50 protein-coding genes (1 of these 50 running past the window's edge) are annotated in these 56,918 nt (G+C 74.8%); 25 read left to right on the forward strand and 25 right to left on the reverse strand.

Annotated features, from left to right (window positions below):
• Positions 1-154 precede the first annotated feature (154 nt).
• Positions 155-691, forward strand: a complete 537-nt coding sequence (locus AB0F68_RS11555) for a hypothetical protein (protein WP_357335420.1) — start codon at positions 155-157, stop codon at positions 689-691.
• On the opposite strand, the gene AB0F68_RS11560 is transcribed toward AB0F68_RS11555, so the two are convergent.
• Positions 673-1,863: an FAD-dependent monooxygenase gene (locus AB0F68_RS11560; RefSeq protein ID WP_357335423.1), complete on the reverse strand. Its 1,191-nt coding sequence runs from the start codon at positions 1,861-1,863 to the stop codon at positions 673-675. The genes AB0F68_RS11555 and AB0F68_RS11560 overlap by 19 nt on opposite strands.
• Positions 1,864-1,938: 75 nt before the next feature.
• Here AB0F68_RS11560 and AB0F68_RS11565 point away from each other — a divergent pair, with 75 nt between their 5' ends.
• The 7 genes from AB0F68_RS11565 (at position 1,939) to crtI (ending at position 8,053) form a co-directional block, all read left to right on the forward strand.
• The gene (locus tag AB0F68_RS11565) at positions 1,939-2,664 is read left to right on the forward strand and encodes a TetR/AcrR family transcriptional regulator C-terminal domain-containing protein (protein WP_357335426.1); all 726 of its coding nucleotides are present in this window, start codon (positions 1,939-1,941) and stop codon (positions 2,662-2,664) included.
• Between the two features lie 106 nt (positions 2,665-2,770).
• On the forward strand, positions 2,771-3,259 hold the full coding sequence (locus tag AB0F68_RS11570; protein WP_357335428.1) for a YbaK/EbsC family protein: 489 nt from the start codon (positions 2,771-2,773) through the stop codon (positions 3,257-3,259).
• A complete protein-coding gene (locus tag AB0F68_RS11575) occupies positions 3,256-3,987 on the forward strand; it encodes a monooxygenase (protein WP_357335429.1) in 732 nt (243 codons plus the stop codon). The genes AB0F68_RS11570 and AB0F68_RS11575 overlap by 4 nt, the downstream gene beginning before the upstream one ends.
• Positions 3,984-4,562, forward strand: a complete 579-nt coding sequence (locus tag AB0F68_RS11580) for a GNAT family N-acetyltransferase (protein ID WP_357335431.1) — start codon at positions 3,984-3,986, stop codon at positions 4,560-4,562. Before AB0F68_RS11575 ends, AB0F68_RS11580 begins: the two co-directional genes overlap by 4 nt.
• A 55-nt stretch (positions 4,563-4,617) precedes the next feature.
• The gene (locus AB0F68_RS11585) at positions 4,618-5,430 is read left to right on the forward strand and encodes a carotenoid biosynthesis protein (RefSeq protein WP_357335432.1); all 813 of its coding nucleotides are present in this window, start codon (positions 4,618-4,620) and stop codon (positions 5,428-5,430) included.
• On the forward strand, positions 5,427-6,554 hold the full coding sequence (locus AB0F68_RS11590) for a glycosyltransferase family A protein (RefSeq protein WP_357335434.1): 1,128 nt from the start codon (positions 5,427-5,429) through the stop codon (positions 6,552-6,554). The genes AB0F68_RS11585 and AB0F68_RS11590 overlap by 4 nt, the downstream gene beginning before the upstream one ends.
• 11 nt (positions 6,555-6,565) lie before the next feature.
• Positions 6,566-8,053 carry a phytoene desaturase family protein gene (gene crtI, locus AB0F68_RS11595; RefSeq protein WP_357335436.1) on the forward strand — a complete coding sequence of 496 codons (1,488 nt, stop codon included), beginning with the start codon at positions 6,566-6,568 and terminating at the stop codon, positions 8,051-8,053.
• 31 nt (positions 8,054-8,084) lie between these two features.
• Here the strand turns inward: crtI and AB0F68_RS11600 are convergent, their stop codons facing one another.
• Both AB0F68_RS11600 and metF read right to left on the reverse strand, forming a co-directional pair.
• Positions 8,085-8,774, reverse strand: a complete 690-nt coding sequence (locus AB0F68_RS11600; protein ID WP_357335438.1) for a CDP-alcohol phosphatidyltransferase family protein — start codon at positions 8,772-8,774, stop codon at positions 8,085-8,087.
• 45 nt (positions 8,775-8,819) lie between these two features.
• Entirely contained in the window at positions 8,820-9,737 is a 918-nt protein-coding gene (gene metF, locus AB0F68_RS11605; RefSeq protein WP_357335439.1) for a methylenetetrahydrofolate reductase [NAD(P)H], read from the reverse strand.
• 1,619 nt (positions 9,738-11,356) lie between these two features.
• Between metF and AB0F68_RS11610 the strand changes: the two genes are divergently transcribed.
• Complete coding sequence (locus tag AB0F68_RS11610; RefSeq protein WP_357335905.1) at positions 11,357-12,439, forward strand: polyprenyl synthetase family protein; 1,083 nt, start codon at positions 11,357-11,359, stop codon at positions 12,437-12,439.
• A gap of 107 nt (positions 12,440-12,546) precedes the next feature.
• Here AB0F68_RS11610 and AB0F68_RS11615 read toward each other — a convergent pair whose 3' ends face one another.
• A complete protein-coding gene (locus tag AB0F68_RS11615; protein ID WP_357335909.1) occupies positions 12,547-12,894 on the reverse strand; it encodes an Rv2175c family DNA-binding protein in 348 nt (115 codons plus the stop codon).
• Between the two features lie 188 nt (positions 12,895-13,082).
• Between AB0F68_RS11615 and pknB the strand changes: the two genes are divergently transcribed.
• On the forward strand, positions 13,083-15,065 hold the full coding sequence (gene pknB, locus AB0F68_RS11620; RefSeq protein ID WP_357335441.1) for a Stk1 family PASTA domain-containing Ser/Thr kinase: 1,983 nt from the start codon (positions 13,083-13,085) through the stop codon (positions 15,063-15,065).
• An 11-nt stretch (positions 15,066-15,076) separates the two neighbouring features.
• Positions 15,077-15,937, forward strand: coding sequence for a deoxyribonuclease IV (locus AB0F68_RS11625; protein WP_357335912.1), 861 nt, complete (start codon positions 15,077-15,079; stop codon positions 15,935-15,937).
• Positions 15,938-16,032: 95 nt separating this feature from the next.
• Here the strand turns inward: AB0F68_RS11625 and AB0F68_RS11630 are convergent, their stop codons facing one another.
• From AB0F68_RS11630 to AB0F68_RS11640, 3 genes are all read right to left on the reverse strand, one after another.
• Positions 16,033-17,061, reverse strand: a complete 1,029-nt coding sequence (locus AB0F68_RS11630; RefSeq protein WP_357335442.1) for a GntG family PLP-dependent aldolase — start codon at positions 17,059-17,061, stop codon at positions 16,033-16,035.
• Between the two features lie 52 nt (positions 17,062-17,113).
• A complete protein-coding gene (locus tag AB0F68_RS11635) occupies positions 17,114-18,520 on the reverse strand; it encodes a class II 3-deoxy-7-phosphoheptulonate synthase (protein WP_357335444.1) in 1,407 nt (468 codons plus the stop codon).
• A gap of 114 nt (positions 18,521-18,634) precedes the next feature.
• Positions 18,635-19,129 carry a hypothetical protein gene (locus AB0F68_RS11640; protein ID WP_357335446.1) on the reverse strand — a complete coding sequence of 165 codons (495 nt, stop codon included), beginning with the start codon at positions 19,127-19,129 and terminating at the stop codon, positions 18,635-18,637.
• A 240-nt stretch (positions 19,130-19,369) separates the two neighbouring features.
• On the opposite strand from AB0F68_RS11640, the gene AB0F68_RS11645 reads away from it, so the two are divergent.
• A complete protein-coding gene (locus AB0F68_RS11645) occupies positions 19,370-20,356 on the forward strand; it encodes a helix-turn-helix domain-containing protein (protein WP_357335449.1) in 987 nt (328 codons plus the stop codon).
• 69 nt (positions 20,357-20,425) lie between these two features.
• Here the strand turns inward: AB0F68_RS11645 and AB0F68_RS11650 are convergent, their stop codons facing one another.
• On the reverse strand, positions 20,426-22,069 hold the full coding sequence (locus tag AB0F68_RS11650; RefSeq protein WP_357335451.1) for a glycosyl hydrolase family 18 protein: 1,644 nt from the start codon (positions 22,067-22,069) through the stop codon (positions 20,426-20,428).
• A 143-nt stretch (positions 22,070-22,212) separates the two neighbouring features.
• Between AB0F68_RS11650 and AB0F68_RS11655 the strand changes: the two genes are divergently transcribed.
• Positions 22,213-22,704, forward strand: a complete 492-nt coding sequence (locus tag AB0F68_RS11655) for a glutathione peroxidase (protein WP_357335454.1) — start codon at positions 22,213-22,215, stop codon at positions 22,702-22,704.
• Between the two features lie 81 nt (positions 22,705-22,785).
• Positions 22,786-24,078: a DUF1343 domain-containing protein gene (locus tag AB0F68_RS11660; RefSeq protein WP_357335456.1), complete on the forward strand. Its 1,293-nt coding sequence runs from the start codon at positions 22,786-22,788 to the stop codon at positions 24,076-24,078.
• A 63-nt stretch (positions 24,079-24,141) separates the two neighbouring features.
• On the opposite strand, the gene AB0F68_RS11665 is transcribed toward AB0F68_RS11660, so the two are convergent.
• Entirely contained in the window at positions 24,142-24,945 is an 804-nt protein-coding gene (locus AB0F68_RS11665; protein ID WP_357335460.1) for an SGNH/GDSL hydrolase family protein, read from the reverse strand.
• Positions 24,946-25,124: 179 nt separating this feature from the next.
• On the opposite strand from AB0F68_RS11665, the gene AB0F68_RS11670 reads away from it, so the two are divergent.
• Positions 25,125-26,072 carry a threonine/serine dehydratase gene (locus tag AB0F68_RS11670; protein ID WP_357335462.1) on the forward strand — a complete coding sequence of 316 codons (948 nt, stop codon included), beginning with the start codon at positions 25,125-25,127 and terminating at the stop codon, positions 26,070-26,072.
• Between the two features lie 6 nt (positions 26,073-26,078).
• On the opposite strand, the gene proC is transcribed toward AB0F68_RS11670, so the two are convergent.
• The 4 genes from proC to AB0F68_RS11690 form a co-directional block, all read right to left on the reverse strand.
• A complete protein-coding gene (gene proC, locus AB0F68_RS11675; RefSeq protein WP_357335465.1) occupies positions 26,079-26,897 on the reverse strand; it encodes a pyrroline-5-carboxylate reductase in 819 nt (272 codons plus the stop codon).
• 73 nt (positions 26,898-26,970) lie between these two features.
• The gene (locus tag AB0F68_RS11680) at positions 26,971-27,999 is read right to left on the reverse strand and encodes a 6-phosphofructokinase (RefSeq protein WP_091320179.1); all 1,029 of its coding nucleotides are present in this window, start codon (positions 27,997-27,999) and stop codon (positions 26,971-26,973) included.
• Between the two features lie 179 nt (positions 28,000-28,178).
• Positions 28,179-28,682 (reverse strand): pyridoxamine 5'-phosphate oxidase family protein, encoded by a 504-nt coding sequence (locus AB0F68_RS11685; RefSeq protein ID WP_357335467.1) that lies wholly within the window; start codon positions 28,680-28,682, stop codon positions 28,179-28,181.
• Positions 28,683-28,751: 69 nt separating this feature from the next.
• Positions 28,752-29,249: a polyadenylate-specific 3'-exoribonuclease AS gene (locus AB0F68_RS11690; RefSeq protein WP_357335916.1), complete on the reverse strand. Its 498-nt coding sequence runs from the start codon at positions 29,247-29,249 to the stop codon at positions 28,752-28,754.
• 246 nt (positions 29,250-29,495) lie between these two features.
• Here AB0F68_RS11690 and AB0F68_RS11695 point away from each other — a divergent pair, with 246 nt between their 5' ends.
• The gene (locus tag AB0F68_RS11695; protein WP_357335470.1) at positions 29,496-30,188 is read left to right on the forward strand and encodes a Crp/Fnr family transcriptional regulator; all 693 of its coding nucleotides are present in this window, start codon (positions 29,496-29,498) and stop codon (positions 30,186-30,188) included.
• Positions 30,189-30,247: 59 nt separating this feature from the next.
• On the opposite strand, the gene AB0F68_RS11700 is transcribed toward AB0F68_RS11695, so the two are convergent.
• Positions 30,248-30,460, reverse strand: a complete 213-nt coding sequence (locus AB0F68_RS11700) for a hypothetical protein (protein WP_357335473.1) — start codon at positions 30,458-30,460, stop codon at positions 30,248-30,250.
• A gap of 199 nt (positions 30,461-30,659) precedes the next feature.
• Here AB0F68_RS11700 and AB0F68_RS11705 point away from each other — a divergent pair, with 199 nt between their 5' ends.
• The gene (locus AB0F68_RS11705) at positions 30,660-34,220 is read left to right on the forward strand and encodes an adenylate/guanylate cyclase domain-containing protein (protein WP_357335918.1); all 3,561 of its coding nucleotides are present in this window, start codon (positions 30,660-30,662) and stop codon (positions 34,218-34,220) included.
• Positions 34,221-34,241: 21 nt separating this feature from the next.
• On the opposite strand, the gene AB0F68_RS11710 is transcribed toward AB0F68_RS11705, so the two are convergent.
• Positions 34,242-34,934 carry a lysophospholipid acyltransferase family protein gene (locus AB0F68_RS11710; protein ID WP_357335475.1) on the reverse strand — a complete coding sequence of 231 codons (693 nt, stop codon included), beginning with the start codon at positions 34,932-34,934 and terminating at the stop codon, positions 34,242-34,244.
• A 290-nt stretch (positions 34,935-35,224) separates the two neighbouring features.
• Here AB0F68_RS11710 and AB0F68_RS11715 point away from each other — a divergent pair, with 290 nt between their 5' ends.
• The gene (locus tag AB0F68_RS11715; RefSeq protein WP_357335477.1) at positions 35,225-36,070 is read left to right on the forward strand and encodes a DUF308 domain-containing protein; all 846 of its coding nucleotides are present in this window, start codon (positions 35,225-35,227) and stop codon (positions 36,068-36,070) included.
• A gap of 169 nt (positions 36,071-36,239) precedes the next feature.
• Positions 36,240-37,658 (forward strand): trehalose-6-phosphate synthase, encoded by a 1,419-nt coding sequence (locus AB0F68_RS11720; RefSeq protein ID WP_357335480.1) that lies wholly within the window; start codon positions 36,240-36,242, stop codon positions 37,656-37,658.
• Positions 37,659-37,667: 9 nt separating this feature from the next.
• On the opposite strand, the gene AB0F68_RS11725 is transcribed toward AB0F68_RS11720, so the two are convergent.
• From AB0F68_RS11725 to AB0F68_RS11750, 6 genes are all read right to left on the reverse strand, one after another.
• Positions 37,668-38,489, reverse strand: coding sequence for an alpha/beta fold hydrolase (locus AB0F68_RS11725; protein ID WP_357335482.1), 822 nt, complete (start codon positions 38,487-38,489; stop codon positions 37,668-37,670).
• A gap of 58 nt (positions 38,490-38,547) precedes the next feature.
• Complete coding sequence (locus AB0F68_RS11730) at positions 38,548-39,951, reverse strand: NAD(P)-binding domain-containing protein (RefSeq protein ID WP_357335484.1); 1,404 nt, start codon at positions 39,949-39,951, stop codon at positions 38,548-38,550.
• Between the two features lie 299 nt (positions 39,952-40,250).
• Positions 40,251-40,952 (reverse strand): endonuclease/exonuclease/phosphatase family protein, encoded by a 702-nt coding sequence (locus AB0F68_RS11735; protein WP_357335487.1) that lies wholly within the window; start codon positions 40,950-40,952, stop codon positions 40,251-40,253.
• Between the two features lies 1 nt (position 40,953).
• Complete coding sequence (locus tag AB0F68_RS11740) at positions 40,954-41,910, reverse strand: ROK family glucokinase (RefSeq protein ID WP_357335489.1); 957 nt, start codon at positions 41,908-41,910, stop codon at positions 40,954-40,956.
• A 65-nt stretch (positions 41,911-41,975) separates the two neighbouring features.
• Positions 41,976-42,626, reverse strand: coding sequence for a hypothetical protein (locus AB0F68_RS11745; RefSeq protein ID WP_357335491.1), 651 nt, complete (start codon positions 42,624-42,626; stop codon positions 41,976-41,978).
• A 41-nt stretch (positions 42,627-42,667) separates the two neighbouring features.
• Positions 42,668-43,123 (reverse strand): SRPBCC family protein, encoded by a 456-nt coding sequence (locus AB0F68_RS11750; protein WP_357335494.1) that lies wholly within the window; start codon positions 43,121-43,123, stop codon positions 42,668-42,670.
• Positions 43,124-43,313: 190 nt separating this feature from the next.
• Between AB0F68_RS11750 and AB0F68_RS11755 the strand changes: the two genes are divergently transcribed.
• From AB0F68_RS11755 to AB0F68_RS11775, 5 genes are all read left to right on the forward strand, one after another.
• A complete protein-coding gene (locus AB0F68_RS11755) occupies positions 43,314-45,119 on the forward strand; it encodes an AMP-binding protein (RefSeq protein ID WP_357335496.1) in 1,806 nt (601 codons plus the stop codon).
• 14 nt (positions 45,120-45,133) lie between these two features.
• The gene (locus AB0F68_RS11760; RefSeq protein ID WP_357335498.1) at positions 45,134-46,825 is read left to right on the forward strand and encodes a GAF domain-containing sensor histidine kinase; all 1,692 of its coding nucleotides are present in this window, start codon (positions 45,134-45,136) and stop codon (positions 46,823-46,825) included.
• A gap of 7 nt (positions 46,826-46,832) precedes the next feature.
• Positions 46,833-47,501, forward strand: a complete 669-nt coding sequence (locus AB0F68_RS11765) for a response regulator transcription factor (protein WP_007072219.1) — start codon at positions 46,833-46,835, stop codon at positions 47,499-47,501.
• Between the two features lie 213 nt (positions 47,502-47,714).
• Positions 47,715-48,527, forward strand: a complete 813-nt coding sequence (locus tag AB0F68_RS11770) for an SAM-dependent methyltransferase (RefSeq protein ID WP_357335501.1) — start codon at positions 47,715-47,717, stop codon at positions 48,525-48,527.
• 88 nt (positions 48,528-48,615) lie between these two features.
• Positions 48,616-50,304, forward strand: coding sequence for a bifunctional diguanylate cyclase/phosphodiesterase (locus tag AB0F68_RS11775; RefSeq protein ID WP_357335920.1), 1,689 nt, complete (start codon positions 48,616-48,618; stop codon positions 50,302-50,304).
• 5 nt (positions 50,305-50,309) lie between these two features.
• Here AB0F68_RS11775 and AB0F68_RS11780 read toward each other — a convergent pair whose 3' ends face one another.
• Together AB0F68_RS11780 and AB0F68_RS11785 are read right to left on the reverse strand one after the other, a co-directional pair.
• A complete protein-coding gene (locus AB0F68_RS11780) occupies positions 50,310-50,984 on the reverse strand; it encodes a response regulator transcription factor (RefSeq protein ID WP_357335503.1) in 675 nt (224 codons plus the stop codon).
• Positions 50,936-52,237: a sensor domain-containing protein gene (locus tag AB0F68_RS11785; protein WP_357335506.1), complete on the reverse strand. Its 1,302-nt coding sequence runs from the start codon at positions 52,235-52,237 to the stop codon at positions 50,936-50,938. The genes AB0F68_RS11780 and AB0F68_RS11785 overlap by 49 nt, the downstream gene beginning before the upstream one ends.
• Before the next feature lie 152 nt (positions 52,238-52,389).
• On the opposite strand from AB0F68_RS11785, the gene AB0F68_RS11790 reads away from it, so the two are divergent.
• A complete protein-coding gene (locus tag AB0F68_RS11790; protein WP_357335508.1) occupies positions 52,390-54,498 on the forward strand; it encodes an MMPL family transporter in 2,109 nt (702 codons plus the stop codon).
• 54 nt (positions 54,499-54,552) lie between these two features.
• Here AB0F68_RS11790 and AB0F68_RS11795 read toward each other — a convergent pair whose 3' ends face one another.
• A complete protein-coding gene (locus AB0F68_RS11795) occupies positions 54,553-55,677 on the reverse strand; it encodes a glycosyltransferase family 4 protein (RefSeq protein ID WP_357335511.1) in 1,125 nt (374 codons plus the stop codon).
• Positions 55,674-56,918, reverse strand: partial view of a M48 family metallopeptidase gene (locus tag AB0F68_RS11800; protein WP_357335513.1) — the 3' portion only. 15 nt of this gene lie beyond the right edge of the window; 1,245 of the gene's 1,260 nt are visible here — the last part of the coding sequence; its start codon lies off the right edge, out of view — the gene reads right to left on this strand; the stop codon is at positions 55,674-55,676. Before AB0F68_RS11800 ends, AB0F68_RS11795 begins: the two co-directional genes overlap by 4 nt.

Here is a 56,918-nt window from a genome sequence, read left to right on the forward strand (position 1 = left end):
GATGCTCTTCCCTAGACAAGAAGATCATCGACCAAGGGCTGTTTCCGTGGTCAGTCAGGGTCCCCAAAGGACCCACGGAGGTTAAAGATCAAGCTCAGGGCGCGCACAGCATCGACAAAGGAGCCGCCGAGTTCGGGGCCCCAGGGTTGACGACATGGACGTCAGCCGTACCGCCGTCGCCGACCGGCGTACCCCGCGCCGGACCCTGCCGGCGGTCCCGGCCTGGTGGGCCGACGTGGCCGGCGTCGCCGCGGTGCTCAGCCTGCTGGTGGTCACCGCGCTCTGGACCGCCGACCATGGCGTGCAGGAGCTGCTGGGCGGCGTGGCCACCGGCCTCACCTCACTCGGCCGGCTCGCCGGCCTGGTCAGCGCCGACCTGATGCTCGTGCAGGTGGTGCTGATGGCCCGGGTGCCGCTGGTCGAGCGGCGCTTCGGCCAGGACCGGATCGCCCGCTGGCACCGGCTCACCGGGCGGCCGGCCGAGGCCGTCCGATCGGTCACCGTGGTCGGCCCCGAACTGCTCTGGGCCGACGTGTACGCCACCGCGGCGGTCGCCCGCGGCGCGGACGCGCTCGACTGGCTGGCCACCCTGGACGGGTACGCGGCCCTGCTGGTGGACGCCGCCGGCGGGATCCGGGCCACCCCGAACTGGCCCGGATCCCGGCCGGCGGCTCAAACCCGCGCCGCGTAGTCGGGCAGGTCGGCCTCGGTGGCCAGCGAGCCGGTGCTGCGCACCAGCAGCGCCTGGACCGGGCGGGCGGCCAGCAGCCGGTCGCGCAGCCACAGCCCCCAGCCGCTGGCCGGGGCGAGGAAGTGGCCGGGGCTGGCGCCGCGCTGCCAGCGGCCGGCGTAGGCCCGCATCCGCCGCTCGTACGCGGGCAGCGCCACCCGGTGGTCGCCGCCGGCCAGGGCCAGTTCGCCGGCGAGCACGTACGCCCCGACCAGGCCGGTGCCCACCCCCATCCCGCCGAGGGTCACCCCCCAGGCCGCGTCGCCGACCAGCACCGCCCGGCCGGCGTGCCACCGGGGCACGCTGACCCGGGCGATCGCGTCGAAGTAGAGCTCGGGCGCGTCCCGCAGCCCGGCGAGCAGCCGGGGCACGTGCCAGCCCAGCCCGGCGAAGGCGTCGGCGACCAGCGCCTTCTGCCGGTCGAGGTCGAGCCGCTCGTGGTCCTGTCGGGGCGAGGCGAACACGACGAAGGCGGCCGCCCGCTCCGGCCCCCGCTGGTCGGCGGCCACGCTGGCCATCCGGCCGGGCACGTTGTACTGCCGCGGGACCGGGCCCGCCCCCATGTCGTTGGGCAGGTCCCAGCCGGCCAGGTGGTAACCGAGGTGGGTCACGTACGCCGACTCAGGCCCGAACGCCAGCCGGCGTACGCCGGAGTGCAGCCCGTCCGCCCCGACCACCAGGTCGACGGTGCGGGAGGCGCCCCGGGCGAGGTCGACCCGCGTCCCGTCGGCGGTCTCGGTGAGCGCGGTGATCCGGTCGCCGAACACGTACCCGACCCGGTCGGCACCGTGCTCGTGGAGGATCCGGGACAGGTCCCGGCGGCGGACCTCCAGCTCGCCGCCGGCGAACTCGGCCGGCAGCCGGAAGATCTCCCGGTCGTGCTCGTCCACCCGGCTCATCGCGCCGGCGTGGGTCTGCACCGCGCGCAGTTCGTCGAGGACGCCCATGGCGGCGAGCACGCCGAGGTGGGTCGGGCCGCGGAAGTCGACCGCGAAGCCGCTGGTGCGCAGCGCCGGGGCGGCCTCGACGACGGTGACCTCGGCCCCGTGCCGGGCCAGCCACCAGGCCACCGCCGGGCCGGCCACCCCGGCGCCGGAGACGAGCACGCGAAAGCCGTGCAGTGGAGTCGGCATGTCTTTCCCCGTTCTAAACTGTGTCCCTCGGATACAGAGTACTCTAGACACAGTTTTGGGACGGGAACAAGAGGGGTGATCGTGGAGACCGGTGGCGTCGACAAACGCCGGCTGTTCGAGCTGCTGTGGGGCACCCCGAGCGGGCCCCGGCGCGGGCCCCGCCCCACCCTCACGCTGGCCGCGATCGCCCGCGCCGGCATCACCATCGCCGACGCCGACGGGCTCGACGGGCTGACCATGCAGCGGGTCGCCGAGTCGCTGGACGTCACGAAAATGGCGCTCTACCGCTACGTGCCCGGCCGGGCCGAGCTGGTGGCGCTGATGCTGGAGGCCGCGATCGGCGAGCCGCCCGCGCCGCCGCCCGGCGCCGACTGGCGTGGCCAGCTCGACGACTGGACCCGGCAGCTGTTCGACCGGTTCCGCCGGCACCCGTGGGCCCAAGCGGCGACCGTCGGCGCCCGGCTGCCCGGCCCGAACGAGCTGGCCTGGGTGGAACGGGTAGTCGCCGCCCTCACCGGCACCGGACTGACCGGCGCCGAGCAGCTCGACGTCGCGGTGCTCCTGGTCGGGCACGCCCGCAACCTGGCCCAGCACGCGGCGCCGGACGGCGCGCCCGCCGGAAGCCGGGAGACCGCCTTCGGCGTCCTGGTCCGCGGCCGCGAGGAGCGGTTCCCCGCGCTGGACGCCGCCCTGCGCGGCATCGACCCGGAGGCCACCGACGCGGCCCTCGACTTCGGCCTGGCCCGGATCCTGGACGGCATCGAGGCACTCGTCACCGCCCGCTCGACCGGTCGGTCGTGAAAGTTGTCGCGCCGGCCGCCGGCGTGTCGCGACGGGAGCTTCACGATCGACGCGCCGGGGGTGGGGCGGGGGCGTGGGACCGGGCGCGGTGGGGAGAATGAGGGGCATGCAGCCACACCCGAACGTGCAGGCGGTGCAGCGGGCGCTCGACGACGCGGGGGCGCGGGACGGCTCCGGCGGCCCCAGCCAGGTTCGCCTGCTGCCCGAGGCCGTGCACACCGCCGCCGCGGCGGCCGAGGCGCTCGGCGTCCAGGTCGGCGCCATCGCCAACTCGCTCGTCTTCGACGCCGACGACACGCCCCTGCTGGTGCTCACCTCCGGCGCGCACCGCGTGGACACCGCCGAGCTGGCCGCCTCCCTCGGGGTCACCCACCTGCGCCGGGCCACCCCGGAGTTCGTCAAGGGGCACACCGGGCAGGTGATCGGCGGGGTCGCCCCGATCGGCCACCCGCAACCGCTGCGCACCATCGTGGACACCGCGCTGGCGGCGTACGACGAGGTGTGGGCGGCCGGCGGCGTGCCGCAGGCGGTCTTCCCCACCACGTACGCGGAGCTGCTCCGGCTCACCTCCGGCACCCCGACCGAGGTGGCGTGACCCCCGAACTCGTCACGCTGCACGTCTGGCGGATCCCCCGGGCGGCCGTCCCCCGGGCGCTGGCCCGGATGGCGACCCACCCGGCGCGGCTGCGCCGGATGCCCGGCGTCCGGTTCGCCAAGCTGCTCGGCACCGGGACCGGCACCGGCTTCGGCCCGGGCGACGCCGACCTGACCCGGTGGGCCGCCCTGGTGGTGTGGGACTCCCCCACCGCGGCGGCCCGCTTCGACGCCTCCCCGGTCGGCCGCTCCTGGGCCCGGCTCGCCCGCGCCGGCGTCCGGGTGGAGCTGCGCCCGCTGACCAGCCGCGGCGAGTGGTCCGGCCGCCGGCCGTTCGGCGAGCCGTCCGGCGGCCGGGTCGCCGGGCCGGTGCTGGCGCTGACCCGGGCCCGGCTGCGGGCCCGCCGGGCGGTCACCTTCTGGCGGGCGGTCCCGCCGGTCGCCGCCGCCCTGCACGCCGCGCCCGGGCTGCTCGCCCGGTTCGGCGTCGGCGAGGCCCCGCTGGGCTGGCAGGGCACGGTGAGCCTGTGGCGCGACGCGGCGGACCTGGTCGGGTTCGCGTACCGTCAGCCGGAGCACCGCGCCGCGATCACCCGCACCCCCATCGAGGGCTGGTACGCGGAGGAACTGTTCGCGCGGTTCGCGGTGGGCGAGGTGGTCGGCGACCGCACGGTGCTGGGATGGGCCGCCACCGAGAGCGGCCCGGAAACGGCGAGAGGGAACGCATGAGGTTGGTGCGGTGGACGCCGGACGATCTGGTCCGGCGGCTGGACGACGTGGTGGCCGTCTACGGCGAGGCGATGGGCTACCGTGCCGACCTGCTGGAGGCCCGGCGCGGCTACATCGCCACCCACGTCCGCCGGCCCGGCTTCCGCGCCGTCGCCAGCCTCACCACCGAGGGACACCTGGCCGGTTTCGGCTACGGCTACCTCGGCGCCGCCGGCCAGTGGTGGCACGACCAGGTGCACCGGGCGCTGGACGCCGAGACCCGGCAGCGCTGGCTGAGCCACTGCTTCGAGGTGGTCGAGCTGCACGTCCGCCCGCCCGCGCAGGGGCACGGCCTGGGCGCCGGCCAGCTGCGTGCCCTGCTCACCATGGCCGAGGGGAGCACCACCCTGCTCTCCACGCCCGAGGCCGACGAGCAGAAGTCCCGGGCCTGGCGGCTCTACCGCCGGTTCGGCTTCGTCGACATCCTGCGTCACTTCCACTTCCCCGGCGACGAGCGGCCGTTCGGCGTGCTCGGCCGGGACCTGCCGCTGCCTCCGCCGGGCCCCGGCGGCGCACCCGCCCCGGACACGCCGTGAGCGCGAGGAGTGAGCCGGGGTTGCGAGCCCCGCGGTCGCGAACCGAGGTGGTGCCGTGAGCCGGGGCCGGCTGCCCTGGGCGCTGCTGGCCGTCCTGGTCCTGGCCCAGATCTGCTACCCGCTCACCGGCGGCGCGACCCGGGCCGGGCTGACCGTGGCCACCGTCGGGCTCGGCTGGCTGCTCTCCGTGGGGCACGCGCTGCTCAGCCGGGGCGCGCGCCCGGCGCTCGCGCTGGTCGCCGTGGCCACCGGTGGCGGCTTCGCGATCGAGGCGCTCGGAGTGGCCACCGGCTTCCCGTTCGGCAGCTACGACTACTCCGGCGAGCTGGGCCCGAAGCTGGCCGGGGTGCCGCTGATCATCCCACTGGCCTGGACCTGGATGGCCTGGCCGGCCTGGCTCACCGCGGTCCGGCTCACCGGCTCCCGCCCGGGCCGGATCGCCCTCGCCGCGGTCGGGCTGGCCGCCTGGGACCTCTTCCTCGACCCGCAGATGGTGGCCGAGGGCTACTGGCGCTGGCGGGACGCCACTCCGGCCCTGCCCGGCCTGCCCGGCATCCCGGTCAGCAACTACCTCGGCTGGCTGCTCTTCGCGGTGCTGCTGATGACCGCGCTGCGCCCGCTCGCCGGGCCGGCCGCCGACCGCGCCGGCGACCGGGACGGGCCGATGTTCGCGCTCTACCTGTGGACGTACGCCTCCAGCGTGCTGGCGCACGCGGTCTTCCTCCGGCTGCCCGCCTCGGCGGTCTGGGGCGCGGCGGGGATGGCGGTGGCCGCCGTGCCGCTGGCGGTGGCGCTGCTGCGCGCCCGCCGGGACGGGGCCGGTCGCGGGGCGGCCGAGCCGGCGTCCCGCGTCGACGCGCCGGCATGATCCCCGCGCTCGTCCTGGCCGCGGCGGTCGCCGCGCTCACCGTGCACACGCTGGTCAACGCCACCGTGTGGCTGCGCCGGCCCGGCGCCGGCCCGGTCGAGGTGACCGAGGCGGTGGCGGTGCTGCTGCCGCTGCGCGACGAGGCCGGCCGGGTCACCCCGTGCCTGCGCGCGCTGCTCGCCCAGCGCGGCGTGCCGGAGCTGCGGATCGTGGTGCTCGACGACGGCTCGACCGACGGCACCGCCGACGTGGTCCGCGCGGTGGCCGGCGACGACCCGCGGGTCACCCTGCTCACCGGGATCGCCCCGCCGCCGGGGTGGCTGGGCAAGCCGCACGCCTGCTGGCAGCTCGCCACCCGCACCGGCCCGGCCCCGACCGTGCTGGCCTTCGTCGACGCCGACGTGGTGCTCACCCCGTACGCGGTCGCGGCGGCGGTGACCGAACTGCGCGCGGCCGGGGCGACGCTGCTGTCGCCGTACCCCCGGATCGTGGTGCGGACGGCGGCCGACCGGCTGGTGCAGCCGCTGCTGCAGTGGTTGTGGCTGACCTTCCTGCCGCTGCGCGCGATGGAACGCTCGCCGCGGCCGTCGCTGGCCGCGGCGGGCGGGCAGTTCCTGCTCGTGGACCGGGCCGGCTACCTGCGCGCCGGCGGGCACGCGGCGGTGGCCGACCGGGTCCTGGAGGACATCGAGCTGGCCCGGGCGGTGAAGCGGTCCGGCGGCCGGATCGCCCTCGCGGACGGCGCGCGGCTGGCCGCCTGCCGGATGTACGAGAACTGGCCGCAGCTGCGCGACGGCTACACCAAGTCGCTCTGGGCCTCGTTCGGGCATCCCACCGTCGCGGCGGTGGTGGTGACCCTGCTGCTCCTGCTCTACACCGCTCCCCCGCTGGTCGCGGCCGGCGCCCTGGTGGCCGGCGCGCCGGCGACGGCCGGGCTCGCGCTGGCCGCCTACCTGCTCGGCGTCGCCGGGCGTGCGGTCAGCGCCCGGGCCACCGGCGGGCGGGCGTGGCCCGACGCGCTGGCACACCCCGTATCGGTCGTGGTCCTCGGTTGGCTGACTCTCCGGTCGTACCATCTGCGAAAGCGACGCCGGATCACCTGGCGGGGTCGCCCGGTCGGCTAGGAGGGGGCGGCATGGCGCGGATCGTGGTCATCGGCGCCGGCGTGGGCGGGCTCGCCGCCGCCGCCCGGCTGGCGGTCACCGGGCACGAGGTCACCGTCTTCGAGCGGGCCGACACGGTCGGCGGCAAGCTCGGCCGGCACCGGCACGACACCCCAGAGGGGTCGTGGTGTTTCGACACCGGGCCGAGCCTGGTCACCCTGCCGCAGGTGTTCCACGACCTGTTCGAGACGACCGGCGCGAAGCTCGACGAATACCTGGACCTGGTGCCGCTGGACCCGATCGTCCGGCACGTCTTTCCCGGCGGCGGCCCCACCCTCGACTCCTGCGCCGACCCGGCCGAGTTCACCGCCCGGATCGGCGCGGCGCTCGGCGACCGGGCCGCCGCCGACTGGCAGCGGCTCTGGCGGCGGGCCGGCCGGGTGTGGGCGGCCTCGCACCGGGACGTGCTCCGTCGCACCGTGGACTCCCCCCGCGACCTGGCCGCGCTGGCCTGGCGGCTGGGCGACCTCGCCGCCATCGGCCCCGGCCGCAGCCTGCGCGGGCTGGGCCGCCGGCACCTGTCCGACCCCCGGCTGCGGATGCTGCTCGACCGGTACGCCACCTACACCGGCGCCGACCCGCGCCGCGCCCCGGCCGCGCTGGTCGCCGTCCCCTACGCCGAACTGGCGTACGGCGGCTGGTACCTGCGCGGCGGGCTGGGCACCCTGGCCGACGCGCTGCTGTCGCGCTGCCTGGACCTCGGGGTGGTGGTGCGGACCGGCGCCACGGTCACCCGGATCGACGCGGCCGGCGGCCGGGTGCACGGGGTACGCCTGGCCGGGGTGGCCGCCCCGGTCCCCGCCGACGTGGTGGTGGCCAACGTCGACGCGCTGACCGTCTACCGGGACCTGCTGCCCACCCCGCGCCGGCTGGCCGCGCTCACCGACCGCAGCCTGGCCGGATTCGTGCTGCTGCTCGGCGTCCGCGGCGACTCCGGGCTGGCCCACCACACCGTCTTCTTCCCGCGCGACCACGACGCCGAGTTCGACGCGGTCTTCGGCGAGCCGGGGCGGGGCGTCCGGGCCCGGCCGGCACTGGACCCGACCGTCTTCGTCACCGTGGCCGACGACCCGACGGTCCGCCCGGCCGGGCACGAGGCGTGGTTCGTGCTGGTCAACGCGGCCCGGCACGGCACCGCCGCGGGCGCGGTCGACTGGCGGCGGCCGGGGCTGGCCGAGGCGTACGCCGACCGGATCCTCGACGTGCTCGCCGAACGGGGCGTGGACGTGCGGGACCGGCTGGTGTTCCGCGACATCCGCACCCCGGCCGACCTGGACGCGTCGACCGGCGCGCCGGGCGGCGCGATCTACGGCACCGCGGGTGGGCTGCTCCGCCCGGCCAACCGGGGCCCGGCGGCCGGGCTCTGGCTGGTCGGCGGCTCCAGCCACCCCGGCGGCGGCCTCCCCATGGTCACCCTGTCGGCGGAGATCGTCGCCGACGCCATCGGCCCGGCCTGGTAGGCCCGGTCGCCCGCGCCGGATCAGGCCGGGGTCAGTCGGCGTCGATCAGCGCGCGGCGGACGGCGGAGAGCAGTTGGCCGAGGCCGAAGCCGGCCAGCAGCACCCAGACCGTGGTGGCCATGGTGATGGTGCCGGCCATCAGGTCGGCGTCGACCAGCCCGGTGAGCCCGGCCACCAGCAGCCCGACCAGCGCCACGCAGACCCGGGTGGGGCGCTCCCCCACGGTCACCGCGCCGATCTCCCGCATCCCGGCGGAGACCGCCCGGGCCCGCACGTACTCGTGCAGCCAGGACAGGCCGCCGGCCGCGGCGACCAGCGCACCGGGCGCGCCGAGCAGCCAGAACGCGGTCAGCCAGGCGGCCTCGCCGAGCCGGTCGGCCACCGAGTCGTAGACGTAGCCGAGCCGGGTGGTGCGGTTGGTGGCCACCGCCACCGCGCCGTCGACGCTGTCCGCCACCGCGGCCAGCAGCACGAACAGCGCGCCCAGGAACGGCCCGTCACCCACCCGCCCCACGAGCAGGGGTACGCAGAGGCAGAGCAGCACCCCGACCACGGTCACCGGGGTCGGGCCGACCCGCAGCCGGCCCAGGATGTAGCCCACGTGGTAGGCGAGGCGCAGCCAGGCGCGGACCACCGGCGCGGCCGCCCGGGGATCGAAGCCGCCGTGCAGTCGCGCCCACGCGGTCGCGTACTGGTCCCAGTTCAGCTGTGTGCCCACCACGGAATCAACCGTAGAAGGACGGTGCGGGTGTCGTGGGCCGGGTGGTCACACCCGCGCGGCGGCGCGCAGGCGCTGCCAGACCTCCCGCGTGGCGGTGGAGCGGTTGAGGGTGATGAAGTGGATCCCCGGCACGCCCTCGTCGAGCAGCTTCGCGCACATCTCGCTCGCCTGCTCGATGCCGAGCCGGCGGACCGCCTCCGGGTCGTCGGCCACCTCGGCGAACCGCGCCGCGAGGGCCGGCGGGAACGGCGCGCCGGAGAGCTGCACGGACCGCTCGATGGTGCCCAGCTGGGTCACCGGCATCACCCCGGCCAGGATCGGGGTGTCGCAGCCGGCGGCGGCCACCCGGTCGCGAAGCCGCAGGTAGTCGTCGGCGTCGAAGAACATCTGGGTGATCGCGAACTCGGCCCCGGCCCGGCACTTGCGGACGAAGTGCGCGGTGTCGCTGGCCACGTCGGGCGAGCGCGGGTGCTTGTACGGGAAGGCGGCCACCCCGACGCTAAAGTCGCCGGCGTCCCGGACCAGCCGGACCAGCTCCTCGGCGTACCGCACGCCCTCCGGGTGCTTGATCCACTCGCCGCCCGGGTTGCCCGGCGGGTCGCCGCGCACGGCCAGCACGTTGCGCACCCCGACCGAGGCCAGCCGGCCGATGACGTGCCGCAGCTCGGCGACCGAGTGGTCGACCGCGGTGAGGTGGGCCATCGGCAGCAGGGTGGTCTCGGTGGCGATCCGCTCGGTCACCGCGACCGTGGTGTCCCGGGTCGAGCCGCCCGCGCCGTAGGTGATCGAGACGAACGAGGGACGCAGCGACTCCAGCTCGCGGATGGCCTGCCAGAGCAGGCGCTCCCCCTGCGGGGTCTTCGGCGGGAAGAACTCGAAGGAGAAGGTGGGCCGGCCGTCACGGATCAACTCGCCGATGGCCGGCTGAGGGTTGGGGAGGACCGAGGGAAGACCGAGCGCCACGGACCGACTGTAACCGGCGGGTCCGGGCCGGCCCAGGATCTTCCCAGCCCGCGAGCACGAGCGGGGCGGAGCGTCGTACCCCGGGGGTAGGAAGGGGACAGCGCGGTGGGGCCGGCCGGTGGCCGGTCCCGGGGGCCCGCGCGGGGGTCGCCACGATCGGCGGCGCGCCGGTCCGGCACCGCCGGGCGTCCGCGTCGCCGCCCGCGCCGTCGCCTCCGGAGGACCCGATGACCCCGTCCCCGCCACCCGGCCCGCGCCTGCTCGGGCCGCTCCTGGTCGAGCTGCGGGTGGCCCGCGGCTGGAGTCAGCAGCGGGTCGCCGCCGAGCTCTGCGCCGCCGCCGGCGTGCCGACCCTGACCCGGCACGAGGTGTCCCGGTGGGAGCGACAGCGCCGGCTCCCCGGCGACTTCTGGTCCGGCTGGCTGGCGGTGGTCCTCGGGGTGCCGGGCGAGCTGCTCGCGGAGGCCGCCGCGCACAGCCGCCGGCTCGGTGCGGTGCCGGCGGCCGTCGGCCCGGCCGGCTCCCGCGCGCGGCTGGCCCTGCTCACCCTGGCGCACCGCTGGGCGGCCGACCCGTCCGGTGCCACGCTCGGCGGCCCGCTCGTCGACCTCGCGCCGGCCGAGCCGCCCCGCCCGGACGACCTGCCGGGCGGCGGCAACCTGGCCGAGCTGCGGCGCTGGGACGACCTGCTGGGCGGCGCCGACCTGGCCGGGCACGGCGCCCGCCGGCTGCGCCACGCGGCCCGGGGCTACCGCGCGGCCGGGTCCGCCGGCCGGCGCCGGCTGCTGCCAGTGCTGGCCGAGTCGGCGCAGCTGGCCGGCTGGCTGGCCGCCGACGCCGGGGACCTGGCCGGCGGGCTGACGACCTACCGGCTGGCGCTGCGCGCCGCGGTGGCCGCCGGGGACCCGCCGCTCGCCGGGCACGTGCTCGGGTCCGCCAGCCACCTGCTGGCCGGCGCTGGGGACCCGGCGGGGGCGCTGACGCTGGCCCGGATCGGCTACGCCGGCTGCCGCGCGGCCGCCTCCCCCGGGCTGCGGGCGCTGCTGCTGCACCGGGTGGCCCTCGCCGCCGCGCTCGCCGGCCGGGCGGGCGCCGCCGGGCAGGCGCTGGCCGGGGCCGCCCGGGCCGGCACGCCCGACCCGGGCCGGGAGCCGCCCTGGCTGTACTGGCTCGACGAGGCGGAGCTGGCGGCGCTGACCGGGCGCACCCTGGTCGCGCTGGGCCGCCCCGGGCCCGCGGTCCCGCTGCTCCGGCCGGTGGCCGGCGGGCGGGGCCGGCCGCGCCGGGCGGCCGTCTACGGCGGCTGGCTGGCCCGGGGCTATCTCCAGCTCGGCGAGATCCCCGGGGCCTGCGCGGTGGCCGGCGCGGCGCTGCTCGACGCCGTCCGGTCCGGCTCGCCCCGGGCGGTCGGCCAGCTCACCGAGGTACGCCGCCGGCTGGCCGGGCACCCGCACGAGCCGGCCGCCCGGCGCTACGCGGGGCTGCTCGCGGCGGCCCGCCCGTACCTGCCGGTCACGCCCCCGGCGGCGCGGGCGCGACGGTCCCGGTCGATGTCGCGCGCGGCACGCCGGGACCGGGGGGTAGGGCGCGAGCGGCGCACACCGGATAGCGTCGTCGGCGTGACCCACGCTGCTCCCGTGTCCCCCGTCGACCGCGCCGGCCTGCGCCAGCGGATCGACAAGGCCCTCACCGAGTTTCTCGCCGGCCAGCGCGGCTGGCTGACCACCCTCGACAACGGCCTGGTGCCCGTCGCCGAGGCGATCGAGGCGTTCGTGCTGGGCGGCGGGAAGCGGCTGCGCCCGGCCTTCGGCTACTGGGGCTACCGGGGTGCCGGCGGGGTCGACTCCGACCAGGTGGTCGCCGCCCTGGCCGCGCTGGAGTTCGTGCAGGCCAGCGCCCTGATCCACGACGACCTCATGGACCGCTCGGACACCCGCCGGGGCGAGCCCGCGGTGCACCGGCGGTTCGCCGCCCGGCACCGCGCGGCCGGCTGGAGCGGCGACCCGGACGGGTTCGGCGACGCGGCGGCGATCCTGCTGGGCGACCTCTGCCTGGTCTGGTCCGACGAGCTGCTGCACTCCGCCGGCCTGGACCCGCGCACGGTGGCCCGGGCCCGCCCGGTCTTCGACGAGATGCGCACCGAGGTGACCGTCGGGCAGTACCTGGACGTGCTGACCCAGGCCACCGGGGACACCTCGCTGGAGCGGGCCGGCAAGGTGGCCCGCTACAAGTCGGCGAAGTACACCGTCGAGCGGCCGCTGCTGCTCGGCGCCGCGCTGGCCGACGCGCCGGCCGAGGTGCACGCGGCCTACTCGGCGTACGGGCTGCCGCTGGGCGAGGCGTTCCAGCTCCGCGACGATGTGCTGGGGGTGTTCGGCGACCCGGAGCGCACCGGCAAGCCGGCCGGCGACGACCTGCGCGAGGGCAAGCGAACGTACCTGGTGGCGGCGACCCTCGAGGCGCTCGACGACACCGGCCGCGACCTGCTGCTCGGCGGCCTCGGCGACCCGGATCTGGACGCCGCCGGGGTGTCCCGACTGCGCGAGCTGATCACCGCCAGCGGCGCCCTGGACCGCACCGAACGCCGCATCGCCACCCTCACCGAGAGCGCCCTGGCGGCCCTCACCACGGTCGACCTCGACACCGAGGCCCGCCAGTCCCTGGTCGACCTGGCCATCGCCGCCACCCGCCGCACCGACTGACCCGGTCCCCGGGATCCCCGGCGTCCCCCCGGGCGATCATGAGGTTGACGGCGAAGTCGATCTCCCGAAGTGCCGCCAAGCTCATGATCGACGGGGTTGGGCGCCCGTCAGAAGCCGAGGGCCTGGGCGCGGCGCTTGACCTCGCGGGCCTGGTCGCCGGCGAGGGCGGCGGCCGGCGTGGTGCCGGGGAGGCTCGGGTCCTCCTGGTAGAGCCAGCGCAGCGCCTCCTCGTCGTCGTAGCCGGCGTCGGTGAGCAGGTTGAGCACGCCGGGCAGGTGCTTGAGCACGGTGCGGTTGGCCACCAGGTCGGCCGGGATCCGGCGGACGCCGTCGCGGCGCACCGCGAGCAGCTCCCGGTCGCGGATCATCTGGTGCACCTTGCTGATCGACAGGTCGAGGCGCTCGGCCACGTCCGGCAGGGTCAGCCAGCCGGCCGGGTCGGTCGGTCCGGGCAGGTCGGCGCCCGTGGCGGCGGTCTCGGCGGGTACGGAATCGGTCACCCGACCACCCTGCCACGTGCCCGCCGGGGCCGGTCGGCGGCACCCCGTACCCCGCCGGCGGCCCGCGGCGTTCCACCACGGTCCCAACCCGGCTGTAGCATCCTGTTCAACCTTCACCCTCCCGACACATAGACTGCCTGCCGATGGACACACAGGTCGCCGACACGTTGCTGGGCTCGCTGATCGACGGGCGCTACCGCATTCGCGGTCGCGTGGCCCGCGGCGGCATGGCGACCGTGTACACCGCCACCGACGAGCGCCTGGAGCGCACCGTGGCGGTCAAGATCATTCACCCGACCCAGGCGCCCGAGGCCCGGGCCCGGATGGCCGGCTTCGTCGAGCGCTTCACCGACGAGGCGAAGACCATCGCCCGGCTCACCCACCCCAACGTGGTGGCGGTCTACGACCAGGGCAGCCACGCCGGCCTCCCCTACCTGGTGATGGAGTACGTGCGCGGCCGCACCCTGCGCGACGTGCTCGCCGAGCGGCGCCGGCTCGCCCCGGACGAGGCGCTGGCCATCGCCGAGCAGATGCTCGCCGCGATCGCCGCCGCGCACCGGGCCGGCCTGGTGCACCGCGACGTCAAGCCGGAGAACGTGCTGGTCGCCGAGGCGCCCACCGGCGGCACCACCAGCCTGGTGGACAGCGTGGTCAAGGTGGCCGACTTCGGGCTGGCCCGCGCGGTCGAGGCCAGCGCCGAGGAGGAGAACGGCAACCAGCTCATGGCCACCGTGGCGTACGTCGCGCCGGAGCTGGTCACCCAGGGCCACGCGGATCCCCGCACCGACGTCTACTCGGCCGGCATCGTGCTGTTCGAGATGCTCACCGGCCGGGTGCCGTACGACGGCGACCGCCCGGTGGAGGTCGCCTGGCAGCACGTCGACCGGGACGTGCCGGCCCCGTCGACCCTGGTGCCGGCACTGCCCCCGGTCCTCGACGAGCTGGTCGCCCGGGCCACCCGGCGTGACCCGGCCGCGCGCCCGGCCGACGCCGGCGCGCTGCTGACCGAGGTGCAGGCCGTCCGGGACGAGCTGGGCAACGGCAACTCGCGCACCGCGGTGCTGCGGCAGGTGGGCGACGAGACGGCCGTGCTCGCCCAGCCCACCATGGTGGTGGCGGCGGTCCGCCCGGCCGAGCGCCCCGCCTGGGCCCGGCTGCCCGAGGGCGGCGGCCAGCGTTCGCACCGCCGCCGCGCCGTCGAGGACGAGGGCCTGGGCAGCCGGCTGGCCGAGCTGCGTACCCGGGTGATGGGCTCGCCGCGCGGCCGTCTGGCGGTCGCCGCGGCGGCCGTGGTGCTCGGCCTGGTGGCCGCGCTGGGCGGCTGGTGGTTCGGGGTGGGCCGCTACACTGTCGCCCCGCAGCTGATGAGCCTGACCAAGGCGGACGCGGAGGCGCAGGCCACCCGGGGCGGCTTCACCCTGCGCTACGCCGAACCCCGCTACGACGAGAAGATCCCCAAGGACACGGTGCTGGGCCAGGACCCGGTCTCCGCCACCCGGATCGTCAAGGGCGGCACGATCACCCTGACCCTGTCGCTCGGCCCCGAGCGGCTGCCGGTGCCGGACGTGGTGGGCAAGGACTTCGAGCTGGCCCAGGCCGAGCTGACCGACGCCAAGCTGGTACCGGTCAAGGGCAGCTCCCGCTACGACGACGCGCTGCCGGCCGGCGTGGTGCTGGCCACCGACCCGAAGGTGGGCACGGTGGTCAAACCGGGGTCGAAGGTGACGGTGATCCTCAGCAAGGGCCGCGCCCCGGTGACCGTGCCGAACCTGGTGGGCAAGAACCTCACCGAGGCCCGCACCATCCTCGGCCAGCTCGGGCTGACCCCGGTGGAGAACTACAAGGACTCCGACAAGCCGAAGGACGAGATCCTCGGCCAGAGCCCGGCCGACGGCACCGGCGTGGAGAAGGGCGCCCAGGTCAAGCTGGAGGTCAGCAAGGGCCCCGCCCAGGTGCCCGTCCCCCGCGTCGTCGACCTGCCCTGCCAACAGGCCAAGCAGGTGCTGGAGAGCCAGGGCTTCCCGGTCAACATCCAGCTCAACCCCAACGGGGTGGCCCGCTTCCAGAACCCCGGCGAGAACACCCCGGTGCCGCCGGGCACCCCGGTCACGGTGACGTGCCTGTGAGCGAGCAGAGCGTGAGCGCGCGGCGGCGGGTCGGCTCGCACACCCCCACCTCCGGCGGGCTGGCCAAGGCGGCGCTGCCCTACGCCGACGCGGCCGCCTCCGAGGCGGTGCAGGTCTACGTCTCCAACTCCCGCGGCTGGGCGCTGCCGGCGGGCGACCCGCAGCAGGACGTGCTGTTCCGGGACGGCTGCGGCGAGCGCGGCCTGCCGGTCTTCATCCACGCCTCGCTGCTGGTCAACCTCGGCTCACCCACGCCGGCCACGGTCGAGCGGTCGGCGGAGACCCTGGCGCACGCGCTGCGCCGGGGCCGGGCCATCGGCGCGCAGGCCGTGGTGTTCCACGCCGGCAGCGCCGTCGACGCGGACCACGCTGAGGCAGCCATGCGGCAGGTCCGCACGGCCCTGCTGCCGCTGCTCGACGACAGCGCGGCCGGCGACGGGCCGATGCTGCTGGTCGAGCCGAGCGCCGGGGGTGGCCGGTCGCTGGCCTCCCGGGTCGAGCACCTGGGCCCCTACCTGGACGCGGTGGACCGGCACCCGATGATGGGCGTCTGCTTCGACACCTGCCACGCCTGGGCGGCCGGGCACGACCTGGCCGCCGAGGGCGGGATGACCGCCACGCTGGACGCGCTGGTGGCCACGGTCGGCGCGGACCGGCTGAAGCTGGTGCACGCGAACGACTCGAAGGACCTGTGCGGCTCCACCCGGGACCGGCACGAGAGCATCGGCAAGGGCACCATCGGCGAGCCCGCGTTCGCCGAGCTGATGCGCCACCCCGCCACCGCCGGCATCCCGATCCTGGTGGAGACCCCGACCGAGAAGCACGTCGGCCACGCCGCCGACATCGCCACCCTCAAACGCCTCCACCCCTGATCCCCGCCCATCCCGAGTTGATCAAGAGGTTCGCGTCGGGATCCGCGCCGCGGATGACGCAAACCTCTTGATCAACGAGGCGTGGAGCCCAGGGGTCAGGCGCGGAGGAGGCCGGTGAGGATCTGCGCGGCGCGGTCGACCTGGGCGTCGGAGACGTCCAGGTGGGTGACCAGGCGGGCGGTACGCGGGCCGAGCACCGAGATCAGCAGCCCCTCCGCCCGGGCGGCGGCCGCCAGGGCCGGCGCGTCGAGCGGGTGCTTGGCCAGGTCGAGCGGGACGATGTTGGTCCGCACCACGGTCGCGAGCACCCCGTACGGAGCGACCGCCTCGGCCAGCCGGGCGGCCTTGGCGTGGTCCTCGGCGAGCCGCTCGACGTGGTGGGCCAGCGCGTACCGGCCGGCGGCCGCCAGGATGCCGACCTGCCGCATGCCGCCGCCCATCCGCTTGCGGACGAACCGCGCCCGGGCGATCTTCTCGGCGCTGCCGACCACCACCGAGCCGACGGGGGCGCCGAGGCCCTTGGAGAGGCAGACCGAGAGGGTGTCGAACAGCGCGCCGTACTCGGCCAGCGGCACCCCGTCGGCAACGTGCGCGTGCCAGATCCGGGCGCCGTCGCAGTGCAGGGCGAGCCGGTGCTCGTCGGCGACCCGGCGCAGCTCACGCAGGGTCGCCAGGGGGATCACTCCGCCGCCGCCCCGGTTGTGGGTCTGCTCGACGGCGATGGCCCGGGTCGGCACCGCGAAGTAGCCGTCGGGCCGGACCATCCCGGCCACCACCTCGGGGTCGATCTCCGCGCCCACGGCCGGCCAGGTCCGCGAGGAGATGCCGCCGTACGCGGCGGCCGCGCCGATCTCGTACGTGACCACGTGCGCGTCGGCGTCGCAGAGCAACTCGTCCCCCGGCGGGACGAGGAGCTGGAGAGCGATCTGGTTGGCCATCGAGCCGGTCGGGGCGAACAGCGCCGCCTCGTGCCCGAAGAGCGCGGCGACCTCGGTCTCCAGCGCGGTGACCGTGGGGTCCTCGGCGTAGACGTCGTCACCCACCTCGGCGGTGGCCATCGCCTCCCGCATCCCGGCGGTCGGCCGGGTCACGGTGTCCGAACGAAGATCGATCAAGTCAGCCACAGTTGTCCTTTCGGCTGCCGACTGCGGGGCTCGCGCAAGCGCACTCCCCGCGTCAGCCACGGAGCATCTCCGCCACGAGGAAGGCCAGCTCCAGCGACTGCTGGGTGTTCAGTCGCGGGTCGCAGGCGGTTTCGTACCGGTCGGGCAGGTCGAGGTCCTCGATGCCCTGGGCGCCGCCGAGGCACTCGGTGACGTCCTCGCCGGTCAGCTCGACGTGCAGGCCGCCCGGGTGGGTCTCCAGGCCGCGGTGCACCTCGAAGTAGCCGAGCACCTCGTCGACGATCCGGTCGAAGTGCCGGGTCTTGTAGCCGTTCGAGGACTCGTGGGTGTTGCCGTGCATCGGGTCGCACTGCCAGACGACCTTGGCGCCGGCGGCGGTGACCTTGGCGACGATCGGGGGCAGCGCGTCCCGCACCCGGTGGTTGCCCATCCGGCTGATCAGGGTGAGCCGGCCGGGGACGTTGTCCGGGTTGAGCTTCTCGCAGAGCTCGATGGCCTCGTCCGGGGTGGTGGTCGGGCCGAGCTTCACCCCGATGGGGTTGGCGATCCGGGAGATGAAGTCGAGGTGCGCCCCGTCGAGCTGCCGGGTCCGCTCGCCGACCCAGAGGAAGTGCCCGGACAGGCCGTACGCCCGGCCGCCGGAGATCCGGGTGAGGGCCCGGTCGTACTCCAGCGCCAGCGCCTCGTGGGAGCAGTAGAGGGTGACGGTGCGCAGCGCCTCGTCGTCGGTCATCCCGCAGGCACGGATGAAGGCCAGTGCCCGGTCGATCTCCCGGGCGATCGCCTCGTAGCGCTCGCCGGCCGGGGACTGCTTGACGAAGCCCTTGTTCCAGTCGTGCACCGCGTGCAGGTCGGCCAGCCCGCCGGCCAGGTACGCCCGGAGCATGTTCATCGCGGCGGCCGAGTTGGCGTACGCCCGGATCATGCGCTGCGGGTCGGCGACCCGCGCCTCCGGCGTGGCCTCCAGCGAGTTGATCATGTCGCCGCGGTAGGCCGGCAGGCCTCGCGCGTCGGTCGGCAGGGACCGGGGCTTGGTGTACTGGCCGGCGACCCGGGCGACCTTGACCACCGGCAGCGACGCGCCGTACGTCAGCACGATCGCCATCTGGAGCAGGGTGCGGGCGTTGGCCAGCAGGTGGCTCTCGGTGTTGTCGGCGAAGGTCTCCGCGCAGTCGCCGCCCTGGAGCAGGAACGCCTTGCCCTCGCAGACCAGGGCCAGCCGCTGCCGGAGCTGGTCGACCTCGTAGGGGGCGACCACGGACGGCACCGTGTCCAGCACCTTGCAGACCTCGGCGACCTGCTCCTGGTTCGGCCAGGGCGGGGTCTGCGCGCGTGGGAGGTCCCGCCACCGGTCCAGGCCGAGGGCCGCGTCCTCGGCGGAGTCGGCGGTCGGACGACTGGTCTGGAGCCCCGGGCTGCCCACCGCGGGGTGACTCAGCTGATGCCACTCATGGCGCATGGGAGAAAGCGTACGGCGACCGCCGGGGCGGCCCGTCGCCGAGGGGGACGGTTCCGGTGGTTGGGAGATCATCGACACATTCCGGAACCGCCGCAGGTCGGGGCCGGTGCGGGGTCAGGGGGTGGCCGCCGGCTCCGGGGTGTTGCCGCCCAGCGCCTCGCCGGCGATGCACCAGTCGGCGCCGGTCCGGGTGACCGTGAACAGCAGCGACCGGGTGGCCTTGCGGGAGCCGACGGCGACGCTGATCGTGGTGCTGACCTCTTCGCCGTGCGGGCCGGACCGGACGTCGGTGATGGTGGCCTGCGGGACGGTGAAGTGGTCGGCGAAGTCGCCGTTCGGGCCGGTGGCCGCGGCGTCAAAGGCGGTCTGCATGGGCGCGCAGAGCTGGCTGCGCCCGGCGTCGACGTCCTTGGCCGCCATCGCGTCCAGGTACGCCTGGACCCGCTCCCGGCTCTTGGCCGCCGCCTCCTCGGCCGGCGCCCGCTGCGACTGGCTGGCCGGGGTGCCCGCGGCGTCGTCCCCGCCGCCGAGGCCACAGCCGGCCAGTGTGACCGTCAGAAGCGCGAGCAGCGCGCCGCCGGCCACCGCCCTCGGGTGCGTCAGGCCCATCGGTCCCCTTCCATCGCGCGGGCATCGGGACATGCCGAGCGGCGAGTCTGTCACATCGACGCCGTCGTATGCCGGCCCGCCAGGCCGGCCGGTGGGCGGCTGCCACCGCCCTCGACGACCTGCCCATCCTCGCCCGGATCGCCCCGGCCGACCAGAGCGGCACGCGGATCGGCGTCCGGCCCCCACCGGTTGGACGCCGGGCCGGCCGGCGCCGACAATGGCGTACCCCTGAAGGAGGTGATGGTCGTCCTCGCCGTGGCATCGGTCGACACCGCCGGGCTGCCCCCGGCCGAGCGGTTCGCCTTCTGGCAGGACGTCGTGGCCCGCGACTCGGCGGCCGCCCGGATCAGCAGCGCGCACGCGGCCGACTTCGCCGCCTCGGCCCGGGCCGTCGACCTGGGCGTGGTCCGGCTCGGCGTCTGGCGGTACCCGTCGCTGGAGCTGGCCCGCACCCCCCGGCTGATCCGCAGCTCGGACCCCGAGTTCTATCAGCTCGCCCTGCCGCTGAACGGCCACGGTGTTGTGTCGCAGCAGCGGCGGTCGGCCCGGCTCGACCCGTCCGGTTTCGCCTTCATCGACACGGTCCGCCCGCACGGCTCCCGGCACGCGCCGGACCGGGCCGCCGGCCCGCTGGAGACGCTGACCGCGCTGGTGCCCCACCGGGCGCTGCCGCTGCCCCCGCGCCGGGCGGCGGCGCTGCTCGCCGCGGAGATCCCCGCCGACGCCGGGATGGGCGCCCTGCTGGCCAACTTCCTGCGCCGGCTGGTGGCCCACCCCGAGCAGTACGCCGCCTCGGACGCGCCGGGGCTCGACCGGATCGCCCTGGACCTGATCGCCGGCACCCTGGCCGGGCAGCTGGAGGTGGAGGGGGAACTGCCCGTCGAGGTGCGGATCACGGGCCTGCGGGCCCGGGTGGAGGCGTGGATCCGGCAGCACCTGGCCGACCCGGAGCTCAACCCGGCCGCCGTGGCGGAGGCGCACCACCTCTCGGTGCGCGCACTGCACCGGCTCTTCGACGACGCCGACACGACCGTGGCGGCCCTGATCCGCACGGCCCGCCTGGACCGCTGCTTCCGCGACCTGGCCGACCCGGGGCTGCGGCACCTCGCCGTCCACCAGGTCGCCGCCCGCTGGGGCTTCCGGGACCGGGCGCACTTCAGCCGGGCGTTCCGTGCCGCGTACGGGCTCTCGCCCCGCGAGCACCGGGACCGCAGCATCCGTACCTGAACCGACACCGTGCGGGAAGGGGCCGGTGCGGCCCCTCCCCGCCGGGTGGGTGGTGCGTCGGCCCTCGGCTCAGCCGAGACCGCCCTTGATGGCGCTGATCAGCTCACCGTTGCTGGTGTCTCCGGAGAGCTCCCAGAAGAACGCGCCACCGAGGCCCTGGTTCTTCGCGTAGGTCATCTTGCCGCCGATGGTCGCCGGGGTGTCGTAGCTCCACCAGTTGCTGCCGCACTTGGCGTAGGCGGTGCCGGCGATCGTGCCGGTGGCCGGGCAGGTGTTCTTGAGCACCTTGTAGTCCTCGATGCCCTGCTCGTAGGTGCCGGGCGCCGGGCCGGTGGCGGTGCCGCCGGGTGCCGACTGGGTCACCCCGGTCCAGCCGCGGCCGTAGAAGCCGATGCCCAGCAGCAGCTTGTCGGACGGGACACCCTTGGACTTGAGCTTCTGGATCGCCGCGTCGGACCAGAAGCCCTGCTGCGGGATGCCGGTGTACGAGGTGAGCGGCGAGTGCGGGGCGGTCGGGCCCTGGGCCGCCCAGGCGCCGAAGTAGTCGTACGTCATCGGCATCAGCCAGTTGAGGTTCGGCACGGCGCCGGCGTAGTCGGTCGCGTCGATCTTGCCGCCGGTGCTGCCGTCGGCCGTGATCGCCGCGGTGACCAGGAAGCTGGAGCCGAACTTGCTCCGCAGCGCGCTGATCACGTTCTTGAAGGCGTTCGGGCCGCTGGTGTCGCACTGGAGGCCGCAGGCGTTCGGGTACTCCCAGTCGATGTCGATGCCGTCGAAGACGTCCGCCCAGCGCGGGTCCTTGATCAGGGAGTAGCAGGAGTCGGCGAACGCGGCCGGGTTCTGCGCGGCCTGGGTGAAGCCGGCCGACCAGGTCCAGCCGCCGAAGGACCAGATCACCTTCAGGTTCGGGTACATCTTCTTCAGCTTGCGGAGCTGGTTGAAGTTGCCGCGCAGCGGCTGGTCCCAGGTGTCGGCCACGCCGTCGACGCTGTCCGCCGCGGTGTACGCCTTGTCGTAGTCGGCGTAGCTGTCGCCGATGCTGCACCGCCCGCCCGTGGTGTTGCCGAAGGCGTACAGCAGGTGGGTCAGCTTGGCGGCGGACCCGCTGGTGTGCACGTTCTTCACGTGGTAGTTGCGGCCGTAGACGCCCCACTCGGTGAAGTAGCCGACCACCTTCTTGCCCCCGCTCGGCGGGGTCGTGGTGGGCGGAGGCGTGGTCGGCGGAGGCGTGGTCGTCGGCGGGGCCGTGGTGGGCGGAGTGGTGGTCGGCGGCGGCGTCGTGGTCGGCGCGGTCGTCGTCGGAGGAGTGCCGCCGGAGCAGGACGCGCCGTTGACCGTGCAGGTCAGCGGCGCCTTGTACGCCCCGGTGCCGTTGTAGCCCCAGCTGAAGCTGGCGCCCGCGGCGAGCGGGCCGGCCCAGCTCTTCTTGACCGCCACGTAGTGGTTGCCGCTGCTGGTGACGTCGGCGTCCCAGGAGCTGCTGATGGTGGTGCCCGCGGGCAGGTCGAACTCGATGCGCCAGGTGTCGACGCTGGCGCTGGTGCCGTTGGTGATGGTCACTTTCGCCTCGTGACCGGTTCCCCAGTCCTGCACCTTGGTGAACGTGGCGGTGACGCTGCCCGCGGCGGAGGCGGTCGCCATCGGCACCGCCGCGACCGCGAGCGCGACCACGGCGCCGGTGGCCCAGAGGGCCCGGCGGAGCGATCTCTTCATACGGCGTCTCCCCAAACAGTTAGGAAACTTTCCAGATTGGATGCTGAGACGCTACTCACGCGTCACCACTTCGTCAAGATGCAGATGCATCGATTCCTCGGGTCCGGCGCCGGCGGGCCCGACCGGCCCCGTAGCCTCGTCCCATGACCGTTTTCGACGTGCAGATCGACGCCCTCGCCGGCGGCCCGGCCGACCTTGGGCAGTACCACGGCCGCGCCCTGCTGGTGGTCAACGTGGCCTCCCGGTGCGGCCTCACCCCGCAGTACGCCGGCCTCCAGGCCCTCGCCGACGAGTACGCGGACCGGGGCCTGACCGTGCTCGGCGTGCCGTGCAACCAGTTCGCCGGCCAGGAACCCGGCACCGCCTCGGAGATCGAGGAGTTCTGTCAGGTCAACTACGGCGTCACGTTCCCGCTGACCGAAAAGGTCGACGTCAACGGCCCGCACCGGCACCCGCTCTACGCCGAGCTGGTGTCCGCCCCGGACATCGAGGGGCACACCGGCGACGTGCGGTGGAACTTCGAGAAGTTCCTCGTCGCGCCGGACGGCACGGTGGCGGCCCGGTTCGCCCCCACGATCACGCCCGACGCTCCGGAGCTGCGCGCCGCGGTCGAGAAGGTGCTGCCGGTCGGCTGACGCCCACCCTTGTAGGGAACCTTCCTTGACCGCCCATCGAGCTGTAGCTAAGTTTCAAAGACCTCGGACGAGGAGGTCATGATGGAGCGCAGAAGGTTCCTGGCCGGCGCGGGTGCGGTCACCGCGGGCGCGGTCGCCGCGGCGGCCCCGGGCACGGCGGGGCAGGCGGTGCCCGGCATCCGTCGGGTGGCGACCGGCCTGGACGTGCTGGTCGATTCCGGATTCGCCGCACTGGCCGGCCAGCGGGTGGGGGTGGTGTCCAACCCCACCGGTGTGGACGCGGCCTACCGGCACCTGGTCGACCTCATGCACGAGTCGGGCCGCGTGCAGGTGGTCGCGGCGTTCGGCCCCGAACACGGATTCCGCGGATCCGCTCAGGCCGGCGGCAGCGAGGGCACCGGGACGGACGCCCGCACGGGCATCCCGGTCTACGACGCGTACGGCGCCAGCCAGGCCAAATGGGAGAGCCTGTTCACGTCCACCGACGTGGACACGGTCGTCTTCGACATCCAGGACGTGGGCGCCCGCTTCTACACGTACATCTGGACGATGTACACGTCGATGGTCGCGGCGGCCCGGGTCGGCAAGCGGTACGTGGTCCTCGACCGGCCCAACCCGGTCGGCGGGCGGGCGTACGGGCCGATGATGACGCCCGCCTTCACGTCCGGCGTGGGGCTGAAGGAGATCGTCCAGCAGCACGGCATGACCGTCGGCGAGCTGGCCCGGTTCTTCAACGCGGAGTTCCTGCCCGCTGAGGCCGGACGGTCGGTCGAGCTGGAGGTGGTGCGCTGCCGGAACTGGAAGCGTGACCTGCTCGCCGCCGACACCGACCTGCCGTGGGTGATGCCCAGTCCGAACATGCCCACGCCGGACACCGCGCTGGTCTACCCCGGCACCTGCCTGTTCGAGGGCGTCGCATCGATCACCGAGGGGCGGGGCACCTGCCGGCCGTTCGAGCTGATCGGCGGGCTCGCCGGCGACTTCGACCACCACTGGGGCGACCGGCTCAACGCCCGGAACCTGCCGGGTGTCGAGTTCCGCGAGGCGTACTTCTCCCCGACGGCGGCGGGCCAGAAGCCGGCCCTGCTGAACAAGCTCTGCGCCGGCGTCGAGGTCAAGATCGTCGACCGGGCCGCCTACGACCCGATCCGCACCGCGGTGGCGATGCTGGTCGAGGCGCGGAAGTACCCGGCGTTCGCGTGGCGGATCGACTCGTGGGACACCGCCCGGCCGTACTGGGTGGACAAGCTGACCGGCTCGCCCCGGCTGCGCACGATGATCGACGCCGGAGCCGAGGTGGACGACGTGGTCGGCGCCTGGGCCGACGAGCTGGCGGCCTTCGAGCAGCGGCGGCGTCCGTACCTGCTCTACTGACCGGGCCCACCCCGCGGCCCCCGCTCCACCCGTCCGTCGGGCGGAGCGGGGGACGCGCCCGGGTCAGCCCGCGGCGGAGCGGAAGACCGGGTAGTAGCCGCCGGACTGCCCCGCGGCCGTCGGGTGGTACGAGACGGTGAGGTTCAGGTAGTTCAACGCGTGCAGCCACTTCTCACCGTAGCTGCAGAGCTGGTGCCCGACGAAGATCGACCGGACGTCGGCGAAGGTGAAGCCGGCCGAGGTGGCCGCCGTCCGGGTGATGTCGTCGACCAGGTTGATCCCCTCGTTGATCTTCGCCCGCGAGGTGGCGCTCAGGCCGACGCAGACCGTGCCGAGCTGGTAGAAGACCGGGTAGCCGACCACCACCACGCGGGCCGAGGGGGCCCGGCTCCGGATGCCGTTGTAGACGTTGGCCAGCTTGCCGGGCAGCTCGGTGCGGGCCTTGTCCTCGGCGGCCTGGACCGCGGCCACGCACTGGGTCTCGCCCTGGAGCACGCAGGTGCTCATGATGCTGGAGAAGCCGACGTCGTTGCCGCCGATCGTGACGCTGACCAGCGTGGTGGTCGAGGAGAGCGCGGAGAGCTGGTTGTTGACGACGTCCGTGGTGGTGGCACCGGAGCAGGCGACCGAGCGGTACGAGGCCGGCCTGATGTTGGCGTTGTAGAGCGCCGGGTAGGCGTTGGTGCTGCGCAGGCAGGACCCGCTCTCGGAGGTGTAGCTGTCGGCGCCGACGCCGGAGGCGTACGAGTCGCCGAGAGCGACGTAGCGATCGGTCGGGGCCGCCTGGGCGGGGGCGGCCAGGGGCAGCGTGACGCCGAGGGAGGCGGCCAGGGTCAGGGCGAGGGTGGCTAGACGGGATCTCCGCACGTCGCACTCCTGGGGGTGGGAAGTGGTGGTGGGAGATAGATACCAATAGATTGGACGCCGACGAAAGATCAACGATTCGCGCCGACTGCGGATAGACGCTTATTGATACAAACCGTTGCCGGGCACGTGAGCGCAACTGAAGATTTTCGCCATCGCGCGGAGCGGGTTAGGCTCGCCGGGTGGGGTTGATCACCGGGGACGACATCACTGCGGCCGAGAAGCGCCTCGACGGACGGGTGGTCCACACCCCGCTGCTGGAGGCGCCGGTCCTCGGCGCCGACCTGGGCCTGCGGCTGGCGGTGAAGGCGGAGAACCTCCAGCACACCGGGAGCTTCAAGGTCCGCGGCGCCACCAACGCGCTGCTCGCCCACGCCGAGCGCGCCGGCACGCCGGCCGGGCTGGTGGCCTTCTCCGCCGGCAACCACGCGATCGCGGTGGCCCACGTCGCCCGCGCGGCCGGGCTACCCGCCGTGGTCTGCATGCCACCGCACGCGGTGCCCAGCAAGCTGGCCGCGGTACGCCGGCTCGGCGCCGAGGCGGTGCTCACCGACGACCTGCTGGCCACCGCCGAGACGGTCGCGGCCGAGCGCGGCTTCCACCTGCTCGCGCCCTTCGACGACCCGGACGTGATCGCCGGTCAGGCCACCGTCGGGCGGGAGATCCTGGCCGACGGCCCGCGCCCGGACCTGGTGCTCGTACCGGTGGGCGGCGGCGGGCTGATCAGCGGGATCGCCGCGGCCGTCCGCGCGGGATCCCCGGCGACCCGGATCGTCGGGGTGGAGCCGGACGGGGCCAACGCGATGTCGTACGCGCTGCGGACCGGGACGCCCACCCTGCCGGTCCGCCCGGCCTCGGTCGCCGACGGCCTGGCCGCCCCGTTCGCCGGGCGGCACACGCTGGCGCACGTCCGGGCGCTGGTCGACACGGTCGTGGAGGTGCCGGAGGCGGCCATCCTGCCGGCCTGGGCCGACCTGGTGGCGGCCACGAAGCTGCTGGTCGAGCCGGCCGCCGCGGTCACCCTGGCGGCGTTGCGGGCGGGGCTGGTCGAGGTGGCGCCCGGCGAGCGGACCGTCCTGGTGCTCAGCGGCGGCAACGTCGCGCCGGCCGTGCTGGCCACCCTCGGCTGACGGGGGTCAGTCGGCCTGGGCGGCCAGTTCGCGGGCCCGGTCGCGGGCCGCCTCCAGCGCCGCCAGCATGGCCGCGCGGACGCCGTGGTTCTCCATCTCGCGGACGGCGGAGATGGTGGTGCCGGCCGGCGAGGTGACCGCCTCGCGAAGCTTCACCGGGTGCTCGCCGGAGTCGCGCAGCATCACGGCCGAACCGATGGCGGTCTGCACGATCAGCTCGTGCGCCACCTGGCGCGGCAGGCCGAGCAGGATGCCGGCGTCGATCATGGCCTCGACCAGCAGGTAGAAGTAGGCCGGGCCGGAGCCGGAGAGCGCGGTCACCGCGTCCTGCTGGGACTCGGGCACCCGCAGGGTGGCGCCGAGCGGCTTGAACATCTCCTCGGCCAGGGCCAGGTGCGCGCCGGTGGCGTGCGCGCCGGGCGAGATCGCGCTCATCGCCTCGTCGACCAGCGCCGGGGTGTTGGTCATCACCCGGACCACCGGGGTGCCCTCGGGCAGCCTGCGGTTGAAGAAGGCCGTGGGCAGGCCGGCGCAGAGCGAGATGACCAGCTTGTCGGCGGGCACCTTCGGGCCGATCTCGTCCAGCAGTGCCGCCGCGTCCTGCGGCTTGACCGAGACGGCGAGCACCTCGGCCTCGTCCACCGCGGTGAGGTTGTCCACCACCCGGACGCCGTACCGGGCGGTCAGTTCCTCGGCGCGGGCGGGGCGGCGGGCGGTGGCGAGCAGCCGCTCGACCGGCCAGCCGGAGCGGAGCAGCCCGGAGAGCATCAGCTCGCCGATCTTGCCCGCGCCGATCACCGCGACCGTGTGCACCTCGGGTGCCATGAGCCGTACCCCTCTCGGTGGAGGTGCGGCGCGGCGGGCCCGTTCGAGGACCCGCCGCGCCGCCCGCCGTCGGTCAGCTGCCGAAGAAGACCTCGGCCTCGGCGTACCGCTCCAGCGGCACGGTCTTCAGCTCGCGGGTGGCCTCGGCCAGCGGAACCCGGACGATGTCCGTGCTCTGCATCGCGACCATCTTGCCCCAGTCGCCCTCGTTCGCCGCGTCGATCGCGTGCAGGCCGAGCCGGGTGGCGAGCACCCGGTCGAACGCCGTCGGGGTGCCGCCGCGCTGGATGTGGCCGAGCACCACGGTGCGGGCCTCCTTGCCGGTCTTCGCCTCCAGCTGCTCGGCGAGCCACTGGCCGATGCCGCCGAGGCGGACGTGGCCGAACGCGTCGAGCTCCTGGTTGTGCAGCACCATCTGGCCGTCCAGCGGCTGGGCGCCCTCGGCGACCACGACGATCGGGGCGTACTGGTGCTGGAAGCGCTTCTCGACGTAGCCGGCGACCTGCTCGACGTCGAACTGCCGCTCGGGCAGCAGGATCACGTTGGCGCCGCCGGCGAGACCGGCGTGCAGGGCGATCCAGCCGGCGTGCCGGCCCATCACCTCGACGACCAGGGTGCGGTGGTGGCTCTCCGCGGTGGTGTGCAGCCGGTCGATCGCCTCCATGGCGATGTTCACGGCGGTGTCGAAGCCGAAGGTGTAGTCGGTGGCGCCGAGGTCGTTGTCGATCGTCTTCGGCACGCCGATGACATGGACGCCCAGCTCGTGCAACTTGGTGGCGACACCGAGGGTGTCCTCGCCGCCGATCGCGATCAGCGCGTCCACGCCCTGCGCGGCGAGGTTGTCCTTGATCCGCTCCACGCCGCCGTCGATCTTGAACGGGTTGGTCCGGGACGAGCCGAGGATGGTGCCGCCACGCGGCAGGATGCCGCGCACCTCCGCGATGCCCAGCGGCTTGGACAGGCCCTCCAGCGGGCCCTTCCAGCCGTCCCGGAAGCCCACGAACTCGTGACCGTAGGTGGCGACGCCCTTGCGGACCACCGCCCGAATCACCGCATTGAGACCTGGGCAGTCGCCGCCGCCGGTGAGCACGCCGATACGCATGATCTGCTCATCCTCCTGGAGCATCAGGTGAAGCCCGGATAAGCCCCAGGATATGTGTCAGATCAGACCATCGGCGCCGTTGCCGGCCCGGGGCGGGCCGTCAGTGCGCACTGTAGTCGGCGTGGGTGCCCGCCGACACCGCGCCCCGGCCCCGTTCCGACCCCCGGACCGGCTACCGGTCAGTAGCTGACCTCGCCGTTCTCCCCCGCCCTCGGCGGCTGCCGGGTGACCGCCGCCCGGGCCAGGCCGAGCAGGCTCACCACCGTGTTGCTCGGCGCGTCCCAGTACTCGGCGGAGCCGGCGTGCACCTTGATCAGCGTGAGGCCCGGCGTGTCCAGCCCGTCCGGGAACCAGGCCTTCAGCAGCGGGTGCCACAGCCGCTCGGCCCGCGCCCGGTCCCACTCCTCGGCGGCGGTGCCGGCCACCGACACCCAGGCGTGCTGCCGCTGGTCGGAGAAACCCACGTTGACCTGCGGGTTGACCCGGATCTGGCGGACCTTGGCGGAGTCCGCGTACGCGAAGAACCAGAGGTCGCCGTCGAACTCCGCCTCCTGGAGCCCCATCGGGCGGCTGACCAGTCGCCCGTCGACGGCGGTGGTGGTCAGCAGGCAGATGCGCGCGGCCCGGATCAGCTCGGTGACCCGGCGGCGGCCATCCGCGGCGCTGGTCGGCTGCTTGCTCATGCGGCCCTCCCTCGGATCGGCTCGATGCCGATCCTGCCCGGGACAGAACCGGTCAAACCTGCCGACAGCTCACCGGACGGTCATCGCCCGCCAGCGGGCCAGGTTGTGCCGGGCGTCGACCAGCGCGTCGTGCCGGTCCGCCTCCGCCTCCGGCAGCCGCGGCCGGCCGCGCTCGTCCCAGAGCTGGCGCAGTTCCTTGGTGAACCGCGGGATCTCCCGCGGCAGCGCCGGCATCGCCCCCCAGAGCTGGGCCAGCACCACGTGGTCGTACGCCGCGTACCAGGCCCAGAGCTCCAACTGCTCGCCGGGCCGGTCCCGGACCGGCGCCATCAGGAACTCGTAGAGGTCGTCGCGGATCCGTTCCCGGGAGCGCCAGGCCCGGTCGGCCGGCGAGGGGAGCTTGTCCAGCACGTTGCGGCGCACCCAGGGCACCGCCCGGGAGTCGTCGAACTCGGTGGAGACCGCGTAGAACTCGCGGCCGTACTCGTCGACGACGCCGATCGACACGAGGTCGACGATGCGGCCGTCCTCGATGAACTCACAGTCGTAGAAGTAGCGGTAGACCATCGGCACCATCCTCGCCCACCGCCGCCGGCCGCTGGTCGCCGGGGCCGTCCGCCGAGGTCGACGGCGCGTCCGCGCAGTTCGTGACGGTCACGGAAGTGTCTCCAGGGGTGTACAGCACGCGACGGGAGCGTCATGATCTGATGTGTACCGCTACCGGACGCCGAACCGGTTGAGATGCCTCGTACCGGGCTTTGCGGGTTCACCCGGTGTGCGAGTTGTGGTCCTTGACCGGGGAGGGGTTGGGCCGTGGAGGTTCGCCTGCCGGAGCCGGGTGACGCGCTCACGGGCGTGGAGATGTTCGCCGGGCTGGAGCCGGAGGTGCGGCAGCGGGTCATCGCCGCGGCCGTGCCGCGCACGTACCGCAAGGGTCAGTTGCTCTTCGTCGAGAACGACCCCGGCGAGTCGCTGATCGTGCTGCGCCGCGGCGCGGTGGCGGTGTTCCGCACCGCCCCGACCGGCGAACGCGCCGTGCTGTCGGTGATCCGGCCCCCGGACGTGCTGGGCGAGGTCTCGCTGCTGGACGCCTCGACCCGGTCGGCGTCGGCCGAGGCGATCGAGGACAGCGCCGCGCTGGCGCTGTCCCGGCCGGCCTTCATGGAGCTAGTGCACTCCAACCCGCGCATCCTCGACGCCGTGATGCGCTCCCTCGGTCAGCTGATCCGCCGGCTCACCGAGCAGAACGCCGACCACGTCTTCCTCGACCTGCCCGGCCGGGTGGCCAAGACGCTGGTCCGGCTGGCCGGCGAGAGCCAGGCCCCGATGATCACCATCGAGCTCAACCAGAGCCAACTCGCCGAGATGGCCGGCGGCTCGCGGCAGAGCGTCAACCAGGCCATCGGATCCTTCGCCAGCCGGGGCTGGCTGCGCACCGAAGGACGCCGCATCGTGGTCACCGACGTCGCCGCGCTGCGCCGCCGCGCCGGCATGAACGACCGCTGACGGACACGGGAAAGGGCCGGGGCACGCCGCCCCGGCCCTTCGTCGTGTGTCCGCCCGGCTCAGACGCCGGCGCTGCCCGGCCCCGCCCATGCGGTGGTGCTGCCCGGGCCGGCCCACTCGCTGGTGTCCTTGCCGCCGCCGGAGCCCTCGCTGACGATGCCCTCGGCCTGCAGCGTGGCGAGGGTGGCCGCGTCCACGTCGACGGACTCCCCCGCCACGTGGGCGACGCCGTCGCCGTCGGTCCAGTCGCTCTCCAGCTTCACGTACACCATGGTTGGTCCCCCTCGATCGCGGTCGTCGTCGTCCGGCGGCATGAATGTAGTCGCCCGACGGCCCCACCGGCCGCCCGGACGAGTGTCCACAAGCCAACAGCCCGGTACCTGACACTGCCGGCGGGCGGGATACTCACCGTGACGCCGCGGGGGACGGCGCCCGGCCGGGACCGGCCGGCAGATCCAGTGGAGGCCTGACATCTCCGCGCAGTGTGACCGTTGTGGACGTACCGCGACCGAGGGCGACCGCTTCTGCGGTGGCTGCGGCGCCGAGCTGGGTGCCGTCTGCCCGCACTGCCTGCGCCCGCTCGCCACCGACGTGGTGTTCTGCACCTCGTGCGGCTCGCCCCGGGCCGGGGCCAGGCAGCCGGTGCCGACGCCGCAGGAGGACCGCCGCCGGGTCAGCGTGCTCTTCGTCGATCTGATCGACTTCACCCCGTACGTCGAGCGGGCCGACCCGGAGCAGGTCCGGGGCATGCAGACCGGCTTCTTCTCCGCCGCGAAGCGGGTCGTCGGGCAGTACGGCGGGGTGGTGGAGAAGTACATCGGCGACGCCGTGATGGCGCTCTTCGGCGCCCCGGTGGCCACCGAGACCGACGCGCTGCGCTGCGTACGGGCCGGGCTGGAGCTGCAACGGGTGCTCACCCGGTTCGCCCCGAGCGGCCACGACGAGCTGCGCTTCCGGGTCGGGGTGGCCACCGGCGAGGCGCTGGTGGACGTGGCCGCGGCCCGCGACGGCGGGCAGGCCATCGTGGCCGGTGACGTGGTCAACACGGCGTCCCGGATGCAGTCGGTGGCCCCGCCCGGCGGGGTGCTGGTCTGCGGCGTCACGCACGCGCTCACCAAGGACGCCATCCGCTACGAGGAGCAGCCGGCGGTCACCCTGCGCGGCCGCTCAAGCCCCACCGAGGTCTGGCTGGCCCTGGCCCCGGTTCGCCGGCAGCCCACCGACCGCGAGCCGGACACCACCCCGCTGATCGACCGCGAGCACGAGCTGGGGCTGCTGGTCAACGCGCTGCACCGCTCGCTGCGGGACCGGCTGCCCCAGGTGGTGACCCTCTTCGGTCGGGCCGGCCTGGGCAAGAGCCGGCTGATCCGGGAGCTGCACAAGCACGCCGGCCGGCTGGTCGACGAGCCGCTGACCTGGCGTACCGGGCGGTGCCCGCCGTTCGGCGAGAACGTCACCTTCGCCGCGCTGGCCGACGTCGTGAAGACAGAGGCCGGCATCCTCGACACCGACCCGGCGTCCGCCGCGGCCCAGCGCCTCACCGCCGCGGTCAGCGAGCTGGTCGGCCCGGCCGAGCGCGATCGCCTCGTCGACGCGCTGCGCCCGCTGGTCGGGCTCACCGGCACCGCCCTGCCCGCCGAGGAGGCCGAGTCGGCCTGGCGGCGGTTCCTGCTGGCGCTGGCGGTCCGGCGCCCCACCGTGCTGGTCTTCGAGGACCTGCACTGGGCCGACGACGCCATGCTGCGCTTCGTCGAGCTGCTCGGCACCGCCGCCCGGGACGTGCCGCTGCTGCTCCTCTGCACCGCCCGCCCGGAGCTGGTCGACCGGGACCCGAGCTGGGCGGGGACGATCACCGGCTCGGTCACCGTCACCCTGCCCCCGCTGCGGGACACCGGCATCGCCTCGCTCTACGCGCACATGTTCGGCCAGGCGGCGTTTCCCGCCGAGATGCTCACCCCGCTGGTCGAGGTGGCCGGCGGCAACCCGCTCTACGCCCACGAGTACGTCCGGATGCTCATCGAGCAGGGCGCGCTGCGCCAGTCGGGGCGCGGCTGGTCGCTGGAGAAGCACCTCGACCTGCCCATGCCGGAGAGCGTGCACGCGGTCATCGCCAACCGGGTCGACCTGCTCGACGCCAAGGACCGGGCGGTGCTGCTGGCCGCCTCGGTGGTGGGCGTGCAGTTCTGGCCGGGCGCGGTGGCCGCCGCGCTGGGCCAGCCGGTCGAGCCGGTGGAACGGGCGCTGCGCCGGCTGGAGCAGCGCGACTTCGTGCACGAGCAGGCCGCGTCCACGATGGCCGGGCAGGCGGAGTTCCGGTTCCGGCACGTGCTGGTTCGGGACGTCTGCTACCAGCGGCTGCCGCGCACCGAGCGGGTGGCCCGGCACGAGCGGACCGCGGACTGGCTGGACGCCCTCTCGCACACCCGGGACACCGACCTGGCCGAGGTGCTCGCCCACCACCGCTGGGCCGCCCACGAGATCGCCCGCACCCTGGGCATGGACACCCACCGCTACGCCGGGCCGGCGCGCGCCGCGCTGCACCGGGCGGCGCGCCGGGCGTACGCCCTGCACGGGCTGGACGCGGCGGCCGCGCACGCCGGCCGGGCGCTCGGCCTGGCCGACGACAGCGACCCGGTCGGCCGGCTCCAGCTGGAGCTGCTCAGCACGGAGATCTCGTTCTACCGGGACGGCAACGCGTTCCTCTCCGGGGGCGGGCCCGAGCAGTTGCACGCGCTCGCCGACCGGCTGCTCGCGCACGGCGACGAGGCCTGCGCCGCCCGGGCCTGGACGCTGCTCGGCCAGGCGGCCTGGCTGCGCGCCGACCGGAGCGCGGCGGTGGCCTGCCTGGACCGGGCGGTCGGGCTGTTCGAGCCGCTGCCGGACAGCCCGCAGAAGGCCGACGCGTACGCCGAGCTGGGCCGGCTGCACATGCTCAACTACGAGCGGGACGCGGCGGTGGCCGCCGCCGAGACCGCGGCGGAGATCGGTGAGCGGCTGGGGCTGTCGGAGACCCGCACCAACGCCCGGATCACCGCCGCCACGGCCCGCTACCAGGCGGGCGACCGGTCCGGCCTGGACGACCTGCACGCGATCGTGGAATACAGCCGGGCGCAGCAGTTGCTGGCGCTGCACCGGGCGGTGCAGAACCTGGCGTTCGCGGTCCGCGAGGAGGGCGACTGGCTGCGCTCGGACGCGTTGCTGACCACCGCGCCGGCCCGGACGGCGAGCGGCCAGACGCTGACCACCAGCTACTCCGGCGAGGCCATGCGGGCCTACTTCGACGGGGACTTCGACCGGCTGATCACCGCCGCGGACGCGTTCGTGGACACCCCGACCGGTGGCTGGGACATGCAGGTGCGCGGGCTGCGCTCCTGCCTGCTGGTGCTGCGCGGGCAGCCCGTGCCGCCGGCGCCCCGACCGGCCCCCACCCCGCGCGACGGCGCGGCGGCGGCCCGGCACCGGGACGACGTGGCCGCCGCGCTGGACAGCGCCCGGCGCAGTGGCTTCCACCGGCCGCACTGGACCATGCTCGGCATGGCGGCGCTCTGCAGGGCGCTGCAGGGCCGGGCCGAGGAGGCGGCGGAGCTGATCGACGAGCTGGCCGACGCCTGGTCGGCGGTGCCCGCGCTGGCCAGCGGCGAGTGGATCGCCGCCGCCGCGTACGCGGCCGCCCTGGCCGGCCGGGACGCGACCGTTCGGGTCCGGGCCATGCTGGACCGCCTCGACCACCGCACGCCCTGGTCGGAGGCAGCGCTGCGGACGGTCACCGGTGCGGTCGCGGCGGCCGACGGCGATCACCGCCGGGCGGCCGAGCTGCACCTGGCCGGGGCGGAGATCTACGCCCGGATCCCGGACGTGACCGACCGGATGCTGGCACTCGCCCTGGCCGCCGCCGAACTGGAGCTGGCCGGCGACCCGGAGCCCGCCCCGCTGGCCGAGGTGCGGGCGTTCGCCCAGCGCAACGACGCGCCGGGCCTGCTGGCGCTGGCCCGCCGCCCGGTGCCGGACGCCGGGCCCGCGGTCGCCTGCTGAGCCGGGCCCCTTCCGGCGGCGTCAGGCGGGCACCGGCTCCCGGGGCCGGGCCTTCGCCTTCTGCGCGTACATGTCCACGTACTCGCGGCCGGAGAGCTCCATCAGCTCGTACATGATCTCGTCGGTGACGGCGCGCTCGACGAACCGGTCGCCGGACTTCCCGGCGTAGCGGGAGAAGTCGAGCGGGGTGCCGAAGCGGATCCGCACCCGGCCGAGGTTGGGGATGATCTGCCCGGTCGGCTGGATCGCGTCGGAGTTGAGCATGGCCATCGGCACCACCGGGGCGCCGCTCTCCAGGGCGAGCCGGGCCACGCCGGTCTTGCCCCGGTAGAGCCGGCCGTCCGGCGAGCGGGTGCCCTCCGGGTAGATGCCCGCGATGCCGCCGGAGCGCAGCACCCTGAGCTGCGTGTCCAGGGCCGCGCGGGCGGCCCGGCCACCCGAGCGGTCGACCGGGATGGTGCCGGAGCCGACGAAGAACATCTTGGTCAGCCAGCCCTTGAGGCCCTTGCCGGTGAAATATTCGGCTTTCGCGATGAATGTAACTTTTCGCTTGACGATCAACGGAGTGAAGATCGAGTCCGAGAAGGAGAGGTGGTTGCTGGCCAGGATCACCGGGCCGGCCTCCGGGACGTTCTCCAGCCCCTCGACCTGCGGGCGGAAGATCAACCTCAGCAGCGGGCCGAGGATGATGTACTTCAGCAGCCAGTACAGCACCGGAGTCCTTCCAGGCGGGAGCGGTGACGGGCCCCGTCGCCGGGGCGCGGCGGGGGCCGCCGGGACCGCGCCCGGGGCGTTGTCGGCGAGCGGACTGTCGGGGAAGAGCGTACGAACAGGGAGCGGCACGCCACAACGCACTCCCGGAACCGGGTCCCGACGTGTCACGATTCAGGGCACGACGGCTTCAGGCCGCGGCGCGGCGTCCGAGGCGCCGGGCTGACGTTGATCGCAGGCGTACGGGGCGCCGGGGCGGAGTGCACCGACGGGTGCGGCGAAGGGGGTGTCCGGTGTCAGGGGGCGGGCCCCGCCGGGGACGGCGGGACAACGGGCTCGACGCGGCCGAGTACGCGGTCGCGGGCGACGTCGATCCGCGCGTGGGCGAGCACCTGCTCGACGTGCTCGCGGCCGGCGGGATCGCCGCCTACCTCCAGCCCTCGGCCGACCTCAACCCGGTGACCCGCACCACCACCGTCCCGTCGCGCCCGATCGACCGGCTCTACGTCGACCGCTCCCACCTGACCACCGCCCGCGACTACCTCACCCAGCTCACCGACGAGGGGGGCCGCGAGCCGGCCCGCGACGACGAGCCGGACATCGAGGCCGAATGGGCGAAGATCGTCGCAGGTTTCCACACGGCGCCGAGCGCCGGGAGCCACCCCTGGCCGGCCGCCGAGGACGTCGACGACCCGGTCGACCCGGCCACCCCGGGCGGCGGCGCCCCGGGCCGGGCCGAGGAGCCCGCCGGCCCGACCGCCACCGACGTGCGGCGGCTGCCCTACGCGGCCGACGTCTCCGGCATCTCGCTGAGCCGGGGGCGGCAGGACGAGCCCTCGCTCCTCGACGGCCTGGACACCTTCGGCGCCGACCTCCCCGGCGACGAGGACGAGGAGCACTTCACCCCGCCACCGCCGCCACCGCTGCCGCGCTTCTCGAAGTACGCGGTGGTGGGCGTGCTCTGCATCGTGCTCGGGTTCCTGCTCTTCCTGTCGCCCACCATGCTGTCGGCGGTCGACCCGTCGGTGGTGACCCTGCTCGGCTTCACCGGCATCCTGGCCGGCTTCGTGATGCTGATCTGGCGGTTGCGCCCGGGCGACTCCGACGAGCACGACCCGGACGACGGCGCGGTCGTCTGACCGGCCTCCGGCGGCCCGGGTGGCGGGACGCCGCTGGCCCGGGGCGGCGGCGTAACAGGGGTGTAACTTACTGTCAGTAGGAATACCGCTGTACGTCACGTCCCGCACCGGCTGTCCGGGTTGGGCCCCTCCTCCGGTGGTCGGTCCCCTGCAGATCGGAATGCCCGAGATGCGACAGAGCCCCCTCGTAGTGGTGGCCAACCGCCTTCCCATCGACGACAGTGTGGCGCCGGACGGCGCCTTCGAGTGGCGCCGCAGCCCCGGCGGCCTGATGAACGCCCTGCACCCCCTGCTCCGGCACACCCCGGCGACCTGGGTGGGCTGGGCCGGCGGCACCGGCCCGGCACCGCACCTGCCCGACGTGGACGGGGTCCGGATGCGCGCCGTCCCGCTCAACGGCGAGGACTTCCGCGACCACTATGAGGGCTTCGCCAACGCCACCCTCTGGCCGCTCTACCACGACGCCGTCGAACAGCCCGAGTACCACCGGCGCTGGTGGGAGGCGTACCAGCGGGTCAACCAGCGGTTCGCCGAGGCCGCCGCCGAGGTGGCCGAGCCCGGCGGGCTGGTCTGGGTGCAGGACTACCACCTCCAGCTGGTGCCGGGGCTGCTCCGCGACCTCCGTCCCGACCTGCGGATCGGCTTCTTCCTGCACGTGCCGTTCCCGCCGCCGGAGCTGTTCATGCAGCTCCCCCGCCGGGCCGAACTGCTGCGCGGGATGCTCGGCGCCGACCTGATCGGCTTCCAGCGGGCCCAGGCCGCGCACAACTTCGCCCAGCTCGTGACAAGGGTGCTCGACCTGCCCGCCACCGACCGGCGGATCGGGGTCGGCGACCGGGTGGTCCGGATCGGCGCGTTCCCGGTCTCCATCGACACCGCCGAGATGGCCGCGCTCGCGGCCCGGCCCGACGTGGCCGAGCGCGCCCGGCGGCTGCGCCAGGACCTCGGCGGCCCGGAACGGGTCATCCTCAGCGTCGACCGGATGGACTACACCAAGGGCATCGAACAGCGGCTCAAGGCCTACCACGAGCTGCTCGCCAGCGGCGACGTCAAGGTGCGGGACACCGTGCTGGTCCAGGTGGTGGTGCCCAGCCGGGACCGGGTGGCCCAGTACCAGATCCTGCGCGACCGGGTGGAGCACCAGGTCGGCCGGATCAACGGCGAGTTCGGCCGGGTCGGCGAGCCGGCGATCCACTACCTCAGCCAGCCCTTCGACCGCACCGAGCTGGTCGCCCTCTACCGGGTGGCCGACGTGATGGCGGTGACCCCGCTGCGGGACGGGATGAACCTGGTGGCCAAGGAGTACGTGGCCGCCCGGGTGGACGGCACCGGCGCGCTGCTGCTCAGCGAGTTCGCCGGGGCGGCCGCCGAGCTGGCGCAGGCGTACCTGGTCAACCCGCACGACCTGGACGGGCTCAAGGCCGCGCTGCTGGCCGCGCTACGGGCCGCGCCGGAGGACGTGGCGGCCCGGATGCGGGCGATGCGGGAGCACCTGGGCCGCAACGACATCCACGCCTGGGCGGGGTCCTACTTGAGCGCGCTGGAGGAGACCACCTCCCCGCTCGGCCGGCGCGCCAGGAGCGGCTGACGCCGGCCCTCACCCGAGGGCGCGTGCGGGATCCTTCTCCAGCCAGTCGAGGATCGCGTCGATCGGCTCCCGCCAGCGCGCGTCGAGCATCAGGTCGTGCCCCATGCCGGGGAAGAGCAGCGGGGCCGAGGCGTAGCGGCGGGCCGCCCGGGTCAGCGCGGCCGGCGGCACCACCCGGTCGTCGGGGCTGCCCAGCACCAGCACCGGCGGCCGGCCCACCGCCGGCTCCGGCTGGCGCCCGGTGAGCAGCTGCCACTGTGCCCGGCGGCCGGCCCGGCCCAGCCGGGAGACGTGCCGGCGGGCGTCGGCGTCGGGCAGTTCCCGGCTGAACAGCTGGCGGCGGTTCAGGCGCAGGCCGGCGCCGAACACCGCGGGCACGGTGCCGACGGGGTTGCGGCGCAGCGCCGTGCCGAGGGTGCCCCAACCGCCGAGCACCGGCGCCACGAGCACCGCTGCCCGGGCCGGGTAGCGGGCCAGGGCGTGCGTGACCACCCGGGCGCCGGCGCCGTGCCCCACCAGCACCGCCTGCCGCGGCAGGCTCGCCGCCGCCTGGACCACGTCATGGGCGTACGACCGCAGCGTCGCCTCCGCCGCCGGCTCGCTGCCGCCGTGCCCGCGCAGGCTCAGCGCGTACGACGGGAAGCCGCGACCGGCGGCGTGCCCCAGCCAGTGCTCGGCGAACGCCCACGCCCCGTGCCCGAACCCGGGCACGAACAGCAGCGGCGGCCGCGCCTGATCCTGCTCGGGCACCGCGGCGACCACCTCGCGGCGGGCCGGCCGCTCCGGACGGGCCCACTCCCATCCCCGGACCACCCGCACCCGGTCCGCCATCACTGAGCCACCCTTTCGTTCGCGACTGCGGGACTCCGCTGCGCTGCGTTCCTCGCGCTCACGTGCCCTCCAGGTCGTGGAGCGCCCGCTGGAGCGCGCGCAGGTAGTCGGCGTGCCCGACCTCGAACCAGTGCCGGGTGCTGTCCTTGACCTTCCCTGAGTACCGCTCGCCGAGGCCGGCGGCGACCTTGCGGCCGAACGCGGCGGCCCGGTCGGGGCGGGTGGCGCGCAGGGTGAGCAGCCGGGCGAAGAGCACGCTCTGCCAGTGCGAGATGGGGAAGATCCCGGAGTCCGGCTGCACCAGGCCGACCACGGCGAGCGTGGGATGGCCGGCGGCGAACGCGTTGAGCCAGAGCCTGGGCCGGCCCGAGCCGTCCGCGTCGCCGAGCACCTTCCCGGCCAGGAACTCGAAGCGCGGCAGGTAGCCGGTGGCGAAGACGACCAGCTCGGGGTCGATCTCGCGGCCGTCGGCCAGCTCGACGGTGCGGTCACCGAACCGCGTGACGTCCGGCACCGGGGTGATCTCGCCGTGGCCGACGTAGTAGACCAGCTGACTGTTGGCGATCGGGTGGGTCTCGTAGACCCGGTGGTCGGGCCGGGGCAGGCCGAACCGGGTCAGGTCGCCGACGGTCAGCCGCAGCGTCGAGTGGTAGAGCCACTGCCGCACCCGCAGCGGCACCCGCAGCGCGAGCAGGGTGTCGTTGACCTGGTCGGCGGGGCGGCCGAAGACGTACTTCGGGGCGTACCAGTAGCCGCGGCGGGTGGAGTGCCAGCAGCGGGACGCCTGCTGGGCCGCCTCGACCGCGATGTCGCAGCCGGTGTTGCCCGCCCCGACCACCAGCACCCGCTTGCCGCGCAGCTGGGCCGGGTCCTTGTAGGACGAGGCGTGCATGACCTCGCCGCGGAACTGCTCCAGCCCCTCGTAGCGGGGCAGCTTCGGCGACCAGTTGTGCCCGTTGGCCAGCACCACCGCCGCGTAGCGGGAGGTGCGCTCCGGGCCGTAGCCGCCGGTGCTGCGGGTGGTGACGTCCCAGCGGTCCCCCTCGACGGGCTCCACCCGGACGACCTCGGTGCCGAACCAGACGTGCTGGCGCAGGTCGAAGTGGTCGGCGTAACGCTCGAAGTAGGACAGCAGCTGGGCGTGGTGCGGGTAGTCCGGCCAGTCGTCCGGCATCGGGAAGTCCGGGAACTGGGTGAACGGGCGGGACGAGATGAGGTGCGTGCTCGCGTACACCGGGCTGCGGTCGTGCCGCCAGTTCCACGCCCCGCCGACGCCGGTCTCCCGCTCGTAGCAGTCCACGCCGAAGCCGGCCTCGCGGAGGTTCTTCACGGCGGTCAGGCCGCTGGCCCCGGCGCCGATGACGCAGACGGTGTCGCCCCGGTCGGAGACCGGGCGGCCGTCCCGGGTCGGGGCGACCGTCGGGTCCGGATCGGGGTGGCCGAGGTCGGTGGAGGAGGACACCGGGAATCTCCTTTTGTGCGGCACGAGTGCCGGGTCGGTGCGAAATCCTGCCGACAATGCCCGCCGTTGTCCAGCCGCCCGCACTACGGGATGTTGCGGCGACCGGCTTCCGTGGCGCTGGGTAACCGACCCTTCGGTCACGCAGCGTGTCGTCCGGGGCCTGCTCACCCACCACCGCCCGCGCAGCACCGCGCTGAGCTGCCGCCTCGCGCTCACCCTCGGGCTGCGGCCACCGTATGGCGGTCACGCAAGGTAGCCGATGCGGATGTGACTGCACCCGGTGCGGTAGGCGGGGACGGTCAGTCGCCGGCGGGCAGCAGCAGGTCGACCAGGACCGGGAAGTGGTCACTGGCCTGTCGCGTCCGCGGCGTGTCCACGACGTCGTAGTCGACGACCTCGACACGCGGGTCCACGAAGAGGGCGTCGATGCGCCGGCGCGGGTTCGCACAGGAGTAGGTGTGCCGGTCGGCCCGGTCCATCGCGACCGCCGCGTCGACCAGCCCGTCCGCGACCGTCCGCCAGGCCGCCCCGTCCGGCCCCTCGTTCAGGTCCGCGCCGGCCACCACGGGCAGCGTCGCGGCGGCCAGTTCCCGCTTGAACGCGGCCGCCTGGGCGGGCCGCTCCGCCGGGTCGGTGGAGAGGTGGGAGCCGGCCAGCAGGAACCGGCTGCCGCCTACCAGGCACTCGGCGTACGCGGCCCCGCGCAGGTGCCGGCCGGGGGTCAGCGGGTAGCGCACGCAGCGGGTGTCCAGCACCCGCACCCGGAGGCTGGTCAGCAGCAGGTTGCCCAACGAGGGCAGACCACCGGCCGCCACCACCAGGCCGAACGAGTCGGCCAGCGTGGCGCACTTCTGCCGCCACCGGAACCGCCGTGGCCCCTCCTGGACGATCACCACGTCCGGCGCGGCGGTCCGGACCACCTCGGCCAGCGCGGCCGTGTCGTCCCGCTGGCTGTGAATGTTGTACGAGACCACCCGCAGGGGCACGCCTGCTGCCGGCACCTCAGATCCGCCGGGCCAGGTCGGCGGCCCCGATGACGCCGGCCGTGTTGCCCAGCTCGGCCGGGCGTACCTCGGCGACGGGCAGGCGGCTGCGCTGGGCCAGGGCGTCGGTGAACGACCGGCGGGTCGGGCCGAGCAGCAGGTCGCCGGCGTCGATCACGCCGCCGCCGACCACCAGCACCTGCGGGTCGAGGATCTGCGCCATGTCCGCGAGGCTGGTGCCGAGCCAGCGGCCGACCTGGGCGAACGCCTCGGTGGAGACGGGGTCGCCGCCCTTGGCGGCGGCGGTGACCATCGGCCCGCTGATCCCCTCGGCCTCGCCGCCGGCCAGCTCCAGCAGGGCGGTGGCCCGGTGCGGCTCCTGGCGGGCGGCGGCGCGGGCGAAGCGGACCAGGGCGCTGCCGCTGGCGTACTGCTCGATGCAGCCCAGCCGGCCGCAGCCGCACTGGTGGCCGTCCGGCACCGTGAGCATGTGCCCCAGCTCGGCCGCGATGCCGTTGGCCCCGCGCACCAGCTCGCCGCCGAGCACGATGCCGCCGCCCACGCCGGTGCCGATGGTGAACATGACCATCGAGTCGTCGGCGTGCCGGGCCGCGCCGTAGCGGAACTCCGCCCAGGCCGCGACGTTCCCGTCGTTCTCCACGATCACCGGCAGGCCGGTCGCGTTGCTGACGTACTCGCGCAGCGGCTCGTCCCGCCAGGCCAGGTTGGGGGCGAAGAGCACGGTGGAGCGGGAGGCGTCGATCCACCCGGCCGCGCCGATGCCGACCGCGTCGACCGTCCGGCCGGTGGCCAGCTCGGCGACCAGCTCGGTGATGACGTCGCGGGTCTTGGCCACGTCGTCGGCGGGGGTGTCCCGTCGGGCCTGCACGAGAACCTTGCCGGTGGCGTCCACGACACCGCCGGCCACCTTCGTGCCACCGACGTCGACTCCGATGGTCAGCGTCACCGCTGCCACTCCCCTCTGCTGTGCTGCCCGGCTCCCCGGCCGAACCGGCCGTGCGATCCCGGGATGTCCGGTGGTCAGGCCCCGTCGCCCGGCGCGTCCTCGCCCACCTCGCCGGACGCCCGCGAGGCGGGGACCACGGGACGGCCGGCCGGCGGCCGGCTCTGCGCCGGCACGTCCGGCCCGGCGGCATCGACGGGCGGCACGACCGCATCGGCCGCGCCCTCCCCCCGGGTGGCGGCGGACCACACGTCCTGCTCGGGTGCCGGCTGAGAATCATGCCCGGTACGGGTCGCCTCGCGCCACACGTGGTCCCCGGCCGCCGCCCCGTCGGACCCACCGGCCCCGCCCGGCCCGGCCGGCTCGGCCGGGGCGAACGCGCGCAGCAGGCTGGCCACCCCGGCCGCCAGATCGCCGGCGCCGGTGGCGAGCCGCTCGGCGAATTCGGGATTCGGGTCGCGCAACGCCGCGATACCCCGGCAGACGGGGCAGACGCAGCATTCCGGCGATCCGGTCGCGAAACCCGCGCCGCCACCGGAGGGGGTGGATGCCCCGTCGCCCGCGCCCGCGCCGCCCGGGGTGTGACCGAGGACACCCGACAGGATCCCACCGAGCGGACCCCAGGGGCCGGCCCCGGGCGCGGCGGCGGCCAGCTTCGCGCTGGCCAGCAGCATGGCGACGAGGCGCTCGGCCTCTTCCCGGGCCGAACCCGGATCAGTGGTGCCCATGGTTCGGCTCCTCCAGCGTGACAACCGCGACGACGGTCGGGTCAGTGGGCCGCACCGAGTGCTTCTACCCGGCGCTTGAGCTGCTTCAACGCCGCATCCATGATCATTTTCTCGGCCTTGCGGCGAAACATGCCGAGCATCCCCACGGAGAGCTCCACCTCGAGGGTGTAGGTCACCGTGGTCGTTCCGTCCGGGTTGCCGACCAGGTCGTACGACCCGCGCTGGGACTTCTGCATCTTCGAGGGCGCCACGAGGTGCCACTCGATCCGGGAGATGTCCTCGGCGTACTCGTAGGCCAGCACGTACTCGTCGGCCATCACGCCCGCGTCGATGGTGAACCGGACCTGGCTGGCGTAGCCGTCCTCGTACTCCTCGATCACCTCGGCCCGCCGCACCGCCTCGGCCCACTCGGGGTAGCGGGGGAAGTCGCAGATGACCGCCGCCACCCGGTCCGGTGACGCGCCGACGACGATCGACTGGGTGGAGGAGTCCGCCATGGGGGGAGGCTACCCGGCGGCCGACCCCCGCGCGGCGCTCCACCCCCGCCCGTCGCGGCGCGCCGGGGAACGGGGGCGTGTCCCATCAGCCGGGCGGGCAACCTCCCCACCCTCTCCCCGGAAGCGGCCGGGTAGGTTTCGACAGAGCCGGACCCGGCCGGCCCGCCAGTGCGAGCACGAGGGAGTGCAGGTGCGCGAGTTCTCCGTTCCGCCGATCGTCACCGTCGGCGACGCGGCCAACCTGACCGACCCGGTCTGGGACAACGCCGAGTCCGCCCCCGACACCGTGCAGTTCGTGCGGCGCGCCGAGGGCACGGGCGGCGCCTGGATCGACGTGACCTGCCGGCAGTTCCGCGACGAGGTCGTCGCGGTGGCCCGCGGCCTGGTCGCGGCCGGCATCTCCCCCGGTGACCGGGTGGGGCTGATGAGCCGCACCCGCTACGAGTGGACCCTCGTCGACTACGCGATCTGGGCCGCCGGCGCGGTCACCGTGCCGATCTACGAGACCTCCAGCGCGGAGCAGGCCGCCTGGATCCTCTCCGACTCCGGCGCGGTCGCCGTCGTGGTGGAGAGCACCGCGCACGCCACCCTCGTCGCCGGGGTCCGCGACCGGCTGCCCGAGCTGCGTGAGGTCTGGCAGATCGAGCTGGGCGCGGTGGACGAGCTGGTCGCCGCCGGCGCGTCGGTCGACCCGGCCGAGGTCGAGGTACGCCGCTCGACGCTGAAGGCCGACGACGTCGCCACGATCATCTACACCAGCGGCACCACCGGCCGCCCCAAGGGCTGCGTGCTGACCCACCGCAACATCTACGCCGACATCGCCAACGCCGTTCCGGTGCTGCCGAACCTGTTCCGCCCGGGCGCCTCCACCCTGCTCTTCCTGCCGCTGGCGCACGCCTTCGCCCGGCTCATCCAGGTCGGCGTGGTGCAGGCCCGAGCCACCATGGCGCACTGCTCGGACACGAAGAACCTGGTCGGCGAGCTCCAGGAGTTCAAGCCGACCTTCGTGCTCTCCGTACCCCGGGTCTTCGAGAAGGTCTACAACGGCGCGCGGCAGAAGGCCGAGGCCGACGGGAAGGGCAAGGTCTTCGACCGCGCCGAGAAGGTGGCCATCGCCTACAGCGAGGCGCTGGAGACCCCCGAGGGGCCGGGCCTGGGCCTGCGCGCCCAGCACGCGGTCTTCGACAAGCTGGTCTACCGCAAGCTGCGGGCGGCGATGGGCGGCCGGTGCCGGGACGCGATCTCCGGCGGCGCCCCGCTCGGCTCCCGGCTCGGGCACTTCTTCCGCGGCGTCGGGGTGACCATCTGCGAGGGCTACGGGCTCACCGAGACCGCTCCGGCCGCCGCCGCGAACCTGCCCGGGCACACACGGATCGGCACGGTCGGCCGCCCGCTGCCCGGCGTCACCATCCGGATCGACGGCGACGGTGAGGTCCTCATCTCCGGAGAGATCATCTTCCAGGGCTACTGGCACAACGAGGCGGCCACCGCCGAGGCGCTGAGCACCGACGGCTGGTTCCGCACCGGCGACCTGGGCCGGCTCGACGAGGACGGCTACCTCACCATCACCGGCCGCAAGAAGGAGATCATCGTGACCGCCGGCGGCAAGAACGTCGCCCCGGCGGTGCTGGAGGACCAGGTCCGAGCCCATCCGCTGATCAGCCAGTGCGTGGTGGTCGGCGACCGGCAGCCGTTCATCGCCGCCCTGGTCACCATCGACGAGGAGGCGCTGCCGAAGTGGCTGGCCGCGCACGGCCGCCCGGAGGACACCGGCGTGGCCGAGCTGCGCGGGGACGAGGCGCTGCGGGCCGAGGTGCAGGCCGCGGTCGACCAGGCCAACCAGTCGGTCTCCAAGGCCGAGGCGATCAAGGTGTTCCGGATCCTGCCGCAGGACTTCACCGAGGCGACCGGCGAGCTGACCCCCTCGCTCAAGGTCAAGCGGCAGGTCGTGCACAAGACGTACGCGGCGGAGATCGCCGATATCTACCGAGGCTGACTACCATCCGTCAGGTGCCCGCCTCCACACCCACCCAGCCGCAGACGCAGTCCCTCGCGGCCGCGGCACGCGTGGTCCTCCTCGCGCTGGTCGCCGCCCTGACCCTGTTCGCCACCCGGGACGCCACCCAGCTGTGGTGGATCGCCCTGCTCGGCGTCGCCGGGCTGCCCGCCGTGCTGGCTCCCCAGCACCGGCTGCTCGCCCCGATCAGCCGCTTCGCCGAGGTGGTGGTCCTCGGGCTGGCCGCCAGCCAGGTCGCCGCCGACACCCACCTCACCGGGGTCACCGGCGGGCTGGGCGCCTCGGCGGTGCTGCCGTACCTCGCCGTGCCGGTCACCGTGACCGCGCTGCGCCGCCGGTTCCGCGAGGGCGCCGCGCTGCTCGTGGTGGCGGCGGCCACCCTGCTGGTCACCGCGGCCTTCACCGAGGTCGGCGGCGAGCCGCAGCTCGGCCAGCTCGGCTACCTGGCGGTCTGCGCGCAGTGGCTGATCCTGGCCGGTCTCGGCCTCTACACCGCCGGCACGCTCCAGCGGGTGATGCGGGTCCGCGGCGAGGGCAAGCCCCAGCCGTACGCGGAGGCCACCCGGCTCCTCACCCAGCTGCGCACGGTCGCCCGCCAGCTGCCCGGCGCCACCCTCGACCCGGGCGGCATCTCCGAGCACCTGCTGGAGGAGCTGCGGGTGGTGGCGAAGACCGACCGGGGGGCGGTGCTGTCGGCCAGCGGCGGCGGCCGGCTGGTGGTGCTCGCCCAGATCGGCGCGGACCGGGTGGACTGGGAGACCACGCTCGACGCGGACTCGGCCATCGCCGACGCCTGGGCCAGCCAGCAGCCGACCACCTCGACCCGCTCGCAGGCCCGCTCCCGGGCCTCCGGGGAGGTCTCGGCGCTGATCGTGCCGCTGGTCGCCGGGGTGCGCACGGTCGGCCTGGTAGTCGTCGAGGCGGACACCGCGCACGCGTACCCGCCGCCGGTGGTGTCCCGGGTGACCGCGCTGACCGGCCCCGCGGCGCTGCGCCTGGAGGCCGCGCTGCTCTTCGACGAGGTGCGCTCGCTGGCCACGAACGAGGAGCGGCAGCGGCTGGCCCGGGAGATCCACGACGGCGTGGCCCAGGAGCTGGTGATGGTCGGGTACGGCATCGACAACGCCCTGGCCACCGTGCACGACGACGCCGAGGAGACCGCCGACTCGCTGCGCACGCTGCGCCAGGAGGTCACCCGGGTGATCACCGAGCTGCGGCTGAGCCTGTTCGAGCTGCGCAGCGAGGTGGACCGGCACGGGGGCCTGGCCGCCGCCATCGCCGAGTACGCCCGCACCGTCGGCGCCTCCGGCGGCCTGCGGGTGCACCTGTCCCTGGACGAGTCCACCGCCCGGCTGCCCGCCGCCACCGAGGCCGAACTGCTGCGCATCGCGCAGGAGGCGGTGACCAACGCGCGCAAGCACGCCGGGGCCGCGAACCTGTGGGTCACGTGCGAGGTGGACCCCCCGTACGCCCAGATCGAAGTGTCGGATGACGGTCACGGCATCGGTGACCAGCGCCCCGACGGGCACTACGGTCTTGCGATCATGGCCGAGAGGGCGGAACGTATCCGGGGCCGGTTGGAGATCAGGCCGCGGCGACCCAGCGGCACGACCGTGGCGGTGGTAGTCGGCTCCTCGCCCCGGCGCGATAAGGTGCGCGGCAGCGCAGCAGCAGAAGGGGAGTAACCCGAGGATGACCACTAGCCCGACACCGGCCACCCGGACCAAGGTGCTCCTTGTCGACGATCACGATCTGATCCGCAAGGGTCTGCGGCACGCCTTCGAGCGGGACCGGCAGTTCGAGGTCGTGGGCGAGGCCGCCACGGCCGCGGAGGGCGTGCGCCAGGCCGGCGCACTCCAGCCGGACGTGGTGATCATGGACCTGCGGCTGCCCGACGGCAGCGGCCTGGAGGCCACCCGCGCCCTGCGCAAGTCCAGCGCGTCGATGGGCATCGTGGTGCTCACCATGTACGCCGGCGACGACCAGCTCTTCGGCGCCCTGGAGGCGGGGGCGAGCGCGTTCGTGCCGAAGACCGCCCCGGCCGACGAGGTGGTGGCCGCCGCCCGGCACGCCGCCTCCTCCCCCAGCGCGTTCACCGCGGCCGACCTGGCCGAGGCGATGAAGCGCCGGCTGGCCCCGTCCGGCCCGCAGCTCTCCCCCCGCGAGGGTCAGGTGCTGCGGCTGCTCGCCGACGGCATGAGCGTCGCCGGCATCGCCAAGCAGCTGTTCGTCAGCGAGTCGACCGCCAAGACGCACATCTCGAAGCTCTACGAGAAGCTCGGCGCCGCCAACCGCGCCCAGGCGCTGATGACCGCGCTGCGGCTGGGGCTGCTGGAGGCCCCGGACGCCCCGAAGTTCTAAAACGGCGCACCGCCAGCTCGAATGCCGGAGAGGCCCCCGTCCGCACCTCGGACGCGGGCCTCTCCGGCATTCCGGGCGGCCGTGACCGCGTACGGTGAGGGGCCGGACGCGTAGCGACGGTGGTCTTTGCACCGCGACGGCGGGCGGGCAGAATACCCGGGTGATCCGCGCGGCGGTGACCTTCCGCGCGCCGCCGAGCAAAGGGGCAAGCGCATGCAGCGGCCGGACTGGGCACCCGAGACCATCGACATCGAGCGCCCCAGCGTGGCCCGCATGTACGACTACTACCTCGGCGGCTCGCACAACTTCGCGGCCGACCGGGCCGCCGCCCGAGCCATGGTGGAGGCGGTGCCGGAGGCCCCGCTGATGGCCCAGGCCAACCGGGCTTTCCTGCGCCGGGCGGTGCAGTTCCTGGCCGACGCCGGGGTACGCCAGTTCCTCGACATCGGCTCCGGCATCCCGACCGTGGGCAACGTGCACGAGATCGCCCAGCGGATCGACCCGGAGTCCCGGGTGGTCTACGTCGACGTCGACCCGGTCGCGGTGGCGCACAGCCAGGAGATCCTGGCCGGCAACGACCGGGCCACGGTGGTCCAGGAGGACCTGCGCCGGCCGGAGGCGATCCTGCGCCATCCCGACGTCCTGCGGCTGCTGGACTTCTCCCAGCCGGTCGCCGTGATGATCGTGGCGGTGCTGCACTTCGTCCCGGACGCGGACCGCCCGGAGGAGGTCCTGGGGGCGCTGTGCGCGGCGCTGGCCCCCGGCAGCTACCTGGTGATGTCGCAGGCCAGCGACGAGGGCCGGGCCGGTACCGGCGAGCGGGCCGAGGCCGAGCGGGTCTACCGGCGCACCGACAACCAGCTCTTCTTCCGCAGCCGCGCCGAGCTGACCGCGCTCTTCGCCGGCTTCGAGCTCGTCGACCCGGGCGTGGTCTGGGTCCCGCAGTGGCGGCCGGACGCCCCGGAGCACGCGGAGAACGCCGCGCAGGCGGTCTTCATGGGCGGCGTCGGGCGGCTCGGTGGGTGACGACGGGACCACCGCCACCACCCGCGCCCGCCCCGGCGCCTTCGCCCGGGCCTGGGCCAAGGCGGTCTCCGGGACCAGCTACCTGCCGATGACCCAGGCGCAGTTGGAGGCACTGCTCCAGCGGCTCACCGAGCGGCTGGCGCTGGCGCTGCGCGCCGACCCGTTCGACCTGCGGATCGGCCAGCAGGTCGGCGCCGACCTGGTGCAGTCGCACATCGCCTCCGCGGAGGGGCTCGGCCGCACCATCGAGGTGATCCAGCTCCGCCTGGTCCGGGATCTCGACCTGGCCGTCGACGACGTCGAGGACCGGATGGCCCGCCTGCTGGCCACCGTCGCCACCGGCTACGCCCGCGCCCTGCGGGACCGCACGCTGGACGAGCAGGAGGCCATCCGGCGGGCCGCCATGGTGGCCCGGGCGCAGGCCGAAGGGGCGCTGCGGGAGAGCGAGGCCCGGTTCCGGCGCCAGGCCACCCACGACCCGCTGACCGGCCTGCCCAACCGCACCCTGTTCACCGAGCGGCTCACCGCCGCGATCACCGCGCCCGGGCGGAGCGCCGACCGGATCGGGGTCTGCTTCCTCGACCTGGACCGGTTCAAAGTGGTCAACGACTCCCTCGGCCACCAGGTCGGCGACTCGTTGCTGGTCTCGGTGGCGCGGCGGCTGCGCCGGGCGCTCGGCGAGCACCTGGTGGCCCGCCTGGGCGGCGACGAGTTCGTCATCCTGGTCGAGCGCACCGGCTGCACCGAGGAAGTGGTCAAGGTGGCCGAGGCGGCCCTGGCGGCGGTGAGCGAGCCGGCGCTGGTCGACGGGCACGAGCTGACCGTGTCGGCCAGCATCGGCATCGTGGAGCGGTCGGTGGCCGACACGTCGCCGATGGAGCTGATGCGCGCGGCGGACAGCACCCTGCACTGGGCCAAGGCGGCCGGCGGGGCCCGCTGGTCGCTCTTCGACGCCGACCGCAACCGCCGCGAGCTGGCCCGGTACGCCCTCTCCGCGGCGATCCCCGCCGCGCTGGACCGGGGCGAGTTCTACCTCGACTACCAGCCGCTGACCGGGCTGGGCGACGGCCGGGTGGTCGGCATGGAGGCGCTGGTCCGGTGGCGGCACCCGGAGCTGGGCGTGCTCCGCCCGGACAGCTTCATCCCGCTGGCCGAGGAGACCGGCCTGATCGTCCAGCTCGGCAGCTGGGTGCTCGCCGAGGCGTGCCGCGAGGCGCGCACCTGGGCGGCGGGGGCGGCCGGCGCGCCGTTCGTCAGCGTCAACCTGGCCGTCCGGCAGCTGCACCGGCCCGGGCTGGTGCAGGAGGTGCAGGGGGTGCTCGGGCGTACCGGCCTGCCCGCGGAGCGGCTGCAACTGGAGATCACCGAGAGCACCATGATGAGCACGGTGGCTGATCCGGTCCGCGCCCTGCGGGTGCTGGCCGACCTGGGCGTCCGGGTGGCCATCGACGACTTCGGCACCGGCTACTGCAACCTGGCGTACCTGCGGGACCTGCCGGTGAGCGAGCTGAAGGTGGCCGGCGAGTTCGTGGCCCGGCTGCGAGCCCCGGCCGACGACCCGGGCAGCCGCACCGACGAGCGGATCCTGGCCTCGCTGGTCTCCCTGGCGCACGCCCTCGGCCTGACCGTCACCGCCGAGGGGGTGGAGACGGCCGACCAGGCGGACCGGCTGCGCGCGATCGGCTGCGACGCCGGGCAGGGCTGGCACTTCGGCCGTCCGGGGCCGGCGGGGCCGCACCTGGACCGCTCCCCCGCCCTGACCGACACCGCCTCCTGACTCTGTCAGGCCGGGGTGCGCGGCCGGCGGCCGTCCTCCCCGTGCAGGTAGGCCAGCACGGCCAGCACCCGCCGGTTGTCGTCGGTCGACGGCGGCATCCGCAGCTTGCTGAAGATGTTGTTGATGTGCTTGTTGACCGCCTTCTCGGTGACGAAGAGCCGGGCCGCGACCGCGGCGTTGGACCGGCCCTCGGCCATCAGGCCGAGCACCTCCCGCTCCCGGGGGGTCAGCTCGTCCAGCGGCCCCGCCCCGGACCGGCTGGCCAGCAGCTGAGCGACCACCTCCGGGTCCATCACCGTGCCGCCGGCGGCCACCCGGCGCACCGCGTCGACGAACTGGTCCACGTGGGACACCCGGTCCTTGAGCAGGTAGCCCACGCCGCCGAGCCGGTCGGAGAGCAGCTCGCGGGCGTAGAGCTGCTCGACGTGCTGGGACAGCACGAGGATCGGCAGCCCGGGGATCTCGGTGCGGGCCCGGATGGCGGCCTGCAGCCCCTCGTCGGTGAAGGTGGGTGGGAGCCGGACGTCGAGCACCGCGACGTCCGGGCGGTGCGCGATCAGCGCGGGCAGCACCGAGGGTCCGTTGTCGACGGCCGCGACCACCTGGCAGCCGAACGCCTCCAGGATGCGGATCAGCCCGTCCCGGAGGAGGGCGAGATCCTCGGCGATGACAACTCGCACGGCAACTCCATGCTGATGACGGTGGGCCCACCGGCCGGACTGGTCACCACCATCGTCCCATCGAACGCGGCCAGGCGACGCCCCATCCCCGTCAGGCCACCGCCCGCCGCCGGGTCGGCTCCGCCCCGCCCGTCGTCACCGACCACGATGGTCAGCCGCCCGTCGGCGTGGCCGAGCTCGATCCAGGCCCGGGACGCCCCGCTGTGCTTGCTGACGTTCGCCAGCCCCTCGGCCACCGCGAAGTACGCGGCGGACTCCACCGGGGCGGCCGGGCGGCCCGGCAGGTCGACGGTCACCGCCACCGGCAGCGGCACGGCCAGCGCCAGCGCGCGTACCGCGCCCGCCAGGCCACGCTCGGCCAGCACCGGCGGGTGGATGCCGCGCACCAGCCCGCGCAGCTCGGCCAGCGCCTGCCCGCTGGTCTCCCGGGCCTCGGCGAGCAGCCGCCGCACCGCCTCCGGGTCGTCCCCCAGCAGCTGCTCGGCCAGGCCGATGCTCATGCTCAGCGCGACGATCCGGGCCTGCGCCCCGTCGTGCAGGTCCCGCTCGATCCGCCGCAGCTCCGCCGCCTGCGCGTCCACCGTCTCCGCGCGGGTGACGGTGAGCTGGTGCACCCGCAGCGCCAGCTCGGCCGTGCGGGTCGGCGGCAGGAAGAACCGGGCGAAGGCCAGGTGCAGCCAGACCAGCCAGCGCCCGGCGGCCAGCCCGCCGACCAGGAACAGCACGCCCAGCGGGAAGCAGAGCAGCGCCTCGACCAGGTTGTGGATCGGCCAGAACGGGCCGTAGCCGTAGAAGTCGACGGTCAGGTGCAGCACCAGCGGCACCCCGAGCACGCCCTCCAGGCCGTACAGCGGCAGCACGAAGGCGGCCAGGCAGACCGCCCCGGTGACCGCGCCCGGCAGCAGCCAGGACAGGTCGCGCCAGGTGGCCGGGTCGCTCACCACCCAGCGGAACCGCCGCCAGGTGCCGAACTGGGCCCCCGCCGGCGCCGGCAGGTAGGGCGTGGCCATCTCCACCCCGCCCCAGCGGGCCAGCCGGCGGTGCAGCCCGGCGCAGAGCCGGACCAGCGCGGTGGCCACCGGGAACAGCGCGAACCCCACGCCGAACACCGGGATCAGCAGCAGCGACACCAGCGACAGCACGAAGAGCGCGACGTGCGTGCTCAACGACAGCAGGGCGATCAGCAGCCCCTGCGCCGCGGTGACCGCGCCGGGCCGGATCCAGGTGCGGAGCAGTCCGCGTACGCCGTCCACGGGCCTCATTCTGCGGCACCGGCCGCCCCGGATCGGTGGTGCTGGCACCACCCCGGCCGGCGCGCTGACACCCCTGACCCGCGCCGGACCGGGCCGAAGGATCGGAAGCGGGGTCGCCGACCCCGTAACCGTGACGACGAAAGGGAACTCACATGTCCCCGCAACGCCTGGCCGGCCTGCCCGCCGGCCGCCGCGGCAAATACGCGGTCCTCCTGCTCTGGCTGGTGGTGCTCGTGGCGGCCGGCCCGCTCGCGCTGAAGCTCGGCGAGGTGCAGGACAACTCGACGCTCGGCGCGCTGCCGGCCGGCGCCGAGAGCAGCCGCGCCGTGCAACGCGCCGAGGCGGCCTTCCCCGGCTCGCGGCACCCCCTCGCGATCGCCGTCTACGTCCGCGACACTGGGCTCACCCCGGCCGACCGGGCCCGGGTCGAGGCCGACCGGGCCGCCTTCGCCGCCTACGCCGACGGCGGCGCGGTGTCCCCGCCGGTGGCCGCCGCCGACGATCGGGCCCTGCTGCTCTCCCTGCCGGTCAGCCTCGACGACGAGCGGCGCGCCGAGGCGGTCGACGCGCTCAAGGACCGGCTGGCCGACGGCGCCCCACCCGGGCTGCGGACCGCGCTGACCGGCGACGCGGCCGCCGAGCACGACGTCTTCGACGCGTTCTCCGGGATGGACGGCGCGCTGCTGCTGGCCACCGCGCTCACCGTCGCCCTGCTCCTGCTGGTCACCTACCGCAGCCCGGTGCTGTGGCTGATCCCGCTGGTCGCGGTGGCCGTCGCCAACCAGCTCGCCGGGGCGGTGGTCTACCTGCTGGCCCGGCACGCCGGACTGGCCGTCGACTTCCAGAGCCAGACCATCCTCACCGTGCTGGTCTTCGGCGTCGGGGTGGACTACGCCCTGCTGCTCATCGCCCGCTACCGGGAGGAGTTGCGCCGGCACGCCGACCGGCACGCCGCCATGGTGGCCGCGCTGCGCCGCTCGACCGGCGCGCTCTGCGCCTCGGCGGCGACCGTCGCGGTCGGACTGCTCTGCCTGCTCGCGGCCGACCTGCCCGCCACCCGCGGCCTGGGCCCGGTCGGCGCGGTCGGCATCGCCGCGGCGCTGCTGGCCATGACCACCCTGCTGCCGGCGGTGCTGGTGCTCTGCGGGCGGTGGCTGTTCTGGCCGTTCGTGCCCCGGTACGACCCCGGCGCCGACACCCGCGACCACGCGGCCGACCACGGGGTGTGGCGCCGGATCGCCGGCCTGGTCGCCGGCCGGCCCCGGGCGGTCTGGCTGGGCACCGCCGCCGCGCTGGCCGCGCTGACCCTGGGTGTCGGCAACCTCAGCCTGGGTCTGCCCGACGACGAGTCGTTCACCACCGAGGTCGGTTCGGTCGCCGGGCAGCGGCTGATCGCCGCCCACTACCCGGGCGGCTCGGCCGCGCCCGCCGAGATCCTGGCCGCCGCCGGCACGGCCGACCAGGTGGTGGCCGTCGCCCGTGCGGTGCCCGGCGTCGCCGAGGTGGGCACGCCGGAGCGCTCGGCGGACGGCCAGTGGGTCCGGGTGCCGGCGGTGCTCGCGGCCGCGCCGGACAGCGACGCCGCCCGCGACACGGTGACCCGGCTGCGGACAGCCGTGCACGCGGTGCCCGACGCGCGGGCCCTGGTCGGCGGGCGGACCGCCACCATGCTCGACGAGGAGCACACGGTGATCCGGGACAACCGGGTGGTCATCCCGCTGGTGCTCGCGGTCGTCCTGGTCATCCTGGTGCTGCTGCTCCGGTCGCTGATCGCGCCGCTGCTGCTCATGGTCAGCGTGGTGCTGTCGTACGCGGCGGCCATGGGGGCGGCCGGGGTGCTGCTCGACGCCCTCGGCCACCCCCGGCTCTTCGTCGGCGTCCCGTTGCAGGCGTTCCTGTTCCTGGTGGCGCTCGGCGTGGACTACACGATCTTCCTGATGACCCGGGCCCGGGAGGAGGTCGGCCGGATCGGGCACCGGCCGGGCGTGCTGCGGGCACTGACGGTCACCGGCGGGGTGATCACCAGCGCGGGCGTGGTGCTGGCCGCAACCTTCGGCGCGCTGCTGGTGCTGCCGCTGGTGCCGTCGGTGCAGATGGGCGTGATCGTGGCGGTCGGCATCCTGCTCGACACCCTGCTGGTGCGCAGCCTGCTGATCCCGGCGCTGACCCTGGACCTCGGGGTGCGCACCTGGTGGCCGGGCCGGCTCGCCCGCCGGTCACCGCAGCCGGTCCCGGCGGAGCCGGCTCTCGTCCGGAGCTGATCCCCCGCTCCGACGTGGTGGCCCCGGCACGACGCCGGGGCCACCACGCGCGAGTCAGTCGGCGAGCAGGGCCCCCATCCGCTCGGCCTGCGTCTCCCAGCGCCACTCGCGCTCCACCCAGGACCGGCCGGCCGCGCCGAGCTGGCGGGCCAGGTCCCGGTCGGCGAGCAGGGTGGCCACCCGGTCGGCGAGCTGGGCGACGTCCCGGCCGCGGACCACGTATCCGGTCTCGCCCTCGCGGACCGCGTCCGGCGCGCCACCGGAGTCGCCGGCCACCACCGGCAGCCCGGTGGCGCTGGCCTCCAGGTAGACGATCCCCAGGCCCTCGACGTCCAGGCCGCGGTTGCGGGTCCGGCAGGGCATCGCGTAGACGTCGCCGGCGGCGTAGTGGGCGGGCAGTTCGGCCGTGGGCACCGAGCCGGTGAACACCACGTCGCGCTCCACCCCGGTCTGCCGGGCCAGCTTCTGCAGCGTCGCCCGGTAGGGGCCGCCGCCGACGACCAGCAACGCGGCGTCCGGCACCCGGCGGCGGATCTCCGGCATCGCCCGGATGAGCATGTCCTGCCCCTTGCGCGGGACCAGGCGCGACACGCACACCACGACCGGCCGGTCGGCCAGCCCCAGCCGCACCCGCACCCGCTCGCCGTCGACGTCCGGGTGGTAGGTGTCCACGTCGACGCCCGGGGAGAGCCGGCGCAGCTCGGTCATCCCGCCCAGCACCCGGGCCAGCCGGACCCGGGTGTACTCGCCCAGGTAGGTGGTGACGTCCACGCCCCGGCCGATCCGGCGCAGCGCCGACCGGGCGCCGGGCAGCGTGGCCCAGCCGGCCTCGTGCCCGTGGGTGAGCGCCACCGCCCGGCGGATCCCGGCCCGCCGGCGCAGCCCCGCCGCGAGCAGCCCCAGCGGGGCCGCCGCACCGAACCACACCGTGTCGCAGTCGTACGCCCGGGCCAGCCGCGCCGCCCGGCGGGCCACCAGCGGGGTGGGCAGCAGCACCTTGGTGCGCTCGCGGACCACCTCGAACGGCTGGTCGGCGTCGAACTTTGCCGCGCCCCGCCAGCTCGACGCGTAGACCACCACCGAGCCCGGGGGCTGGCGCACCGCCAGGTTGTGCACGAACGACTGGATGCCGCCGGGGCGCGGCGGGAAGTCGTTGGTGATCAGCAAGGTGCGGCTCATCCGCCGGTCTCCCTGGCGTAGGCGCGGGCGGCGGCCATCCGCTCCACGGTGGACGGGTGGGACGCGGACCAGAGGTATTCCCAGCGGGGCGGGTCGGGGTCGGCCAGGTTCACCCCGGCCAGCCGCCGCTGCATCGCCTCGAAGGTGGCGGGGTCGCCGGTGAGCGCCAGCGCGTGCGCGTCGGCTCGGGCCTCCACCCGGCGGGAGACCAGCGCCTGCACCGGGGTGGCCACCAGGCCCGCCACGGTGACCAGCGCGATCAGCAGCGGGAAGGCCCGGGGCTGGGCGATCGAGTCGACCCCGGCCAGCCGCAGCAGCGGTGTCCAGGAGCCGATCAGGTAGAGGGCGACCACCGCGGCGGCGGCGCCGAGCGCCCCGACCAGCGTGCCCGTCCAGACGTCGCGGTCCTTGGCGTGCCCCAGCTCGTGGGCGACCACGCTGGTCACCTCCGCCGGATCCGCCTCGCGCAGCAGGGTGTCGTAGACCACCACCCGCCGGGTGGGCCCCAGCCCCGAGACGTACGCGTTGACCGCCCGGGTCCGCCGCGAGGCGTCGGCGACCAGCACGTCGCGCACCGGCACCCCGTCCCGGGCCGCCAGGCTCGTCAGCTCGGTGCGCAGCGGGCCGGGCTCCATCGGGGTGAACCGGTTGAACACCGGCTCCACCAGCACCGGCAGCACGAACGACAGCAGCACCACCAGCCCGGCCGCCCCGGCCGCGCCGAAGGCCCACCACCAGCGCGGGGCGAGCCGCACCACCGAGTAGAAGCCGAGCAGGACGAGCGCGCCGATGACCGCGCTGACCGCGTACGACTTCAGCAGGTCGACCGCCCAGCCGCCCCAGCCCTGGGTGCTCAGCCCGTAGCGGGTCAGCACGGTCTGCCGCCAGGCGGCGAAGGGCAGGGTGAGCAGGTCGGCGAGGAACATCACGGCCAGCCCGCCGAGCACCGCCTGGGCGGCCCAGTGGCCGCCGAAGGGCCGGCCGGCCAGCTCGACCAGGCGGCCGCCGAGCGGGGTGAGCCCGAGCAGCAGGGCCACCACCAGGCCGACGGCGAGCGCCGACCAGCCGGCCGGGCGCAGCGCGCCGTGGAACGCCCGGCCCCGGGCCACCTGCTCGACCGGGAGCGCCCGCAGGGCCGCGAGCTGGTCGGTGCGGGGCGCCGGCGGCCGGTGCCACGGGATCAGCAGCGCCCCGGCGACGACCAGCGCGACGGCCAGCCCGGCCAGGGTGAGCACCGCCCA

Origin of the sequence: Micromonospora sp. NPDC023966 (genome assembly GCF_040639095.1) — a bacterium.
GTDB lineage: Bacteria > Actinomycetota > Actinomycetes > Mycobacteriales > Micromonosporaceae > Micromonospora.

Bases quoted from the DNA above. Each gene is read 5' to 3' on its own strand.
- AB0F68_RS11555 (WP_357335420.1), top strand. From the start codon at position 155: ATGGACGTCAGCCGTACCGCCGTCGCCGACCGGCGTACCCCGCGCCGG.
- AB0F68_RS11560 (WP_357335423.1), bottom strand. From the start codon at position 1,863: ATGCCGACTCCACTGCACGGCTTTCGCGTGCTCGTCTCCGGCGCCGGG.
- AB0F68_RS11570 (WP_357335428.1), top strand. From the start codon at position 2,771: ATGCAGCCACACCCGAACGTGCAGGCGGTGCAGCGGGCGCTCGACGAC.
- AB0F68_RS11580 (WP_357335431.1), top strand. From the start codon at position 3,984: ATGAGGTTGGTGCGGTGGACGCCGGACGATCTGGTCCGGCGGCTGGAC.
- AB0F68_RS11590 (WP_357335434.1), top strand. From the start codon at position 5,427: ATGATCCCCGCGCTCGTCCTGGCCGCGGCGGTCGCCGCGCTCACCGTG.
- crtI (WP_357335436.1), top strand. From the start codon at position 6,566: ATGGCGCGGATCGTGGTCATCGGCGCCGGCGTGGGCGGGCTCGCCGCC.
- pknB (WP_357335441.1), top strand. From the start codon at position 13,083: ATGGACACACAGGTCGCCGACACGTTGCTGGGCTCGCTGATCGACGGG.
- AB0F68_RS11635 (WP_357335444.1), bottom strand. From the start codon at position 18,520: ATGCGCCATGAGTGGCATCAGCTGAGTCACCCCGCGGTGGGCAGCCCG.
- AB0F68_RS11640 (WP_357335446.1), bottom strand. From the start codon at position 19,129: ATGGGCCTGACGCACCCGAGGGCGGTGGCCGGCGGCGCGCTGCTCGCG.
- AB0F68_RS11645 (WP_357335449.1), top strand. From the start codon at position 19,370: ATGGTCGTCCTCGCCGTGGCATCGGTCGACACCGCCGGGCTGCCCCCG.
- AB0F68_RS11650 (WP_357335451.1), bottom strand. From the start codon at position 22,069: ATGAAGAGATCGCTCCGCCGGGCCCTCTGGGCCACCGGCGCCGTGGTC.
- AB0F68_RS11655 (WP_357335454.1), top strand. From the start codon at position 22,213: ATGACCGTTTTCGACGTGCAGATCGACGCCCTCGCCGGCGGCCCGGCC.
- AB0F68_RS11660 (WP_357335456.1), top strand. From the start codon at position 22,786: ATGGAGCGCAGAAGGTTCCTGGCCGGCGCGGGTGCGGTCACCGCGGGC.
- proC (WP_357335465.1), bottom strand. From the start codon at position 26,897: ATGGCACCCGAGGTGCACACGGTCGCGGTGATCGGCGCGGGCAAGATC.
- AB0F68_RS11680 (WP_091320179.1), bottom strand. From the start codon at position 27,999: ATGCGTATCGGCGTGCTCACCGGCGGCGGCGACTGCCCAGGTCTCAAT.
- AB0F68_RS11685 (WP_357335467.1), bottom strand. From the start codon at position 28,682: ATGAGCAAGCAGCCGACCAGCGCCGCGGATGGCCGCCGCCGGGTCACC.
- AB0F68_RS11690 (WP_357335916.1), bottom strand. From the start codon at position 29,249: ATGGTCTACCGCTACTTCTACGACTGTGAGTTCATCGAGGACGGCCGC.
- AB0F68_RS11700 (WP_357335473.1), bottom strand. From the start codon at position 30,460: ATGGTGTACGTGAAGCTGGAGAGCGACTGGACCGACGGCGACGGCGTC.
- AB0F68_RS11720 (WP_357335480.1), top strand. From the start codon at position 36,240: ATGCGACAGAGCCCCCTCGTAGTGGTGGCCAACCGCCTTCCCATCGAC.
- AB0F68_RS11725 (WP_357335482.1), bottom strand. From the start codon at position 38,489: ATGGCGGACCGGGTGCGGGTGGTCCGGGGATGGGAGTGGGCCCGTCCG.
- AB0F68_RS11745 (WP_357335491.1), bottom strand. From the start codon at position 42,626: ATGGGCACCACTGATCCGGGTTCGGCCCGGGAAGAGGCCGAGCGCCTC.
- AB0F68_RS11750 (WP_357335494.1), bottom strand. From the start codon at position 43,123: ATGGCGGACTCCTCCACCCAGTCGATCGTCGTCGGCGCGTCACCGGAC.
- AB0F68_RS11765 (WP_007072219.1), top strand. From the start codon at position 46,833: ATGACCACTAGCCCGACACCGGCCACCCGGACCAAGGTGCTCCTTGTC.
- AB0F68_RS11770 (WP_357335501.1), top strand. From the start codon at position 47,715: ATGCAGCGGCCGGACTGGGCACCCGAGACCATCGACATCGAGCGCCCC.
- AB0F68_RS11775 (WP_357335920.1), top strand. From the start codon at position 48,616: ATGACCCAGGCGCAGTTGGAGGCACTGCTCCAGCGGCTCACCGAGCGG.
- AB0F68_RS11790 (WP_357335508.1), top strand. From the start codon at position 52,390: ATGTCCCCGCAACGCCTGGCCGGCCTGCCCGCCGGCCGCCGCGGCAAA.
- AB0F68_RS11795 (WP_357335511.1), bottom strand. From the start codon at position 55,677: ATGAGCCGCACCTTGCTGATCACCAACGACTTCCCGCCGCGCCCCGGC.